Raw genomic sequence first — 56553 nt, 5'->3', positions numbered from 1 at the left:
AACGGCCTGCTGCAGGTTTCCGCCGGCGGCGGCGCGTCCTGCGGCGAAAGCCAGAAGGTGCGCGGCCTCTGGTACTGCGTCGCCATCTGGGTGAAGGACGGTCCCGGCTACGGCAAGCTGATCGCCGACTGGATGACGGACGGCCGCACCGAGATCGACCACAACTCGATCGACTATTCGCGCTTCTACCCGCACCAGCTGGAAGAGAAGTTCATCGAGGGCCGCACCTACGAGGCCGCCCAGAAGATCTACTTCCCGGCCGTGCACAACCGCGAGCCCTATGCCTCGGGCCGCGGCGTCAAGCGCTCGCCCTTCTACGAGCGCGAGGTGGAGCTCGGCGGCTACTTCATGGAACTCGGCGGCTGGGAGCGCGCGCATGGCTACAAGGCCAACGAGCACCTTCTGGAAAAATACGGCGACCGCGTGCCGGTGCGCGAGAACGAATGGGACAGCCGCCACTTCTGGCGCGTCTCCAATGCCGAGCACCTGGCGCTGAGCGAGGATTGCGGCATCATCAACCTCTCGCACTTCCACATGGTCGATATCGAAGGTCCCGACCATGTCGAGCTCCTGGAATGGCTCTGCGCGGCAAAAATCGGCGGCGACGGCAATATCGGCAAGGGCATCTATACCCACTTCCTCGACGACGAGGGCATGGTGCGCGCCGACTTCACCGTCTTCCGCATGGCCGACCGCTGCCGCCTCGTCAACGGCGCCGATGCCGGCCCGCGCGACTTCCACTACATGAAGCGCGTCGCCGAGGATCGCGGCCTCGACGTCACCATCACCGACACGTCGGAGAAGTTCATCACCATCGGCATCTGGGGTCCGAACGCCCGGGAGAACCTCAAGAAAGTAGTCGCCGATCCCGATGGCCTGAACGTCGAGAACTTCCCCTTCGCCGCGATCAAGCAGATCGAGATCGCCGGCAAGAACGTGACCGCCTTCCGCATCTCCTATGTCGGCGAGCAGGGCTGGGAACTGCACATGAAGTACGAGGACGGTCTCGCTGTCTGGGACGCTTTGCGCTCCACCGGCGTTATGGCGGTCGGCGTCGAGACCTATGCCAACTCGCGCCGCATGGAAAAGAGCCTGCGCCTTCAGAACGCCGACCTTCTTACCCAGTACAACCTCATCGAGGCCGACCTTGCCCGCCCGAAGGTCAAGGAAGCCGATTTCCGCGGCAAGGCGAAGCATCTGGAATACAAGGCGCGCGACCACCAGCCCGCCATGCTCTGCACGCTCGTCATGACGGAGAATACGGACAGGAACGGCGTCAAGCGCTACCCGCTCGGCAACCTGCCGGTCGTGGACCCGGCCACCGGCGAAATCCTGATCGACGACCTCGGCCGCCGCTCCTACACGACCTCCATCGCCTTCGGCCCGACCATCGGCAAGAACATCGCGCTTGCCTACCTGCCGCATGCCTATTGCCAGGAAGGCCGCAAGCTCAACATCGAATATTTCGACGAGAGCTACCCGGTCGAGGTGGTCAGCATCGGCTATAAGCCGCTTTACGATCCCGAGAACCTGAAGCCGCGCACGTAAGCGGCTTCACATCAAACGAAAAGGCGTGCCGGTGGAAAGCCGGCACGCCTTTTTCGTTTGCGAAGACTTTGACCGTCCAGTCACTTCAAGCACGCCCTCTCTTTCCCCATCCTCGGGTCAAGCCCGACCATGACGAAGGAGAGGTTATTCGACGAGAGGTGACGGCGGAGAGATTATCGCACCACCGCGCCGTTCTCCGCGACCAGCCGGCCCTCCTTGAAGACCCGCCGGCCTTTCGGAACCGCGACAACCGCCTCCGGCACATGTTCGGCGGCGAGCGTCACGAAGTCGGCCTTGGCGCCAAGCGCGATGCCGTAGCCTTCGAGGCCGAGGGCCTTTGCGCCCGCTGCGGTGACGATATCGAAGGCGGCGGCGAGGTCTTCGTCGGTGTAAAAGCCGGAGCGGTAGCCGATCATCATGGCGCGGCCGAGCATGTCGCCATCGCCGTAAGGCCACCAGGAATCGCGGATATTGTCGCTGCCGGCAAAGACGTTGACACCCTCGGCGCGCAGGAGCGCGACCGGCGGGAAGGCATGGTCTCCGGGCGCGTTGGTCATGATGGAGACGCCGGCGGCGGCGATCTTCGCACCGATGCGGCGGGCGGCATCCCGGTCGAGATTGCCGAGACCGTAGGCGTGGCTGATCGCGACCTTGTGCTGCATGCCGAGCGCCACCGTGCGGGCGCAGATCTCCTCCACCGTGAAGGCGCCGAGCGTGCCGAAATCATGGAGATGGATGTCGACCCCGACGCCATGCTTTTCCGCGACGCCAAAGACGACGTCGAGATGGCCCTGAAGATCGCGGTCGAAGCTCGCCGGATCGAGGCCGCCGACGAGATCGGCGCCCATGGCAATGGCCTCGTCCAGAAGCTCCGGCGTGCCAGGGCTTTTCAGGATGCCGCTCTGCGGGAAGGCGACGAGCTGGATATCGATGATGCCGCGATATTCCTCGCGGACCTTCAGGATCGTCTCCAGCGACTTCAGCCCGACGGAACCGTCAACCATGACATGGCTGCGCATCTGGAGGGAGCCATTGGCGACGCAAAGCTCGAGCTGGTTGCGGGCGCGCTCGTCCATCGGCGCGGCCTGCGCCATGTTCTGCGCCTGGAAGGTGACGCGCTCATGCACATCGAAACCATTCGTGCAGGGTTTGTGCGGGATCCACTTGTCGCCGTAGAAGCTCGTGTCGAGGTGGATATGCCCCTCGACGAAGGCCGGCACCAGCAACGCACCGGCAATGTCGATCTTCCGCGCCGCATCCGATGTCGCGCCGGCCGGCGCGATCGAGACGACGCGTCCGTGCACGACGCCGATATCCTTCAGCGAGCCATCGGCCAGCTTCGCATTGGTGAAAAGAGTGTCCGTCATCTCGCGTCTCCATCATGCGCGACCGGGCCTGCCCGATGGGAGCAAACCATATCGCACACAATTAGACGCGAAAATCGTATACAGTCAATAGGCCGCGGCAACGGCCGGCGAACCGAGCACCACGATGGGCGTGCCGTTCTGCACGCGGTTGTAGAGGTCGACGACGTCCTGATTCATCATGCGCACGCAGCCGGACGAGACGGACTTGCCGATGGTCCACCATTCCGGCGAGCCGTGAATGCGATAGAGCGTATCCTCGCCGTCGCGGAAGATATAGAGCGCACGGGCGCCGAGCGGGTTCTTGAGGCCGGGCTCCATGCCGCCGTTGCGGGAGCTGTAAGGCTCCAGCTCCGGCTGGCGGCCGATCATCTCGTCCGGCGGCGTCCAGCGCGGCCATTCGCGCTTGTACTGGATGACGCCGCGGCCGGCCCATTCGAAACCGGCGCGGCCAAGGCCGACGCCATAGCGCATGGCCTGTCCATCCTCATAGGTGAGGTAGAGGAAGTGGCTCGCGGTATCGACGACGATTACGCCGGGGCGCTCGCCGGTGGGGTTCGGCACCATCTGGCGATAGAAGCGCGGATCGATCTTCTGGTAGGGGATGGCCGGCAGCGGAAACTGCTCGTCCGGCTTCGGCCCGTACATGGCGGCGTAGATGCTGGTATCGACCGGCTCGGGCTCGGCGGCCACCCTTTCGCGCACGGGCACCGAGGTGCAGCCGGCCAGAACGGTGGTTGCCAATCCTGCGCTGCCGAGCAGGAAGGACCGGCGGGTTACGCTTTCACCAGTCAATACATGTCCTCACACATCAATCGTCATAGGGATCGGCAAGAGCGGCTTCGGGCCGGCTGACCGGGTACTTCGTCCGCGAGATGCGCGCAGCCATGCCCTTTGCTCCCTCCTGCTTGAGCAGCGAGCGGAAGCTCGGATGCATGCCGCCGTCCGAATAGGAGAAACTGGAAACCGGCGCGGCGCCTGCAAAAGCCGCATCCAGCTTCTTTTGTTCCGCACCGATCTTCGCCATCAGATCATTGTCGGCGCCATCGACGGTGGCCGGGCACTGCGCCAGCGGATCGCTCGGCTCGCCGGTTGCGAATTCCTTGTTGAAGACGTAGCGGCCGCCGCAGACGGAGACTTTCGGCTGGCGCTTGGTGAAGGCGAAAGCATCGTAGCCCTCCTTCAGGGTGCGCCAGAAGGGCATGTTCGGGTCGCCCTTGTGCTTGGCCATGTTCTCCGTGGTCATGCGGAAGGGATAGGCCTGCACCTGGAAGCGGCCCTGCCCGCTCTCCAGCGCCTTCTGGACGATGGCGTAGATCTCGCCGACGCCCTGGTCCGTCATGGCGTAGCAGCCCGAGGACGAGCAGGCGCCATGCACCATCAGCGCCTCGCCCGAATAGCCGAGCGCCGATTCCAGCCTGTTCGGATAGCCGAGGTTGAACGAGACGTAATATTGCGAATTCGGGTTCAGCATTCCGGCGGAGACATGGTAGAAGCCTTCCGGCGCCTGCCGGTCGCCACTCTTCGTCTTCGGCCCGAGCTTTCCGGACCAGCGGCACATCGGATAGGTCTTGAAGAGCGCATATTTGCCGCTCGTATCGACCTTCCAGACTTCCAGCTCGCTTTCCTGCTTGAAGATGCGCACGAGCACGGGGCTCTCCGGGCGCATCTTCTTCTTCGACATCTCGGCTTTCACCTTGTTGGAAAGCTTCGGCGCCTCGGCGAGCGAAGCGACGTCCATGGCCATGCAGCCGGCGAGCAGGCCGCCGGCGACGGTCGCAGCGGCCAGGCGCGCGAGAAGCGGGAGACGCAGGCGGGCAGTTTCAACAGAAAGACGGTGGCGAAGCGCAAACATGGGTCGTTTTCGGTTTTTCGGGGTCCGTGGTGCGCCGCAGTCCCCGCGGCGCGTCTCGGTTCAGAGTCCAAGCGATTGCTTAGAACTTCGTTAATCTTACGGCCTTCATCGGCCCTCGCGCGGCGTCATGCCTCAGTTTTCGCCCCAATCCGGGGCTTCAGTTCGGCTGGAGCTTAAATCCTCAAGCCCCTTGAGCTTCAACCCCAGCTTTGCGGCTTTCTTTCGACCTGACATCACGGCGTGAACACAATATCGTCAGACGCTTGCGCCGGGCCGCTCTACCGAGAGAAAACTTGATTTGCGACGGTGCCCGCCACATCTCTTGGTGGGTTCATTGAAGAGGCGAATGCAATGCTGACGATCGGCGATCTTTCCAGGGAAACGGGCGTCAAGGTTCCGACCATCCGCTACTACGAGCAGATGGGCCTGCTTTCCCACGCCGAACGTTCCGAGGGCAACCAGCGACGCTATTCCAGCGAGGAGCGCGACCGGCTCGCCTTCATCCGCCATGCCCGCGACCTCGGCCTCACCATCGACGCGATCCGCGAGCTGATCGACCTCAGCCAGCACCCCGAGCGCCCCTGCCACGACGCCGACCGCATCGCCGCCGAGCAGCTTGCCACCGTGCGGCGCAAGATCGCCCGGCTGCGCAAGCTGGAGGCGGAGCTGGAGCGCATCACCAGCCATTGCCATTCCGACCAGATCAGCGATTGCTACGTCATCCGGGCACTGGCCAACCACGATCTCTGCACCGACGACCACGACTAGAGCACGTCCGGTGAACTCCGGTTCTCCGAACGTGTTCTAGATTCTTGTTTTTATCGCATTATCCGACGCCGAAGCGATTTCGCTTCGGCTGGAAATGCTCTAGGACGCGGCCAGCAGCTTCAGTTTCTGCAGCTGGTTTTCGCGCGGCTCGTGCATGTCGAGCATGCCTTGCAGGCGGCCGTCGGCGCGGATGAGGAAGAGGCCGGCCGTGTGCTCCATCGTATAGCTGTCGGACGCCGTCAGCACCTTCCGATAAAAGGCCGAGAACGCATCCGCCGCCGCCTTCGTCTGCGCGGCATCGCCGCGGAGCGCGACAATCCTCGGGTCGAAGGACGTCATGTAGAGTTTCAGCAAATCCGCCGTGTCCCGCTCGGGATCGATGGAGACGAAGAGCGGCGTGATGCGATCGGCCGCCGGGCCGGTATCCTTCAGGAGCGCCGACAGCTCGAAGAGTGCGGTCGGGCAGACATCCGGGCAATGAGTGAAGCCGAAGAAGACGAGATAGGGCCTGCCCGCAAGATCGGCCGAGCGGAAGGGATCTCCGTCGACCGTCTGCAGGGTGAAGGCGCGCTGTTTCGGCTGGTCCTGGCGCGGGGCGAGGACCGCGGTCAGCACGCCTGCCGCCGCGGTCCCCATGAAGAGAGCGATGAGGGTGCGCCGCTTCATCCCTTGATGGACCTCAGGAGGCGCAGGGCGTTCATCGTCACGAGCACGGTGGCGCCGGTATCGGCGAGGATCGCCGGCCAGAGGCCGGTGATGCCAACGATGGTGGTGACCAGGAAGACACCCTTGAGGCCGAGGGCGATGACGATGTTCTCCGTGATGTTGCGCATGGTGCGCCTGGAAAGGTCAGTCATCAGCGCGACGTCGCCGACGCGGCCGTGCAGAATGGCGGCATCCGCCGTTTCCAGTGCGACGTCCGTGCCACCGCCCATGGCGATGCCGATATTGGCGGCCGCGAGCGCCGGGGCGTCGTTGATGCCGTCGCCGATCTTGCCGACGACGAAGCCTTCACGCTGGAGTTCGCCGACGATGCGCTGCTTGTCCTCGGGCATCAGCTCGGCGCGCACCTCGATGCCGAGTTCGGCGCCGACGGCTTTGGCCGTGCGGGCATTGTCTCCGGTCAGCATGATCGTCTTGATACCGGCGTCGCGCAGGGTCTTCAGGCCGCTAGCGGCATCGGCGCGCGGCTCGTCGCGCATGGCGATAGCCCCGGCGAGAACGCCGTCGACGATCAGCATGGAGACGGTCTTGCCGTCGTCGTTGAGCGCCGTGATGGCTGCCTGTACCTCCGGCGAGAGCGTGACGCGATCGGCGGCAGCCTTGGGCGAGCCGAGGAAGATGTCCTTGCCCTCGACGGTGGCGGTGACGCCCTTGCCGCCCAGCGCGCGGGAGCCGGTGGCGACCGGGGGAACGACGCCGTCGGCGTCAGCCTTGCCGAGAATGGCGAGGGCCAGCGGATGGCTGGAGCCGGCCTCCAGCGCGGCGGCAAGGCGCAGGACCTCGGCCGCCGGCTGGGAGAAGGCGACGATGTCGGTGACGACAGGCTTGCCCTCGGTCAGCGTGCCGGTCTTGTCGAAGGCGATGGCGGTGAGCTTGCCGAGGCCTTCCAGCACCGCGCCGCCCTTCATGAGCAGGCCGCGGCGGGCGCCGGCCGAAAGCGCGGCGGCGATGGCGGCGGGCGTGGAGATGACCAGCGCGCAGGGGCAGCCGATCAGCAGGACGGCGAGGCCCTTGTAGACCCATTCGCTCCAGATGCCGCCGAAGAAGAGCGGCGGGATGATCGCGACGAGCGCGGCGACGACGACCACGCCGGGCGTGTAATATTTGGAGAAGCGGTCGATGAAGCGCTCGGTCGGCGCCTTCGATTCCTGCGCCTCCTCGACCAGCTTGATGACGCGGGCGATGGTGTTGTCGGATGCGGCGGCGGTGACGCGGATGCGCAGGGCCGCATCGCCGTTGACCGTGCCGGCGAAGACCGTGTCTCCGACTTCCTTGCGCACGGGCGTGCTTTCGCCGGTGACGGGCGCTTCGTCGATGGCGCTTTCGCCCTCGATGATCGTGCCGTCGGCGGAAATGCGGTCGCCCGGACGCACGAGGATGACGGCACCGACGGCAAGCTGCTCGGCCGGCACTTCCTTCGTGCGGCCCTCCCCTTCTTCCAGAAGCGCGGTCTTGGGCACGAGGGCGGAGAGCGAGCGAATGCTGTCGCGCGCCTTGCCGGCGGCAACGCCCTCCAGCAATTCGCCGACGAGGAACAGGAAGACGACGGCGGCCGCTTCCTCCGTGGCATTGATGATGACGGCACCGACGGCGGCGATGGTCATCAGCATCTCGATGGAGAAGGGTGTGCCCGCGAGCGCAGCCATGATGGCGCGGCGGGCGATCGGCACGAGGCCGACGAACATCGCGATGATGAAGGCATAGGTCTCGATCGCCGGGAAGAGATGGCCGATACCGTAGGCGACGACCAGCGATGCGCCGGCCAGAATGGTGAGGCGGCCCTTCTTGCCTTTCCACCACGGGCCTTCCGACGGGCCGTGGTCGTGCCCATGCAGCCCTTCGATGGCCGCGGCCTTCGGCTTGGCGTCATGGTCGTGGCCGGCGTGATCATGGTCGTGGTGGTCGTGATCATTATCATGTGCATGGTCGTGCACGTGGTCATGATCGCAGCCGGGGCCGTGCACATGCTTGCCCGCCGGCTTTTCCGCAGCCGCAGCCGCGCCCGGTGTCACCGTATAGCCGAGGCCGGAGACCTTGCGGCGGATCGCCTCTAGGTCGCTCGTCACGTCGTGCTGCACGCGCATCGTGCCGGCGGTGACGGAAACGGAAACGTCCGCGACCCCCGGCATGCGGCGCACGGCCGTATCGATCTTGCTGGCGCAGGAGGCGCAATCCATGCCCTCCACCCGGAAACGCGTCTCTTTCACATCGGACATCGCATAATCCTCTTCAGTCTGTTGAGGATGTTCTACGACCTCTAGCGACTAGAGGTGCAAGAGCCGATCTCGAAAAAATTCGGCCAAAGTACCGCATTGAATTCTGCGGCCGGCCTGTGCTAGAGAGCGCCCACTTATTGCAGGTTTCATCTGCTGGTTGGGGAGGACGCCATGTCTTGCGACGCCCTCTTCCAATCGGGGATGGGCTCGGTAGATGCCCCCCGAACGGAAGAACGCTTTACGATGCGTGCCATCGCGGCACGGTCTGGCTTAGACGCCGTTACGCCTGACGCCTCCGTGCGGCCGGCGAAGACACCGCGCCTGCCCGTCCTCCATTTCACCCGATACCTTGACCGTGCGAACAGCGCCAGGGCGCTGTCACATCGCCGTGTCCGGACGACGATACCGTAACAGACGGTTCCTTCCCTGAGCCCACGCGGAGCGGGAGGCTGACGCCTCTTCTGCCGCGATTCCTCGCGTTCCGGCACTGCCGGCGCGCGATCCACAGCAAGAAGACAGGTCCTCCATGTCCCTGAACACGCCCTACTATCTGATCGACAAGTCGAAGCTTCTCGCCAACATGGAGAAGATCGCGCTGCTGCGCGAGATTTCCGGCGCCAAGGCGCTGCTGGCGCTGAAGTGCTTCGCCACCTGGTCGGTCTTCGATTTCATGCGGGACTACATGGACGGCACCACCTCCTCATCGCTGAACGAGGTACGCCTCGGCCACGAGCGCTTCGGCAAGGAAACGCACGCCTATTCCGTCGCCTATGCCGATTACGAGATCGACGAGGTCATCAGCCACGCCGACAAGATCATCTTCAACTCCATCGGCCAGCTCGACCGCTTTTCCGACAAGGCCTCCGGCATCGTCCGGGGCCTGCGGCTCAATCCGGGCATCTCCTCGTCGAGCTTCGACCTTGCCGATCCCGCCCGCCCCTTCTCGCGCCTCGGCGAATGGGATGTGAAGAAGGTCGAGCCGGTCATGGACCGCGTCTCAGGCTTCATGATCCACAACAACTGCGAGAACGGCGATTTCGACCTCTTCGACCGTATGCTCGGCACCATCGAGGAAAAGTTCGCGCCGCTCCTGAAGAAGGCCGAATGGGTTAGCCTCGGCGGCGGCATCCACTTCACCGGCGCGGACTACCCGCTGGAAAAATTCGCCGAGCGGCTGAAGCGCTTTGCCGGCGAATACGGCGTGCAGGTCTATCTGGAGCCGGGTGAAGCCTCGATCACCAAGTCCACCTCGCTTGAGGTGACCGTGCTCGACACGCTCAACAACGGCAAGGACCTCGCCATCGTGGATAGTTCCATCGAGGCGCACATGCTGGACCTGCTGATCTACCGCGAGAGCGCCAAGCTTTCCCCGAATACCGGGCCGCACCGCTACATGGTCTGCGGCAAGTCCTGCCTTGCCGGTGACATCTTCGGCGAGTTCAATTTCGAGCAGGAACTGAAGGTCGGCGACCGCATTTCGGTACAGGACGCCGCCGGCTACACCATGGTCAAGAAGAACTGGTTCAACGGCGTGAAAATGCCGGCGATCGCCATCCGTGAACTCGATGGCAGCATCCGCACCGTCCGCGAATTCGACTACGCGGACTACGAAGCAAGCCTTTCCTAATCCCCCTCATCAACCCCAGAAGGAGCTATTCCGGGAAATGAAGAAGAACGTGCTCATCATCGGCGCCGGCGGCGTTGCACAGGTCGTTGCGCATAAGTGCGCCCAGAACAACGACGTGCTCGGCGACATCCACATCGCTTCGCGCACCAAGGCGAAGTGCGACAAGATCATCGCGTCCGTTCATGAGAAGAAGGCGATGAAGCAGCCGGGCGTACTCGAAGGCCATGCCCTCGACGCGCTCGACATCGAGGCCACCAAGGCGCTCATCACGTCGACGAAGTCTGAGATCGTCATCAATGTCGGCACCGCCTTCCTCAATATGTCGGTGCTGCGCGCCTGCATGGATACGGGCGTCGCCTATATCGACACCGCGATCCACGAAGAGCCGGGCAAGATCTGCGAGACCCCGCCGTGGTACGGTAACTACGAGTGGAAGCGCGCCGCCGAATGCGAGGAGAAGGGCATCACCGCCATCCTCGGCGCCGGCTTCGACCCGGGCGTCGTCAACGCCTATGCCAAGCTCGCCAAGGACGAATATCTCGACAAGGTGACGGATGTCGACATCGTCGACATCAATGCCGGCAGCCACGGCAAGTACTTCGCCACGAACTTCGACCCGGAAATCAACTTCCGCGAATTCACCGGCGTCGTCTATTCCTGGCAGAACGGTCAGTGGCAGACCAACAAGATGTTCGAGATCGGCAAGGACTACGACCTGCCGGTCGTCGGCACGCGCCGCGCCTATCTGTGCGGCCATGACGAGGTGCACTCGCTCGCCAAGAACATGGACGGCGCGAATGTGCGCTTCTGGATGGGCTTCGGCGATCACTACATCAACGTCTTCACCGTGCTGAAGAACCTCGGCCTGCTCTCCGAGCAGCCGGTCAAGACGGCCGAAGGCCAGGAAGTCGTGCCGCTCAAGGTCGTCAAGGCCGTGCTGCCGGATCCGGCATCGCTCGCCCCCGGCTACGAGGGCAAGACCTGCATCGGCGACTACGTGAAGGGCCTGAAGGACGGCAAGGAAAAGACCGTCTTCATCTACAACGTGGCCGACCACAAGGAAGCCTATGAGGAAGTCGGCTCGCAGGGCATCTCCTACACCGCCGGCGTTCCGCCGGTCGCCGCCGCGATGCTCGTCGCTACCGGCGAGTGGGACGTGAAGAAGATGGCAAACGTGGAAGAGCTACCGCCGAAGCCCTTCATCAACCTCCTGAACCGGATCGGCCTGCCGACCCGCATCCAGGACGAGGACGGCGACCGCGCCGTCAGCTTCTAAGCTCGATGCCCATGCCCTGGACGGCATGGGCAAGGCTTCCGAAACGAAAAGGCCGGCGAGACGCCGGCCTTTTTTCATGATGGCTGTCCGCCAATCAGGCGATCTTCTCGATCTCCAGTTCCTGCCCGCCCATCGTCACCACGTCGCCGACCGCCTTGCCCATGAGGAGGCGCGCGACGGGGGAGACATAGGAGATCGATCCCGCCTTGGGATCGGCCTCGTCCTCGCCGACGATGCGGTAGGTCTGCACGCGGCCGTCGTCCCGGTTGAAGGTGACGGTGCTGCCGAAGGCGACGGCGTCATTCGTCGCGGGAGCCGGAACGAACTGGGCGGTGCGCAGCCGCTCGGCAAGGTAGCGCAAATCCCGCACGGGGCCGGCCAGTTGGCGGCGGCGCTCATTGATGTCCTCGATCGCATTGGCGGCCTCATAGGCCTCCTTCGCCTCCTGAAGCTGGCGCTCGAGCGCCTTCAGGCCGGTCTCCGTCACCAAATTGGGATGCGGCGAAACGGGGCGGTCCGGCAGCTGGGTTTCCGCCGCCGTCTCCGCGCTCTCTTCCTTGACGAATGCAACGCTCACGCGCGAACTCCGTTCTGACCGTGCGATCCGGGCCGCGAAATTGCCTGGCGGCTGCCGGAATTGCTCAAAAGCCTATCCTTACGGACATTCGCGCGCGAAAGCTACCGCAGCCAGATGGCAAGGTCGGAAGGCTTGCGGCCGCGACGCTTCTGCGCGCCAAGCTTTTCCCAGGCGAATTTCTTCGCCGCCGCCTCGGCCGCCTCGCGGGTCGGATAGGCATCCGGCAGCACGTAGTCCTTGCCCTCGCAGCACACCAGCGCACGGCAACTGAGAACGTCGAAATGCAATTGGATATCGGTCTGTTCGTTCATTTCGCCCTCCCTTCACGGCAGGAATCGAACACGCAACGTCACCGGAAGTTCCGGGCCATCCGAACTTTGTGCGAAAGCGTACAGACGACGGAATTCCGCGCGCAAAAAAGCCCCGGCGAAAACCACATTCGCCGGGGTCGAGAGGATCGGGAAGCCCGATAGACTCAGATGATGCCGCCACCGCCTGCGACGGAGGCGGGGCGCTCGGCGGCGACCCTGGCGCGGTAGCCGCTGGCGCGATAGGTCGCGACGGGGTCGACGGCGCCGCCCGTGCGGCGGCGGGCTTCGGCGAGGATCGGCTCCACGTCGGTGCGGTAGGCGCGCTTCAGCGTCTCCGTCGCCATCAGGGCGTCGTTGTCCTCCTGGTAGCCGGAAAGCGCCGTGCGGTCGACGAGGAGGGCCTGTGCGTAGGCGCGGCGGATTTCGTTCGCGCTGTTGATCAGGCTTTCGATCGGGTCGGTGACGTTGTGCGACTGGTCGATCATGTGGGCGGGATGGAAGCCTTCCACGCCGCGCGCTTCCGCATCCACCAGCTCGTTGAAGACGAGGAAGAGGCGATAGGGCTCGATGGCGCCGGCATCGAGGTCGTCGTCACCATATTTGGAATCGTTGAAGTGGAAACCGCCGAGCTTGCCGAACTGGATGAGGCGGGCGACGATCATCTCGATATTGGTGTTCGGCGCGTGATGGCCGAGATCGACGAGGCACTGGGCCTTGGGGCCGAGCGTCTGGGCGATCAGGTAATTGGTGCCCCAGTCCTGCACAACCGTCGAATAGAAAGCCGGCTCGTACATCTTGTGCTCGGAGAACAGCTTCCAGTCGTCCGGCAGGCCCTTGTAGATCTCGGCCATCGCCGCAAGGTAGCGCTCGAAGGCCCTGGTGAAATTGCTCTGGCCGGGGAAGTTGGAGCCGTCACCGATCCAGACCGTCAGCGCCTTGGAGCCGATGGCCTTGCCGATCTCGATGCATTCCAGATTGTGCTCGACCGCTTGGGCGCGCGTTGCCGCATCCGTGTGGCTGAGCGAGCCGTATTTGTAGGAATGCGCCTGGCCGGGCGCATCGGAGAAGGTATTGGAGTTCATCGCGTCGAAGCCGAGGCCGAGGGCGTCGCCCCTGGCCTTCAACTCCTTCGGATCGGCCTTGTCCCACGGAATATGCAGCGAGACATTGGGCGTGGCGCGCGTCAGCTGCTGGATGACGGCGCAGTCGTCCAGCTTGTCGAAGATGCCGCGCGGCTCGCCGGTGCCGGGAAAGCGCGCAAAGCGCGTGCCGCCCGTGCCGACGCCCCAGGAGGGGACGGCGACGAAGAACTTTTCGACCTTGGCCGTGACGGCCTCGATGTCGATGCCACGGCGGGCGAGGTTCGCGCCGAGCGCCTCGTAGTCTTCCTTCAGCGCCGAGGCGCGCCTGTCGTTTTCCCGCGCGACGACATCCTGCGCGATCCTGAATTCAGCCATTCCATCCTCCCTGATCCACGCGGACTAGCGCGGGAAACTCTGCGCGTTGCCGGCATCCACGTTGATGATGTTGCCCGTCGACTTTGCCGAAAGGTCCGATGCAAGGAAATAGATCGCCTCGGCGATGTCCTCCGGGAAGACGTTGAGCTTGAGCATCGAGCGCTTGCGGTAATGCTCCTCCAGCTCGCTCACCTCGATCTTCGAGGAGGCGGCGCGCTGTTCGCGCCACTCGCCGCCCCAGATCTTCGAGCCGCGCAGCACCGCGTCCGGATTGACCGTGTTGACGCGGATACCCGCTTCCGCGCCTTCCAGCGCAAGGCAGCGCGCAAGATGGATCTCGGCGGCCTTGGCCGTGCAATAGGCCGAGGCGTTGGGCGAGGAGGCAAGGCCGTTCTTGGAGGCGACGAAGACCACGTTGCCGCCGATATTCTGGCGGCGGAAGAGGCGGAAGGCCTCGCGCGAGACGAGGAAATAGCCGGTCGCGAGGATATCGATATTCTTGTTCCACATCGAAAGCTCCGTGCTTTCGACCGGCGCGGAAGAGGCGATGCCCGCATTGGAGACGAGGATATCGACGCCGCCGAATTCGACGCTGGCCTCCGCGAAGGAAGAAATGACGCCCGCCTCGTCCGTCACGTTGAGCGTGACGGTGCGCACGACATCGCTGCTATACTTCTTCGCGAAATCCGCACCGACTTCCGCCAGCGCATTGCCATCGATATCGGCCAGCACCACGCAGGCACCCTCGCCCGCCAGCCGTTCTGCCGTCGCGCGGCCGATGCCGCCGGCGCCGCCCGTCACGAAGGCGACACGGCCGGCAAGGCTCTTCGGCTTCGGCATGCGCTGGAGCTTTGCTTCCTCCAGCAGCCAATATTCGATGTCGAAGGCCTCCTGCTCGGGCAGGCCTTGGTACTCGGAGACGGTGGAGGCGCCGCGCATCACGTTGATGGCGTTGACGTAGAACTCACCGGCGATGCGCGCTGTCGCCTTGTCCTTGGCGAAGGAGAGCATGCCGACACCGGGAACGAGGAAAATGACCGGGTTCGGATCGCGCATGGCCGGTGAATTGCCGCGCTTGCAGGCTTCATAGTAGCGCGTGTAGTCGGCGCGGTAGTCTTCCAGCGCCTTGTCGAGACCGGCGATCACAGCGTCCACGTCGGGCTTTGCCGGGTCGAAATCGACGATCAGCGGGCGAATCTTGGTGCGCAGGAAATGGTCCGGGCAGGAAGTGCCGAGCGCGCCGAGCGGCTTCAGGTCCTTCGAATTGACGAATTCCAGCACGGCGGCCTGGTCGTCGAAATGGCCGAGCTTGCGCTCGCCCTTGCCGATGCGGCCGCGGATTTCCGGCATGAGCTTCGCGGCGACGGCACGGCGCCCGGCTTCGTCGAGGCTCGTGGCGACGGCGCCGCCGAAGATCGTCTTGCCTTCCGTCTCCCCGGCGAACCATTCGATCGCCCGGTTGATGATGTCGAGCGTCAGCAGGTAGCAATCCTTGGCGTCGTCCGCCCAGGTGAAGAGGCCGTGGCTTTCGAGCACGACGCCCTTGGCCTTGGGATTCGCCTTGACGAAGGCTTCGAGGTCGAGGCCGAGCTGGAAGCCGGGGCGGCGCCAGGGCAGCCAGCCTATCTCCTCGCCGAAGATCCGCGCCGTCAGCGCCTTCGAATTCTTCGCGGCGGCGATGGCGATGATCGCGTCCGGGTGCATGTGGTCGACATGCACATGGGGCACGAAGCCGTGCAGGGGCGTATCGATGGAGGCGGCGCGCGGGTTGAGGTTGAATGTGCAGTGCGGCAGGAAGCCGACCATGCGGTCCTCGTCCTCGACGCCCCTGTAGATGCCCTTCAGCGCTTCCAGCTTTTCCATGTAGAGCGTGGCGAAACCGTCGAGCTTGATCGTGCCGACGTCGCCGCCGGAGCCCTTCACCCACAGGACGCGGACCTTTTCGCCCGTCAGCGGATCGGTTTCCTCCACCTTGGCCGAGGTATTGCCGCCGCCATAGTTGGTGATGCGCTTGTCGGCGCCGAGGAGATTGGAGCGGTAGAGCAGCTTGCCGGGCTCGTCGAGCCTCGCGGCATAGGCGTCGTCCCAACGGTTTTCGAGAAGGCGGGGCTGGCCCGTCATGACATCCTCCCTGGTCTGTCCAATCACGGGATGCCGGCGCGGCTTCCCGTCTCCTTTGCCAGAGCTATGGCGCACCTTGCCTCGCAATGTCAATCATTTTTGATCATTAAAGATCATTGTGCAGCGCAATATGCTCTTTTTTGATCGTTTCTGATTGACAAGATAAATTGAATGCGAATAAATCATACTGAGGAGGAGCCCCATGCACGAACGCGAACGCCATCGCATCATTTTGAGCGCGATCCAGGAAAAGCCCGTCGTGACGGTGCAGGATATCGCCGAATTGACCGAGGCATCCGAAGCCACGATCCGCCGCGACATCGCCGCCTTGCATGTTCAGGGCAAGCTGCGCCGCGTGCGCGGCGGCGCCGAGGCCGTGCATCCGCCGCAGCTCGGCAATCTGGCGGCGCGTCCGTTCAAGGTGTCCGAATCGATCAATATCGATCGTAAGCGCGCAATCGCCCGCCGCGCGGTAGAGCTCTGCGAGGAAGGCGACTCGATCATCATCAACGGCGGCACCACGACGTTCCAGATGGTGCATTTCATGTCGGCCCGCCGCCTGCAGGTCATGACCAATTCCTTCGCCATCGCCGAGCATCTGGTGAAGCATTCCAAATGCACGGTGAGCGTTCCCGGCGGCGCGATCTACCGCGACCAGAGCCTCATCCTCTCACCCTTCGACAATGACGCGATCCGCAATTTCTATGCGCGGCGCATGTTCATCGGCGCACAGGGCGTCAATGCGCTCGGCATCATGGAGGCGGACGCGCTGGTCATCCAGAGCGAGCAGAAGCTGATGCGGCAGGCGGAAGAGCTGATCGTCATGGTCGATTCCAGCAAGTTCGAGCGGCGCTCCAGCCTCATTCTGTGCCCGCTGGAGAATGTCACCACGATCATCACCGACGACAGGATTTCGGACGAGGCGGCCGCCATGGTCGCCCATGCCGGCATAAGGCTCATCACGGTGAAGCCCATGGCTTCGACCGAGAAGGAGGATTCCACCTCGGCGGCCTGACAAGGCGGGCGACCGGGAGGATCGAACGTTTCAACACTGGGAGGAAAACCATGAAACTGACCACCAAACTGCTTGCCGGCGCGGCGCTCGCGCTTGCCGCCATGGTATCCACGGCCAATGCCGCGGACATGAAGATCGCCCTTCTCGTCAAGTCGCTCGGCAACGGCTTCTTCGAAGCCGCCAACAAGGGCGCGGAGGAAGCCGCCAAGGAACTCGGCGGCGTCGAGATCATCTATACCGGCCCGACCACGACGACGGCCGAAGGCCAGATCGAGGTCATCAACTCGCTGATCGCCCAGGGTGTCGACGCCATCGCGATCTCCGCCAACGACCCGGACGCCGTCGTTCCGGCCCTCAAGAAGGCCCAGCAGCGCGGCATCAAGGTCATCTCCTGGGATTCGGGCGTGGCGCCGGAAGGCCGCATCATGCACCTCAACCCGTCTTCCAACGAGCTGATCGGCAAGATGTGCCTGCAGCTCGCCAAGGACCACCTGCCGGACGGCAAGGGTGACTTCGCGATCCTCTCGGCAACGACGACCTCGACCAACCAGAACACCTGGATCGAGGAGATGAAGAAGCAGATCAAGGACTTCCCTGGCCTCAATCTCGTCACCACCGTCTATGGCGACGACCTTGCCGACAAGTCCTACCGCGAGGCCAACGGCCTCCTGACCTCGCAGCCGAACGTCAAGGTCATCGTCGCGCCGACGACGGTCGGCGTCCTTGCCGCCTCGCAGGCCGTCAAGGATGCCGGCAAGATCGGTGAAGTCTACGTGACGGGCCTCGGCCTGCCCTCCGAAATGGCCGGCGCCATCAAGTCGGGCGCGACCAAGGAATTCGCCATCTGGAACCCGATCGACCTCGGCTATTCCGCAACCCAGATCGCCTATCACCTCGTCAAGGGTGACACGGACGGCGCGCCGGGCTCGGAAATCGAAGCCGGCCGCATGGGCAAGATCAAGGTCGGCGACAATGGCGAAGCCGCCATGGCCGATCCCTTCGTCTACGACGCCTCGAACATCGACCAGTTCTCGAAGATCTTCTGATCCTTCGAACCAGCCTCCCGGCGGCTCCGGCCGCCGGGTTTCCTTTCCTTTTCCGGTACAGTCGATGACGAGCGCAGCAGCTTCCATTCCGGTCGCGAGGGCCGAGGCGGCGGGAACGCCCATTCTGGAGATGCGCGGCATCTCGCAGATCTTCCCCGGCGTGAAGGCGCTCGACGGCGTCAATATCGCGCTCTATCCCGGCGAGGTGACGGCGCTGATCGGCGAGAACGGCGCTGGCAAATCGACTCTGGTGAAGATCCTCACCGGCATCTACCGCCCGAACGAGGGCGAGATCGTCATGGACGGCCGGCCCGTGACCTTCGCCAATGCGCAGGCCGCCATCGACGCCGGCGTGACGGCGATCCATCAGGAGACTGTGCTTTTCGACGAATTGACGGTCGCCGAGAACATCTTCCTCGGCCACGCGCCGCGCACGCGCTTCGGCCTCATCGACTGGAAGACCATCAACGAGCGCGCCCGCGCGCTGATGCACCAGCTCGAAAGCAATATCGACCCGACGATCAAGCTGAAGGACCTCTCCATCGCCCAGCGGCATCTGGTGGCGATCGCCCGGGCGCTTTCCGTCGAGGCGCGCATCGTCATCATGGACGAGCCGACGGCCGCCCTTTCCCGCAAGGAGATCGACGATCTCTTCCGCATCGTCGAAAACCTGAAGAAACAGGGCAAGGCCATCCTCTTCATCAGCCACAAGTTCGACGAGCTTTACGAGATCGCCGACAGCTACGCCGTCTTCCGCGACGGGCGCATGGTGGGCGCAGGCCGGCTGAAGGAAACGCCGCAGGAGGAGATCGTGCGGCTGATGGTCGGCCGCGACGTGCATGACGTCTTCCCCAAGAGCAAGGTCGCCATCGGCGAGACCGTGTTCAGGGTCGAGGGCTACTGTCACGACACGGAATTCCGCGACATCTCCTTCGACCTCCGGCGCGGCGAAATCCTCGGCGTCTACGGCCTCATCGGCGCGGGGCGCTCGGAACTCTGCCAGTCGCTGTTCGGCATGACCGTTCCGGCCTCGGGAAAGACCTTCCTCGACGGGCGCGAGATCGCCATCCGCTCCTCCGCCGAAGCCATTGCCGCCGGCATCGTCTATGTGCCGGAAGAGCGCGGCCGCCACGGCCTTGCGCTGGAAATGCCGATCTACCAGAACATGTCGCTGCCCTCGCTCGCCCGCACCTCGGCGCGCGGCTTCCTAAAAGCGATCAACGAGTTTTCGCTGGCGCGCAAATATGCCGAGCGGCTGGACCTGCGCGCCGCCGCACTCTCCGTGCCGGTCGGCACGCTTTCGGGCGGCAACCAGCAGAAGGTGGTGATCGGAAAATGGCTCGCCACGAAGCCGAAGGTCATCATCCTCGACGAGCCGACCAAGGGCATCGACATCGGCTCCAAGGCCGCCGTGCATGCCTTCATCTCGGAACTTGCCGGCGAGGGCCTTTCCATCGTCATGATCTCCTCCGAGCTGCCGGAAATCCTCGGCATGTCGGACCGTGTGATGGTGATGCGCGAGGGGCTGATGGCCGGCCTGTACGACCGCGACGGGCTGACGGCGGAAACGCTGGTGCGCGCGGCGACCGGCAATGCATAGGGGCGGATGAGCATGCAGCGTCTTCTCAAGAACCGTGAACTCCTGCTGGCGCTGATCATCCTCGTGATGATCGCCGGCTTCGCGACGCGCGCGGCCGGCTTCGCCTCCCCCGCCAATCTCGCCAATATCTTCAATGACACGTCGATCCTCATCATCCTCGCCCTCGGCCAGATGACGGTGATCCTGACCAAATCCATCGACCTTTCGGTCGCGGCGAACCTCGCCTTCACCGGCATGGCCGTCGCCATGCTGGATGCGGCCTATCCCGGCCTGCCGCTGGCGCTGCTCATCGTGCTTGCCGTCGCCATCGGCGCGGCGCTCGGCGCGATCAACGGCTTCCTCGTCTGGCTGCTGCAGATCCCGCCCATCGTCGTCACGCTCGGCACGCTCACCATCTATCGCGGCATGGCCTTCGTTCTGTCGGGCGGCAGCTGGGTGAACGCCCACCAGATGACGCCCGATTTCCTCAACCTGCCGCGCTTTCCCATCCTCGGCCTGCCGATCCTTTCCTGGCTCGCCATCGCCATCGTGCTGATGATGTGGTTCGTGCTGACGCGCACGCCCTTCGGCCGCGCCGCCTATGCCTCAGGCGGCAACCCGACCGCCGCCGTCTATGCCGGCATCGATGTCGGCCGCTCGCGCTTCCTCGCCTTCGTCCTGTCGGGCGCGCTCGCCGGCCTTTCCGGCTATCTCTGGGTCTCGCGCTATGCGGTGGCCTATGTCGACATCGCCGCCGGTTTCGAACTGGACAGCGTCGCGGCCTGCGTCATCGGCGGCATTTCCATTGCCGGCGGCATCGGCAGCGTGATCGGCACGGTGCTCGGCGCACTTTTCCTCGGCGTCATCAAGAACGCCCTGCCCGTCATCGGCATCTCGCCCTTCGCACAGATGGCGATCTCGGGCGTCGTCATCATCCTCGCCGTCGTCTTCAACGCCCGCGCCGAGAAGAAGAAGGGCCGCATCATCCTGCGCGACCGCGCCGCCAAGGAGAGGCTGGCATGAATACCGAGACTGCAATCCGCCGCCAGATCCCCGACCGGCTCGGCACGCCGATGAAGCGGCTGCTGGCGAGCTGGGAAGTGCTGCTCTTCTGCGTGGCCGTCCTCATCTTCATCGCCAATTCACTGGCCTCGCCCTATTTCCTCGATGCCTGGAACCTCTCGGACGCGACGTTCAACTTCACGGAAAAGGCACTGGTCGCCTTCGCCATGGCGCTGCTGATCATCGCCGGCGAAATCGACCTTTCCGTCGCCGCGATCATCGCGCTCGCTTCCACCGCCATGGGCGCGGCGGTGCAGATGGGCGTCGGCACGCCCGGCCTCGTCGCCATCGGCATCGGCACCGGCCTTGCCTGCGGCGCGTTCAACGGCCTGCTTGTCGCCGGCCTCAAGCTGCCCTCCATCGTCGTCACCATCGGCACGATGAGCCTCTTCCGCGGCATCTCCTATATCGTGCTCGGCGATCAGGCCTATGGCAAGTATCCCGCCGATTTCGCCTGGTTCGGCCAGGGCTACGTCGTCTGGGTCTTCTCCTTCGAATTCGTGCTCTTCCTCGTCATGGCCGCCCTCTTCGCCGTGCTGCTGCACCGGACGAATTTCGGCCGCCACGTCTATGTCATCGGCAACAACGCCATGGCCGCGCGCTTCTCCGGCATCCCGGTCGACCGGGTGAAGTTCATCCTCTTTCTTTTGACCGGCCTGATGAGCGGCATCGCCGCCGTCTGCCTCACCTCGCGCCTCGGCTCCACCCGGCCCTCCATCGCGCAAGGCTGGGAGTTGGAGATCGTGACCATGGTCGTGCTCGGCGGGGTCTCGATCCTCGGCGGGGCGGGCACGATTGCCGGCGTCGTCATCGCCGCCTTTGTGATGGGCCTCGTCACCTTCGGCCTCGGCCTCCTCAACGTGCCCGGCATCGTCATGTCCATCTTCATCGGCCTGCTGCTGATCGTCACCATCGCCCTGCCGATCGTCGCACGCCGGATCAAGCATGCGAGGAGAGCCTAATGGAACGGCACGCCTTCAAGATGAAGCTCAATCCCGGCATGGAGGCGGAATACAGGAAGCGCCATGACGAGATCTGGCCCGAACTGGTCGCCCTGTTGCGCGAGGCCGGTGCGTCCGATTACTCCATTTATCTCGACCCGGAGACCAACATCCTCTTCGGCATCCTCACCCGGCCGGAGAACCACACGATGGCGACCCTGCCCGAGCATCCCGTGATGAAGCGCTGGTGGGCGCACATGGCTGATATCATGGAGACCAACCCGGACAATTCCCCCGTCCAAAGCAACCTCGTTCCCGTCTTCCACATGCCATGACCGCTTATCGCCGCATCGCCGTCCTCGATATCGGCAAGACCAACGCCAAGGTCGTCGTCCTCGACGCTGTAACCGGCGCGGAGATCGCAGCCGCGCGAATGGCCAACACCGTTCTGAAGGACGGCCCCTATCCGCATTACGACGTCGAAGCCCTCTGGGCCTTCACACTGGACGCCTTCCGACGCTTTGCGAAGGAACCCGGCTTCGACGCGATCTCGATCACGACGCACGGTGCCTCGGCGGCGCTGCTCGATATCGACGGCAACCTCGCCATGCCGGTGCTCGACTACGAGCACGAATACCTGCAGGCGATCCGGGACTCCTATGATGCGCTTCGCCCGCCCTTCGCGGAGACGCGCTCGCCGCACCTGTCGATGGGCCTAAATGTCGGGGCGCAACTTCATTACCAGAAGACCATGTTTCCCGAGGCATTCGCGAGAGTGATGACCATCGTCACCTATCCGCAATACTGGGCGGCGCGGCTGACCGGCATCGCGGCGAACGAGGTGACCTCGCTCGGCTGCCACACCGATCTCTGGAACCCACAGACGGGCGACTATTCCTCGCTGGTCGACACGCTCGGCATCCGCCCGCTGATAGCGCCGATCCGGCCGGCCTTCGACGCCCTCGGCCCCCTTCTGCCGGAGATTGCCGAAGACATCGACGTCTCGATCCCGGTCTATTGCGGCATCCACGATTCCAATGCCTCGCTGCTGCCGCATCTGGTGGCGCGGCAGGCGCCCTTCTCGGTCGTCTCGACCGGCACGTGGGTGATCAACTTCGCCGTCGGCGGCGATCTGGAACATCTCGACCCGGCGCGCGACACGCTCGCCAATGTCGATGCCTATGGCCGCGCCGTGCCCTCCTCCCGCTTCATGGGCGGGCGGGAGTTCGAAATCCTGTCGGCGGAAATCGGCAGCGTGGCGGATGAGGATATCCTCGCGACTTTGCCCGCGGTGATCGAAAAGAAGCGGATGCTCACGCCGAATGTCGCGCCGGGCTCCGGCCCCTTCCCCGGCCGCGAAAGGCGATGGCTGAATGCGGAGGGCGCCAGCGCCGCCGAGCGGCATGCGGTCGCCTGCCTCTACCTCGCCCTGATGAACGAAGCCTGCCTTGGCCTGATCGGGGCAAAAGGGCCGACGATTGTCGAGGGGCCGTTCGCGGCGAACCGGCTCTACCTCACCCTGCTTGCCGCATTGACCGGCCGCCCGGCCATCGCCGTGCCGGGCTCCACCGGCACCAGCCAGGGCGCTTCGCTGCTCACCGGCATCGCGCCGGTCGCAACGCAGGAAACGCGGGTGGAGCCTTCCGACATTGCGGGGCTGGCGGCCTATCGCGCGGCCTGGCTTGCGGCGATCGGCTAAGCCTCAATCGGCGCTGAGCGCGACGGCCGGCTGGAGATGCGAGGCGTTACGCGCCGGCAGGTAACCGAAGACGAGGCCGGTCAGGAACGAACAGGCGAAGGCGAGCGCGACGGGGCCTGCCGTGAAGCTGACCGGCATGCCGAAGGCCTTGGCGAGCCCGCCGATGGAGAGCCCCAGCACGACGCCGATGGCCCCGCCGATGGCCGAGACGACGAGCGCCTCGATGAGGAATTGCAGGAGGATATCGCGCCGCCTTGCGCCGGTCGCCATGCGCACGCCGATCTCGCGGGTGCGCTCGCGTACGCTCACCAGCATGATGTTCATCACCCCGATGCCGCCGACGAGCAGCGAGATGGCCGCGACGGAGCCGAGGAAGAGCTTCATCGTGTTCGACGTCTCGGTGAAGGCCTCGCGCACCGAGGACATATTGGTGATCTGCGTATCCTCGGCCTTGTGCCGCTCATTCAGCAGGGTCTGAATGGCATCCTGCGTCAGGTCGATGGCCGAGGCGTCCTCGACCTGAACGGTGATGGTGCGCACGTTGCGCTGGCCGAAGAGCCGCATGCTGCCGGTGGAAAGCGGCACGAGCATCACGTCATCCTGGTCATTGCCGCCGGCGCTCGCGCCCATTTCGGCCATCACCCCGATCACCTGGAAGGGGATCTTGTTGACCAGCACATACTGGCCGAGCGGATTGCCGCCGGTCGGAAACAACGTCTTCGCCACCGTCTGGCCGAGCACGACGACCGGCGCATAGGTGTCCATGTCGTCCTGGTTGATGAACTCGCCGGAGGCGACGGTCCAGGATTTTGCGCGCGGGAAGGCCGGCACCGTGCCGTTGGCGGTCGTCTGGTAATCGATATTGCCGTAGCGCACCGTAACGGAACTCGTCATTTCCGGCACGGCGAAGGCGACGTTCGGCAGTTCGAGGATCGCATCGGCATCCGACGGCACGAGGGTAACAGGGAAGCTGCCGCTGCCGCCGCGGAAACTCGCCATGCTGGGGCGCACCAGCAGGAGGTCGGAGCCCATAGCGGAGATGCGGTCCAGCACGGAATTCTGCGCCCCCGTGCCGATGGCCAGCATCGCGACCACCGAGCCGACGCCGATGACGATGCCGAGCAGCGTCAGCACCGTGCGGAAGAGATTGGCGTGCAGCGCCCGGAAGGCCATCTTGATCGCCTCCGAAATGTCGGCGATGGCAGCCGAGCCTTCCTTCATCGCCTTCTGCCGGCCGGCAGCGGCTTCGGTTGAAGGACGGGGCTTGCGGGCACGGTCGGAGATGATCTCGCCGTCGCGGATCTCGATCAGGCGGTCGGCGGCCTCCGCCACCTCGCGCGAATGGGTGATGAGGATGATCGTGTGTCCGTCCTCGTGCATCCGGCGCAGCAGCGCCATCACCTCTTCGCCGCTCTGGCTGTCGAGCGCGCCGGTCGGCTCGTCGGCGAGGATGACACGGCCGCCGTTCATCAGCGCACGGGCAATGGAGACGCGCTGCTGCTGGCCGCCGGAAAGCTGGTTCGGCCGGTGATCGAGCCGGTCGGCGAGCTTCAGCGAACCGAGCAGCGCTTCGGCCCGCTCCTGCCGGTCGCGCGCCGGAAGACCGGCATAGATCGCCGGCACCTCGACATTCTCGCGGGCGCTTGCCGTGGGGATGAGGTTGTAGCTCTGGAAGACGAAGCCGAAGGTGCGGCGGCGCAGCGCCGCAAGCTCGTCGCTCTCGAAGCCCGCGACGGGCTCGCCGTCGATCAGGTAATCGCCGGAGGTCGGCTGGTCGAGACAGCCGAGGATGTTCATCAGCGTCGACTTGCCCGAGCCGGACTGGCCGATGATCGCGACGAACTCCCCCGCCTCGATATCGAGCGTGATGCCGTGCAGGACCTCGACGGCGAAGTCGCCGTTGTGAAAGGTCTTGGTGACGTCCCTAAGCGAGATGAGCGCCGTCATGGCCGCACCTCAGAACATCGGCGGCATGCGCATGCCGCGCCGCGAGTTCCGGTCGCCGCCCGAGGCATTGCCGCCGCCCGCGCTGACGACCACCTTGTCGCCCTCGGCAAGGCCGCTCTTCACCTCGACGCTGACGCGGTTGCGGATGCCGGTCTCGACTTCACGCACCTCCTGCCTGCCGGAGGCGGTGACGACCGTCACCTCCGCCTTCGGCTTGCCGCCACCCTCGGGACGCTTGATCGACACCGCGCCGGCCGGCACGACCAGCACGTCGCGCGCCGCGGCCTGTACGAAGAAGACCTGCGCGCTCATCGACATCATCAACTCGCCCTCCGGGTTCGGCACGTCGAACAGGGCGTTGTAGAGCACGACATTGTTCTCGACGGTCGGGGACGGCTCGATCTGGCGGAGCTTGCCGGTAAAACGCTTGCCCGGCTGGCCGAGCAGCGTGAAATAGGCCTCCATGCCCACCTTGAGGCGGCCGACATCGGCCTCGGAAACCTCGGCGCGCACGGTCATGATGGAAAGATCGGCGATGGTGACGATGGTAGGCGCGGTCTGCACCGAGTTCAGCGTCTGGCCTTCCTTCACCGGATTGGCGATGACGGTGCCCGCCATCGGCGCGTAGATCTTGGTGTAGCCGAGATCGACCTCGTCGCCGGCCAGCGTCGCCTGCTGCTTGCGTATCTGCGCCTCGGTGGCGTTGACGTCCGCCTCCGCCGCGGCAAGGTCGGCCACGGCCTGGTCGAGCGCCTGCCTTGCGGCGGCATTGCCGGCCACAAGGCTTTGCTGGCGGGCGATATTGGCCTGCTTGAATTCGAGCTGCGCCTTCTTGGAAACGAGCTGCGCCTGCAGATTGACGAGTTCCGCGCGGTTGATCTCCATGCGGTTCTCGATGGTCGCCGGGTCGATCTCGGCGAGAAGCTGGTCCTTCGTCACGGCATCGCCGATGGCGACATGCAGGGCCTTGAGCTGGCCGGAGACCTGCGCGCCGGCATCGACGGACTTCACCGCCTCCAGCGTGCCGACCGCCGTCACCGCATTCTCGATATCGCCGCGCGTGACGGGCTGCGTGATGATCGCGGCCGTCGTCTCGGCCGGCGCATAGGCGCGCCAGCCGTAATAGCCGGCACCGGCGAGAATGGCGATGACCGGCAGCCAGACCCAGGCGCGCGAGCGGCGCTTGCGGCGCGCGGGCGGGGTCGCGCCCGGCCTGAAGGTGACATTCGTGCGGCCGCCCTCGTCGGCGGCCTTCTCATCCGTCTTCGGTCGTGCGGTCTTGGTCATCGGCATTCCCACATGTCGAGGCCATGCCTCTTAAGTCCCTTTCATCGACATGTGGCACCAGAAGCCCCCGAGGAGAAGCCCTTGGGATCATTATATTTCCGTAATGTTCGCCGAAAGGCTCATGTTATCCGGGCCTGCCGGCCCGCCTTGCCGCGATGCGCCGGCGAAGGCTTGCCACCTCCTCCTCCGTCAGCGTCCGCACCGCTCCCTTCTCCAGATCGCCGAGCGCAAGATCGCCGATGGAGACGCGCAGGAGCCGCAGGCATTCGATGCCCAGCGCCTCCAGCATGCGGCGGATCTGGCGGTTCTTGCCCTCGTCGAGCACCACCTCGATCCAGGAATTCCTCTCGCCTTCGCGCACGGTCCGCACCTTCGTGGCGCGTAGCAGATCACCGTCATGGCTGACGCCGCGCATCATGGCGTCGAGCATCTCCCGGTCGGCCTTGCGATCCATCTGGACGTGATAGGTCTTGGCGACATGGGTTTCGGGGTCGAGCAGCGCCTGGGCGAATTCCGTGTCGTTGGTGAAGAGCAAAAGCCCCTCGCTCGCCTTGTCGAGGCGGCCGACGGGGGAAAGATGGGCGTGGTCGAGGTGTTTCAGGCAATCGAAGACCGTCGGTCGGCCCTCCGGGTCATGCCGCGTGGTGACGAGGCCGCGCGGCTTGTTCAGCATCAGGTAGACGCGTTCCTCGGCGGCGACGCGCTTGCCGTCCACCGCGATCACCGCGTCGGAAAGGTCGACCCAGGTTTCGGTATCGGTCGTCACGCGGCCGCCGACCGTCACCCGTCCCTCGCGGACCAGCGCTTCGGCCTGCGTGCGCGAACAGAAGCCGAGCTTGGAGAGGGCGCGCGGCAACGTCACCCGCTTTCCGCCCGCGGGCGGGCCGGCCTCACGGCCGGTTTTCGATTTCTGCGCCTTGCGGGTGCCCTTCATCTCGCCGTCCTTGGTTGACCCAAAGGCCCTTGCCATTCTAAAGCCGGGGTCGTCCAGCCAAATCCGCAAAGCCCGAAGTGAGACGCCGTTGACAAAGGACGACATTACCCACGAACTCGTGACGCTGCGCGATTACTGGCGCTATGCGATCTCCCGTTTCAACGCCGCCGACCTCAGCTACGGCCACGGCACGACGACGGCCGGCGACGACGCGGCCTTCCTGCTCCTGGATTCGCTCGACCTGCCGATCGACGCGCTCGATCCCTTCCTCGACGCCCGCCTGCTGCCGGCCGAGCGCCGGCTGCTGGCCGAGCGCATCGAGGCGCGCGTCAACACCCGCAAGCCTTCATCCTATCTCACGGGCCGCGCCTATATCCAGGGCGTGCGCTTCCATGTCGACGAGCGGGTCATCGTGCCGCGCTCGCATATCGGCGAGATCCTGTTCAGCGAATATCTCGGCGAACACGGCTCGTCCTTCCTGCCGGACCCGATGGCCGTCGCGAGCGTCGTCGACATCTGCACCGGCTCCGGCTGCCTTGCCGTCCTTGCCGCAAAATTCTTCCCGCAGGCCGAGGTGGATGCGGTGGACCTTTCGGCCGATGCGCTGGAGGTCGCCGAACTGAACGTGGCCGAACACGATGTCGCCGGGCAGGTGAGCCTCTTCGAGGGCGACCTTTTCGCACCGCTCGCCGGCCGCCGCTACGACCTTATCATCACCAATCCACCCTATGTCGACCATGAGGCGCTGGACGGCTATCCGCCGGAATTCCGCGCCGAACCGGAGATGGCGCATAACGGCGGCGAGGACGGGCTCGACCTCGTCCGCCGCATCCTCATGGACGCGCCCGATTACCTCAACCCCGAGGGCGGCATGATCTGCGAGATCGGCTCGGGCCGGGAAATACTCGAGGAGGAGTTCCCGCATCTCGATTTCGTCTGGCTGGAAACGGCCGAATCCCAGGATGCCGTCTTCTGGATTTCCGCCGAGGCGCTGGGCGTCAGCGGCGGATGACCCGCCGCCCGGCGACAAGACCCAGCACCGCGAGGACGGGCGACAGGGCCGCGAACAGGGTCGGGCGATGCCCGGCCACGTTCTCCCAATGCGGCGTGATGAAGTCGCCGGTATAAAATGGCTCTTCCGAATAGGCGCATTGGACAAGGGCGCTGCCGCGCTCGACCATTTCGGCATCGATGCGGGAGACCAGCTCGCCCGCCGGCGTGGAAACGCTCGGCATGTCGCGCATGTGGAGAAGCAGCATCCGCGCGCCCGACAGATAGGCGTGGGAACACTCGTTGAACGGGCTCTCCTCGTCCGCCACCGCCCGGGGCGCCATTCCCCAGAGACAATAGTAGTTCTGGATGCGGGTATAGTTCTTCAGCTTGCGGAAGACGGGATCGGATTCCTTCGCCCGGTCCGAGAGGGCAAGGATCGCGCCGAAATGATCCTCCAGCACCAGCAGGGCGCCATGGGACATGCTCGGAATGGCAAGGCCGGTGATATCGGAAGAGGATGCGCGCCGGCCGTGGGCATGCGCCTCCGCGCCGAGGACGGCCAGAAACAGCAGGAGAAGGAGCGGGCGCAAGGCGGTGGCCTCCCCTCGTCTTGGAGAATGCCGCGGAGGCCGCGGCATTCCCGTGTTCAAACGATCAAAGGCCAGCCGGAACCGCGCGGTAATTGCCCGAGCGCACGAGGCTCTTCTCGGCGAGATAGCCGAAGACCAGCGACAGGACCGTCCAGAGCGTGACCTGCAGGCAGATCGTCGCCAGGCGGAAGTCGTAGAGCGCCGTTGCCGGGAAGTTCTCCGGAACCTCGTTGATCGCCGGAAGCAGGCGGAAGACGATGGTCAGGAACACCACATAGGCGATGCCCGCGACGATCGCGCCGTTCCAGCGGCCCAGATGCTCGCCGAGCCGGCGGGCAAAGGCGACGGCCAGCGCCAGCGCGAAGATCGAGGCGGCGAGCGTGACGAAGAACAGCCCGGTCCTCACGCCAATGGTTTCGGGATCGCCGACGGCCGGCGGGTTCGGCGGATATTTGAGGTCGGGGACGACCACGAGCGCGACGAAGGCGGCGAAGCCGAGCAGCAGCGCCAGCGAACGCGGGCTCAGGCGGCCGACGCGGCCATAGAGGCCGGCGAAGACCAGCGAGAAGATCCCGCCCATCGCCACGCTGTAGGTGACGACGCCGGTGAAGAGGCCGAGGCCGGCCTGCGTCTCGCGGCTCACGGCTTCGGGTTCCTCGGCAGCGCCGTCCGCCGGCGCTTCCGCCGCCGCCATCAGTTCCTCGAACGCGATGGCGCGATCGACCTGGGGTTCACCGTAGATCCGGGCAAAACCGAACGCGACAAGACCGGCGACGAGGCCGGCGATCATGCCCCGCAGCAAAAGATGACCAGTCATTTCAACACCTCAATGGCAGGGGAAGCCGAGCAGATGACGCCCGTCATGCACGAATTCGTGGACCTCAAGGCCGGACAGAAGACGGGCTGCGCCTTCCTCGGTGCTGACGAAGTAGAGCGCAAGCAGCATCAGCAGGCCGCCGAAAAGCGCCCATGGAAACAGCTGGCTTGCGGGAATGGGAGTGACGGCCGTGCCGCCGCTCAAGGTGATGTCAGACATGGTCCCTCTCTGAATACGCGTTCGCTTGTGGGCAAGAACTGGATACACCTCGAGGTCTGACTTTCGCCGGGGCGATTACAGTGGCGCGACCGCGCCAGAATTTCACTGGCTTCCCAAGGTGGTATAGGATTCTATCAGGGGCGTTTCGCGGGAGTCAACGAAGTTCCGCCCCGCTGGGCTTCATTCTTGCCGAAAGGAACAGCGATCGTGAGCGAGGGAACGGAAGAGGCCGACATCCGGCGCGTGCGGGCAAGCCGTATCACGCTGCTCTGCCGGGGCGCGACCGCCGCCAATCGCCTCGCCCGGTTCTCCGCCGACGAGCCGCTGCTGCCGAAGGAAGCCGGGAAGGCCGGGCGCCTCGCCCGGCGGCTGCCGGCCTATGCAGCGGTGCTCCACGCGCCCGAGATCGCGGCCCGCGAAACGGCCGCGCTCTTTTCCGCCAGGGCGGTTCCCTGCGAGGCGCTGCGGGATGTCGATCACGGGCAATGGCGCGGCCGCAGCCTCGAGGATATCGCGGGCGAGGACCCCTCCGGGCTCCAGCACTGGATGGCCGATCCAGCCGCAGCGCCGCATGGCGGGGAAAGCATCGAGGAGGCACGGGCGCGCTGCGCGGCATGGCTCGAGGAACAGCACGGCGCGGGCGGGCATCGCCTCGCCGTCACCCATGCCCTTATTCTCAAGATCGTTCTCGCCCATGTCCTCGGGGCGCCGCTCTCCGCCGTCTGGCGGGCGGATGTCGAGCCGCTCGGCATGCTGACGCTCACCAGTGACGGCCGGCGCTGGGCGTTGCGGTTCTTCGGCTCGCCCGCAGGGCCGGAAGGCGATTCATGATGCCGCTTTGCGCCGGCCGGAAGCCGGCCGGCGCAAGGGCCCTGCCTCAGGCGGCCTTCAGGAGGTCGCCATGCGGGTCGAGGACGAACTTGGTCGCCGCGCCCTGGTCGAAGCTCTCGTAGCCCTGGACGGCGTCATCGAGCGCGATGATCTTGGCATTGACGATGTCGGCGATGGGCAGGCGGTCATGCAGGATGGCCTGCATGAGCTGGCGGTTGTACTTCAGCACCGGCGTCTGGCCCGTGTGGAAGGACTGCGCCTTCGCCCAGCCGAGGCCGAAGCGCAATGACAGGCTGCCCTGCTTGGCCGCATTGTCCACCGCGCCGGGATCCTCGGTGACGTAGAGGCCCGGAATGCCGATCGAGCCGGCGGCGCGGGTGATCTCCATCATCTGGTTGAGCACGATGGCCGGCTGCTCGCCGCCCGAATGGCCGCGCGCCTCGAAGCCGACGGCGTCGATGGCGCTGTCCACCTCGTTGGTGCCGACGACCTCGGCGATCATGTCGCCGAGCCTGTCGCTCTTGGAAAGGTCGATGGGCTCGAAGCCGACCCTGGCCGCATGCGCCAGGCGATCCTTGTTGAAGTCGCCGATCATCACCACGGCCGCGCCGAGGATGCGCGCGGAAGCGGCGGCCGCAAGGCCGACCGGGCCGGCACCCGCCACATAGACCGTCGAGCCGACGCCGACACCCGCGCGCACCGCGCCGTGGAAGCCGGTCGGCAGAATGTCGGAGAGCATGGTGAGGTCGCGGATCTTCGACATCGCCTTGTCGCGGTCGGGGAACTTCAGGAGATTGAAGTCGGCATAGGGGATCGTGACGTAGCGTGCCTGCCCGCCGATCCAGCCGCCCATGTCGACATAGCCGTAAGCGCCGCCGGCGCGCGACGGGTTCACCGTGAGGCAGACGCCGGTATCCTGCGACTTGCAGCAGCGGCAGCGGCCACAGGCGACGTTGAAGGGCACGGAGACGATATCGCCGATCTGCAGCATCTCGACGTCGATGCCCTTCTCGATGACCTCGCCGGTGATCTCGTGGCCGAGGACGAGGCCCGGCATCGCCGTCGTGCGGCCGCGCACCATGTGCTGGTCGGAGCCGCAGATATTCGTGGAAATCACCTTGAGGATCACGCCGTGCTCGATGCGGCGGCCATCCGGGGCCTCCAGCTTGGGATCGTCGATGTCGCGGACCTCGACCTTGCCGGGGCGCATGTAGACGACGCCTCTGTTCCTGCTCATATCATCTCCTCCTTTTCGTTAAACGCCGGTACCGGCCCGCTCCTCCGCGGGCAGGATGTGCTCTGGACGCCGCGCAGCCGGGCCATCGGCCGGGCCTCACGCTTCAAGGCGGGTGCGGGATTTCCGACGATCGGCCCCGGCATGGGCGGGACGGCACCTTGAACACATGCAGCAAACCACTTGGCAGGCGAAATGACGCTCGGAAATACGACATAAGCGGTGTCCGCAACGACACGCCGCCGCGGCGGTCTCGATGTCCCGAAAACGGAAACGGCCCCGCAAAGGCGGGGCCGTTTCGATAGCGCGGGAAGAGGCTCCCGGAAGGCTCAGAAATCCCAGTCCTCATCCTCGGTCGCGACCGCCTTGCCGATGACATAGGACGAGCCGGAGCCGGAGAAGAAGTCGTGGTTCTCGTCGGCATTCGGCGAAAGGGCCGAGAGGATGGCCGGGTTCACCTTGCAGGCTTCCGGCGGGAAGAGCGCCTCGTAGCCGAGGTTCATCAGCGCCTTGTTGGCATTGTAGTGCAGGAACTTCTTGACGTCCTCGGTAAGGCCGACGCCGTCGTAGAGTTCCTCGGTATAGCGCGTCTCGTTGTCGTAGAGCTCCAGCAGCAGGTCGAAGGCGAAATCCTTGATCTCCTGCTGCTTCTCCGCGCTTAGCCGCTCTATCGCCCGCTGGAACTTGTAGCCGATGTAATAGCCGTGCACGGCCTCGTCGCGGATGATGAGGCGGATCATGTCGGCGGTGTTGGTGAGCTTGGCGCGGCTCGACCAGTACATCGGCAGGTAGAAGCCGGAATAGAACAGGAAGCTTTCCAGGAAGACGGATGCGACCTTCTTCTTCAACGGATCGCCGGAGGCGTACTGCTCCATGATCAGCGCCGACTTCCTTTGCAGGAACTCGTTCTCCTCCGACCAGCGATAGGCGTCGTCGACGTCCGGCGTCAGGCACAGCGTCGAGAAGATGGAGGAATAGGAGCGCGCATGCACCGCCTCCATGAAGGAGATGTTGGAGAGCACCGCCTCCTCGTGCGGCGTGGCGGAATCCTCCATCAGCCGCACCGCGCCGACGCCGTTCTGGATCGTGTCCAGCAGGGTGAGGCCGGTGAAGACGCGGATGGTGAGCTTCTGCTCTTCCGGCTTGAGGGTCGCCCAGGAGGGGATGTCGTTGGAAAGCGGCACCTTTTCCGGCAGCCAGAAATTGCCGGTCAGTCGGTTCCAGACCTCGAGGTCCTTGTCGTCCTCGATGCGGTTCCAGTTGATGGCGCGGATGGCGCTCGCTGCCTTCGGGGTCTTGGTCTTCACTTGGATGTTCATTCTGGTCCCCAGAGGTCAGAGGGCGCAGGAGACGCAGCCCTGCACTTCCGTGCCGGACAGCGCCATCTGGCGAAGGCGGATGTAGTAGATGGTCTTGATGCCCTTCTTCCAGGCGTAGATCTGCGCCCGGTTGATGTCGCGCGTCGTCGCGGTGTCGCGGAAGAATAGCGTCAGCGACAGGCCCTGGTCGACATGCTGCGTCGCCGCCGCATAGGTGTCGATGATCTTCTCCGGTCCGATCTCGTAGGCGTCCTGGTAGTAGTCGAGATTGTCGTTGGTCATGAAGGCGGCCGGGTAATAGACGCGGCCGATCTTGCCCTCTTTCCGGATCTCGATTTTCGAAACGATCGGATGGATCGAGGAGGTCGAGTGGTTGATGTAGGAGATCGAGCCGGTCGGCGGCACGGCCTGGAGATTCTGGTTGTAGAGCCCGCCTTCCATGACGGCCGTCTTCAGCTCCAGCCAGTCTTCCTGCGTCGGGATATGGATGCCGGCCTCCTCGAAGATCGCCCTCACCTTCTCCGTCGCCGGCAGCCATTCGGCCTCGGTATATTTGTCGAAATATTCGCCGGAAGCGTATTTCGAATTCTCGAAGCCCTTGAAGCTGACACCCTTTTCTACCGCCAGCCGGTTGGAGGCGCGGATGGCGTGATAGGTCACGGTGTAGAAATAGATATTGGTGAAATCGACACCCTCTTGCGAACCGTAGAAGATGCGTTCACGGGCGAGATAGCCATGCAGGTTCATCTGGCCGAGGCCGATGGCGTGGCTGTCGTCATTGCCCTTCTCGACCGAGGGCACCGAGGAGATGTGGCTCATCTCGGAAACGGCTGTCAGCGCGCGGATGGAAGTCTCGATGGTCCGGCCGAAATCGGAGCTGTCCATCGCGGCGGCGATGTTGAGCGAGCCGAGATTGCAGGAAATGTCCTTGCCCATCTTGGCATAGGAGAGGTCGTCATTGAATTCGCTCGCCTCGCTCACCTGGAGGATTTCCGAGCAGAGATTGCTCATGGTGATGCGGCCTGAGATCGGGTTCGCCCGGTTCACCGTGTCCTCGAACATGATGTAGGGATAGCCGGATTCGAACTGGATCTCGGCGATGATCTGGAAGAAGTCGCGCGCCTTGATCTTCTTCTTCTTGATGCGGCCGTCCTCGACCATCTCGCGATACTTCTCGCTCACCGATATCTCGGTGAAGGGCACGCCGTAGACTCGCTCCACGTCGTGCGGCGAGAAGAGGTACATGTCCTCGTTGTTCCTCGCGAGCTCGAAGGTGATGTCCGGGATGACGACGCCGAGCGAGAGCGTCTTGATGCGGATCTTCTCGTCGGCATTCTCGCGCTTGGTGTCGAGGAAGCGCATGATATCCGGGTGGTGAGCGTGCAGGTAGACCGCCCCCGCCCCCTGCCGCGCGCCGAGCTGGTTGGCGTAGGAGAAACTATCCTCCAGCAGCTTCATCACCGGGATGACGCCCGACGACTGGTTCTCGATCTGCTTGATCGGGGCGCCCATCTCGCGAAGGTTCGTCAGCGACAGCGCGACGCCGCCGCCGCGCTTGGAAAGCTGCAGGGCCGAATTGATCGAGCGGCCGATGCTCTCCATGTTGTCCTCGACGCGCAGGAGGAAGCAGGAGACGAGCTCGCCGCGCTGCTTCTTGCCGGCATTGAGGAAAGTGGGGGTCGCGGGCTGGAAGCGGCCGGAGATGATCTCGTCGACGAGGTCGCGGGCAAGCTGCTCGTTGCCGCGCGCCAAAGCGAGCGCCACCATGCAGACGCGGTCCTCGTAGCGTTCGAGATAGCGCTTTCCGTCGAAGGTCTTCAGCGTATAGGACGTGTAGTACTTGAACGCGCCGAGGAAGGTCGGGAAGCGGAACTTCTTGTCATAGGCGTGGTCGAAGAGGTCGCGCACGAAGTTGAAGGAATACTGGTCCAGCACCTCCTGCTCGTAATAGCCCTCGGTCACGAGGTAATCGAGCTTCTCCCTGAGATTATGGAAGAAGACGGTGTTCTGGTTGACGTGCTGGAGGAAATACTGCTTGGCCGCCTGCCGGTCCTTGTCGAGCTGGATCTTCCCCTCCTCGTCGTAGAGGTTCAGCATGGCGTTCAGCGCGTGGTAATCCAGCGCGGTGATCTCCGGGGCCTTCGCCGGCTTATCTCCCGCGGGATGAGAAAAAGCGTGAGGCGGTTTTTCGCTCGCATCCCGCGGCGTCGAAGCGTTCATCGTGTCCAAAATCGTTCCAGTCCCTGTCTGACATTGTCGACGTCCTCATCCGTGCCGAGCAGCTCGAAACGGTAGAGGAACGGCACCGCGCATTTCGCGGAGATGATGTTTCCCGCGACGGCATATCCGGCGCCGAAATTGGTGTTGCCCGCCGCGATGACGCCGCGGATCAGGCTGCGGTTGCGCGGATTGTTGAGGAAGCGGATGACGGGCTTGGGCACCGCTCCCTTCTCCCCGCCCCCGCCATAGGTCGGCGAAACCAGCACGAAGGGCCGGTCCGCCTGCGGGGCTTCCCCGGCCGCATCGAGCGGCAGGCGCAGGGCCTCGACCCCGAGCTTTTCCACGAAGCGCCGGGTGTTCTCCGACCGGCTGGAAAAATAGACGAGGTCCCCCACCGCCTTTTCCTCAGGCGAGCGCGCTGATCATGTCCGGGCGGAAGCCGGCCCAATGCTGCTCGCCGGCGATGACGACCGGGACCTGGCGGTAGCCGAGACCCTGCACGAGCGCATAGGCATCGGCATCCTCGGAAATGTCGACGACATGATAGTCGATGCCCTGGCGGTCGAGCGCGCGGGTGGTCGCGGTGCACTGGACGCAGGCGGGCTTGGAGTAGACGGTAATGGACATGGCTTTCCTCGTTTTCGATCAGGCATGGGATATCGCCCGGCCATCCGCCGATGGCCGTTCGATGAATTCTCGGTGATAAGGGCGGCCGTCTACGGACGGCCGGACGCGGGGCGCCGCCTACTCGCGCGGATGGACTGGCAACACGATCGACATGACTTCACCCCGAGGCATTTCGCGGGGGATCGGGGGAGACGGCGGGCGGCATCCTGCACAACCCAACGCTCGCCATCCGGACACCCCGCCCGTGGACGTTCATGCTCGAGGCAGGTCTCCTGGCTTGCGGGTCGCGGCATCCGTCCGCCTTCCCAAGGCATACGCCCCAGTGGCTCATCGAACGAATGCTCGCCGCTTACAGTTGCGGGGGCAGCTCCGGATTGACGCGGCCATCATGGCCGCCCCGGATTCCCGTCTTAGCCTTCCATCCTTTCGAATCGAAGGAACCTCGAACACAAGATATAGTAGACGAGGTAAAAAATGCGTCAACGGCTATGGTGGATTTTCCACGGTTTCATTGCGCACCAGCGAGCGGGTCCCCGGCAATCGCCTCCACATTCACCGCCATCGACTTGTGGCCGGCACGCACGACCGGTGCCTTTGCCTAGCACCAAGAGCCGCGCTTGCGCAGCCATGCGGCCGACTTGTCCAGCCCGCCGAAGGGGAAGACGTGGATCTGCGTGATGGGGCCCGGCATCGCCGTGCGCCAGCGCTCCTCGACGGGGCCGACGACCGTTTCCGGCGAATAGCCGGCGGCAAGCGCCATGAGCCCGCCACCATGCCGGGTCAGGACGGAGAGGGAGTTTCCGATGCCGCACATGGTTCCGTATTTGATGAGCGTCGTGATCTTGGCCGGTCCCGCAACGCCGAGATGGATCGGAACGTCGATGCCGGCGCGCACCAGCCCGTCCGCCCAGGCGATGGCCTTCTGCGCGTCGAAGCCGAACTGCGTGACGATGCGCAGGCGGGCATCCGTCCGCTCGGCGAAATCCAGCTTGCGACGTAACGCTTCCAGCGCGACCGCATCGGTGAAATCCGGGCTGCCCTCGGGATGGCCGGCAATGGCGAAGTCCCGGATGCCGAAGCGGTCGAGAACGCCCGTTTCCAGAACGTCGAGCGAGGACGAGAAAGGCCCGGCCGGCGGCGTGATGCCGCCGCCGATCACCAGCACGTCCATGACGCCCGCCTCTTCGGCCAGGCGACCGACGCGCCGTTCCAGCGCATCCCGCGAGGCGATCCGCCGGGCGGCGAGATGCGGCACCGGCACGCAGCCGGCCTCATGCAGCCGGCGGGCGGCGGCCAGCGTTTCCGCCTCGGTCTCCGGCGCGCCGATATCCGTCAGGTAGACCCGCACACCCCGCGGCAGCAGCGTGACGAGGTCCGCGACCGGCGGGACCTGTTTCGGCAGGGCTTCCATCGAGGCTGGAAGCCGTCCCGTTTCCGTTCGCACCTGTCCGATCATTCTCACGCTCATGCCCGTTGAAAGTAATGGCCTGCTATGACGCCCTTTTCCGCAAGGCGCAGCATCCAACGCGTCATACGCTTGACGGCTTGCGCAAAAGTATCGTGGAAGGGCGAAACGGCAAGCCCCGCCGAAGAGGCGGGGCCCTGTCGCGTCAAGAAGGCGCAGCCTTTCAGGCCCGGCCGATCTCGTCGAGATACCAGCCGATATAGCGCAGCTCGTTATGCTCCATCGGCGCGATGGGGCCGGGCACGAAATAGTGCGACCGCACGCCGCGCGCCGTGTGCTCGATGATCGCCTTGTCCTCCTCGGTCGTCACCTTCCACAGCCAGGTGAGCTTGGCGAGGTCGTAGTCCCTGCCCGCCTCCGCCTTGCCGTCGACGAGCCAGATCAGCTCCATCTCGCAGCTCTCCGCCGATTTCGGGATGAAGCGGTAGATCATGCCGTGGTCGGGATAGCAGACGAGGAAGGTCGTGCCGCCGAGATGGATGGAGGTCACGCCGCCGTCGAAGTCGCTGAAGCGGCCCATCAGCGGGGCGACCGCCTTGCCGTCCTCGCTGCCGCTCTGCACCCCGTCATAGAGCGCATAGCGGAAGGCGTGGATCGCCTCGCGGCCCTCGCGCGAGGTCTGCCAGTGGTTGCCCGAGCCGACCTCGATGCCGAGCGCGCAGGTGCGCGCCTCCATCGCCTCGTTCAGCGCCTCGATCATGTGCAGCGGCTGCTCCAGCGCGTGGGTCTGGGAATATTCCGGATGCGCGGGGCCGCAATGATAGCATTCGACATAGTTCTCGACCGCCAGCTTCCAGTTGGCGGCGACAGGATAGCTCTCGCGGTGGGCGACGCGGGCGCTCGCCCAGCCATACTGGCCGCAGGTGGCGTGCAGCAGGTTCTCGACCTCGGAAAAATCGAGCGGCGTCTCGGCGAAACAGATGAAGATCAGTCCCTCGACGACGCGGACATGAATCTTGCGCAGGCCATGCTCGCCGCGGTCGAATTCCTTCGGCATCAGGCGCGCGGCCTTGAGGCTGCCGTCGTTGCCGTAGGTCCAGGCATGGTAGGGACAGACGAAGACCCGGGCATTGCCCTTCTGCTTCGTGCAGACCTCCGCCCCGCGATGGCGACAGACATTGAGCATGGCATGGATGGAGCCGTCGGCCGCGCGGGCGACGATCACCTGCTCGCTGTCGATGCGGAAGACCTCGAAATCGTTGACGTTCGGGATCACGCTCTCATGGGCGATGCAGTGCCAGTGGCGGCGGAACACCCGCTCCATGTCGCGCTGGTAGATCTCCGCGTCATGGTAGAACGGGCGAGCGAGCCCGTGCCCCGGCCGGTGCTCCGCAACGAGGCGATCGATGCGGTCGGCGTTGACGTCGATGACGGCTTCGGCAATGTGTCCCATACTGGTCGACCCTATCAGGCTGTTCGGTAAACCAGTATTCCGGGGCGTCCTCAGTCCGGCAAGATGGCGGGAAGGCCGCGATTAATCGACAAGTTCGATCACGCGGCCTGCCCCCTTCAGGGCGCTTGGAGAACCCCGGTATCGAGGAACGTCTCGATGGCCCTGCACCAGGGGGCGATGTCGATGCCGTTCTGCGCCAGCCAGTCCGCATTGAAATACGTCCCGGAATAGCGGTCGCCGCTGTCGCAGATCAGCGTGACGAGCGAGCCTTCGCGGCCTTCCTTCATCATGCTGTCGGCAATCGAGATGAGGCCGAAGAAGTTCGTGCCCGTCGAGGCGCCGACGCGGCGGAACAGCCGGTCGGACAGCACATGCGCGGCGGCGATGGAGGCTGCGTCCGGCACCTTGATCATGTGGTCGATGACCGTCGGGATGAAGGACGGCTCGACGCGAGGACGGCCGACCCCCTCGATGCGCGACGGCGTCGCGCAGGTCGTCTCCATGTCGCCGCTCTTCCAGGCGTCGTAGAACACCGAGTTCTCGACATCCGTCACGCAGAGCCGCGTGGCGAGGTTGCGGTAGCGGATATAGCGCCCGATGGTCGCCGAGGTGCCGCCGGTCCCCGCCCCCATGATCACCCAGGCCGGCACCGGATGGGCTTCCCGCTCCATCTGGCCGAAGATGCTCTCGGCGATGTTATTGTTGCCGCGCCAGTCGGTGGCGCGCTCGGCATTGGTGAACTGGTCGAGATAGTGTCCCTTCGTCTCCGCCGCGATGCGCGCGGCCGTCTCGTAGACCTCGCCCGGCTTGTCGACGAAGGCGCAGCGCCCGCCGAAGCGCTCGATGACGTCGATCTTCGTGCGGCTGGTGCTGCGCGGCATGACGGCGATGAAGGGCAGGCCGAGCAGGTTGGCGAAATAGGCCTCTGAAACCGCCGTCGAGCCCGACGAGGCCTCGACCAGCGTGGTGCCCTTGCAGATGCGGCCGTTGCAGATGCCGTAGAGGAAGAGCGAGCGGGCGAGCCGGTGCTTCAGGCTGCCGGTCGGATGGGTGCTCTCGTCCTTGAGATAGACCGAGATGCCCTTCAGCCCCTTGAAGACCGGATTGACGAGGTGGGTATCGGCCGAGCGGCGGGCATCGCCCTCCAGCATGCCGATGGCCGCGCGCGCCCAGGCGCGGTCGGCGCAATCGAGCGAGGAGACCGGTTCCGGGCCAAGCGTGGTTGCGGCACTGTTCATGCCTCACTCCCCCTTGAGCGCGATGACGGCCTCGATCTCCACCTGCGCGTCCTTCGGCAGGCCGGAGACCTCGAAGGTGGCGCGGGCGGGATAGGGGGCGCAGAAGAACTCGCCATAGGCCGCGTTGATCTCGGCAAAGCGCGAGAGGTCGCGCACGAGCACGGTGGTCTTGACGGTGCGGGCGATATCCGTGCCGGCGGCGCGGGCGATGGCGGCGATGTTGCGCAGGCATTGCCGCGCCTGCTCGACCGGATCGTCGGAGGCGAAGGCGCCCGTGGCCGGATCGATCGGCAGCTGGCCGGAGACGAAGAGCAGGCCGTTCACGGCGATCGCCTGCGAATAGGGGCCGATGGCCGCCGGCGCATCGGCGGCGGTCACAGCGCTGAGGCCCGCCTTGAGATCGGAAGTGGAAACCATCGTCAGCTCCGTTCTGGTCATCCATGGAAATTCATGCGCGAAGCGCAGCCTTCCATAACAGGTTCGCGCTGCGGGCGCATGCCGCGGCCGGGAATATTCGTGTTCGCCATGCGACATGCAGCCCGGCTCGCCTCAGCGGGACAGCGTTTTCCAGAGGAGCGCGATGCGGCTCGCATCCTCTTTCGCATTGATGGCGAAGACGCTTTCGGCCTGCTGCAGGGCCGTGCGCTGGAGCGCCTCGCGCCGCTGCGCGATGAGCCGCTGCAGGACGACCTGCTCGATGGGCTCGCCGAAATCCTGCGGGGAACGCTCCATCAGCAGGGCGAGGCCCGCAAGGTCGTTTTCGCGGCCGAGCGCCGCGATGATCGGGCGCAGCATTTCCTGCCGGGCGAGCATCGCCTGCGGCCACAGCGGCCTCAGGAGAATGAGGCAGGCATTGAGGGTCTGGGCGCTCTTGCGCAATTCGTGAAAGCCCTTGCCGCCGCCGGTAGCCGACAGGACCACCCCGTTGCCCCGCGTGAGGATGCGCTTCCAGCCATGCGCCACGATCTTCGCCAGCTTGCGCCGGCCGTCCGGCAGGTCGAAATCCGTGAGACCACCCCGCATCTTTCGGCAGGCGGCGATGACCTGCGCGACGTTGGCCTCGAGCGCGGTCTGATCCATGGCCTCGCGCCGGGCGGCGAGGACGGCGGCCACCCGCTTGAAGAGCGCCGCCTCCTGGGGCTTGCGCGCCTCCGTCACCAGCCACTCCCCCGTCTCGGCCAGCGCGACGACTTCGCGCCCTTCGGCGAGGAGGCGGGCGACATCACGCAGGCGCGCATTCTGGTGGCGGAAGAAGGCGGGATCTCCCTCCGCGAAAAGGCGGTGGAAGGCGCGAAGGCGCTTGAGGGCCCGCCGGGCCTCGTGCACGGCATGGTGCAGGCCGCCCGGCTGCTCGGTAAGGAGGACGACAATATCGTCCAGCGCCTTTTCAGCGCCGCCGCGCAACTGCGCGGCCGACAGCATGGAAGGATCGAGACGAAGGATCATGCGGGCGTCTTTCGGCAAATATCGGTTCGCTTCGCCGATAGCATGTTTCCTGCCGGGATGCTTGCTGAAGTCGAAAGCCGCACGGAACCGGCAAGGGCCTATGGTCTCATTTCCGCGTCAGGCTGAACGAGAAATGGCTGCCGCGGTGATAATCGATGGCATAGTTCACCGGCTCGCCCGCCGCGTTGAAACAGGTCTCGGTGATGAGCAGCGCCGGGCCGAAATCGCGCAGGTCGTGGCGCTCGACCACGTCGTCCGGCAGCATCACGGAGGAAACGCTCGCCGCCGACATGCGCGGGCGGTTGCCGTGCTCTTCCAGAAGCGCCATCAGCGAGCCGCTCCAGTCGATGTCGTAGAGGCGGCCGGCGACGATGCTGCGCGGCACGTAGTCGATGCAGTAGAGGATCGGCTCGTCTTCATGCAGGCGGATGCGCTCGATGCGGATCACGCGGTCGGCCGGCCCGAGCCGCAGGCTCTCGGCGACCCGCTTGTCCGGCGCTTCCTCGGCGATGGAGAGCACCTTGTTGAGCGTGCGGTAGCCGTAATGGCGCGCCATGTCGGTGACGCTCTCGAAGACGGTGATCGGCCGGTCGACCTGGACGGCGGCGAGCGCCGAGACGAAGCGGCCGCGGCCATGCTCGACATAGATCACGTCGTCCTGCTCGAGAAGCTTCAGCGCCTCGCGCAGCGCCGGCCGCGAAATGTGGAAGCGCTGAGTGAGCTGCGCCTCGGTCGGCAGCTTGTCGCCCGGCTTCAGCCCCTCCTCGCGGATGAGATCGGCGATCCGGTCCCTGAGCTGGACGGCGAGCGTGCGCGAATCGCGAAGGGGTTCGTCCACCGCATGCCTCGTTGATTGATTGTTCTTCGCTTTTCTTGTCTGACAAATCCTGGGTGGTCAAGCGCTAAGCGTTTCCCGGCATACCTGCGCGATATGGTGCTCTTCCGGCATTTCCTCTCCGCGACCCGGCTTGACACGATCTCTCCACGATGTCAGTTGTCTTACAACTATCTTTCATTCCTATTCGGGGGCAGACATGCTGAATTTTGACGAACAGAGGTTCCTTCGCATCCAGTCGGGCGCCGTCGGGCTGCAGAAGCGGCTGGAGACGGTGATCGGGTCCTGCCTTGCCGCGGGTGCGGAGAACATCTTCTTCCTCGGCACCGGCGGCGCGGCGATTCTGATGCAACCGGCGGCCCAGCTTCTGCAGCGCCGCTCGCGCTTTCCCGCCTTCATCGACATGCCGGCGGAACTCGCCCTCACCGGCTCGGCGAACCTGACGGAAAAGTCGATCGTCGTCATGCCCTCGCTCTCCGGCACGACGAAGGAGAGCGTCGCCCTCCTCGCCATGCTCAAGGAAACCGGCGCGACCGTCCTCACGCTGGTCGGCCATGAGGAAACGCCTCTCGGCAAGGGCGGGGACCATGTCTTCGTGAACTTCGCCGAGGACGACACGTCCTGCGAATCCTTCTACCTGCAGTCCCTCTTCATCGCGCTCGCCATCCTGAAGCATCGCGGCGAGGTCGAGAACCACGACGAGATCGTCGCCGAGCTCGCCCGCATGCCGGAACTCCTGCTGGAGGTGAAGCGCGCCTACGAGCCGAAGGCGGAAGCCTTCGCGAAGGTGCTGGCCGGCTCCGACTACCACATCGTCACCGGCGCCGGGAATGTCTGGCCGGAAGCCTTCTACTACGGCATGTGCATTCTGGAAGAGATGCAGTGGATCCGCACCCGCCCCGTGCACGCCTCCGACTTCTTCCACGGCACGCTGGAGCTGGTGGAAAAGGGCGTCAGCGTCATCCTCTTCAAGGGTGAGGATGCCCTGCGCCCGCTCGCCGAGCGCGTACAGAACTTCGCGCCGGGCTATACCGACAAGCTCACCGTGCTCGACACCGCCGAATTCGACCTGCCGGGCATCTCCCCCGAGGTGCGCGGGCTCGTCTCGCCGGTGCTGCTCGCCACCGTCCTGGAGCGCATCAGCGCCCATCTGGAAGTCATGCGCAACCATCCGCTGACCACGCGCCGCTACTACAAGCGCGTCGCCTACTGATATAGCGGCCCGGCGCCCGGCCATCCGAAGCCGCGAATGCAGGATAGCGCATTCGCGGCTTTACCGTCCCTGGCGTTTCCCGCTATCGCGGGAAAGCTCCGGCTGCACACTCGCTGACATTGCCCTGGAAGAGACCAGCATGACGACCTTCCGCTTCGCCGCCGTCGGCGACAATTGCATCGACCGCTTCCGCCCGTCCGGTCCGCGGGCCTCCGGCGGCCAGTCGTTCGTGGGCGGCAATGCGGTGAATGTCGCCGTGCAGCTTGCCCGTCTCGACCAGGTCTCCTTCTATTTCGGCGCGGTCGGGCCGGACGGGGCCGGGCGGCATACGCGGCGCCTTCTTTCGGAAAACGGCGTGGACGTCACGCATCTTCAGGTGCGTCCCGGGGTGACGGCCTATACGGATATCGAGACCCTTGCCTCCGGCGACCGGGTCTTCGTCCATGAGGATTTCGGGGTTTGCGCCGGCTACCGGCCGGATGCCGACGACATTGCCGCCCTCAGGACGATGGACCATGTGCATATCGGCTGGATGGACGACGGCGGGGCGCTCCGCCGGACGCTTGCGGAAGCCGGCGTCAGCGTCTCGCAGGATATTTCCGTCAATGCCGATCCGGCCAATCTCGGCACCGGCGGCCTTTCCATCGCCTTCGCTTCGGCCGGCGACAACGATGACGTTTGCGAAGCCCTGCTGAAGCGCCTTCTCGACGAATGCGTGCCGCTCGCCGTCGTCACCCGCGGCGGCAAGGGCTCGGTCGCAAGCGACGGCAGGACCCGCGTCGAGGCGGGCATCCGGACGGTCGGCGTGGTCGACACGACCGGCGCGGGCGACAGCTTCATCGCCGGTTTTCTCGCCGCGCGCATCGGCGGCCTGCCGCTTGCCGCGTGCCTTGCAGCCGGCCGCGACCGGGCGGCGCTGACCTGCACCCATGTCGGCGGGTTCCCGCAGGAACCGCAGCCGCTCTGACCGTCATTTCAGGACGAGCCAGCCCGAGACGATGATGATCGCCGCGCCGACGAGCGTGTGCATCTCCACCGGGGTCGCGAAGAGGAACACGCCGTAAAGGCAGCCCCAGATGATCTGGCTGTACTGGAACGGCGCGACCACCGAGGCCTCGCCGACGCGGAAGGCGCGCACCAGCAGCGCATGGCCGCCCAGCATCATCGCGCCACCGGCTGCGGCATAAGCGAGAGCCGGGCTGCCGACCGCCACCAGGCCGCCTGAGACAAGCGCCACGGCGAGGGCGACGGGCGTCATCACCACGAGCACGCTGGCGACGAGCGCCTCGTCCGTCTCGGCCAGCTTGGCTCGGCGCAGGAGGATCAGCGAGAAGGCAAAGAAGACCGCCGAGCCGAAGGCCGCCGCATGGCCGAGATTGAGCGGTGCGACGCCCGGCTTCAGCGCCACCACGACGCCGGCGAAGCCGACCAGCACGCCGACCCAGCCGATGGCGGAGAGCCGTTCGCGCAGCAGGAAGAAACCCAGCACCGCGACGAGGATCGGCGTCAGGAAGGCGATGAGATAGGCTTCCGCCAGTGGCAGGCGCGCGAAGGAATAGTGGATCAGCAGCGTATCGAGCGCGAGCAGGAGCGCCCGCCAGAAGGCGAGCGCCGGCTGGCGCGGCACGAGGCGGCGCGTGCGGCCGGTGGCGAGCGCATGGAGAAGGAGCAGCACGAGGGCCGCGGCGGTGACGAGGAACGTCACCTGCGGCGCGGGGATCGCCACGGCCATGATCTTCACGATGGCATCGGTCGCCGAGAATATGGCGAAGGCCGCGAGCACGAGCAGCGCGCCGCGGCCGTTCGACGGCACCAGAGGCGCGCCGTCGCCTTCACCCGCGGGAACGTCAACGGACATTGAAGCGGCCGAAGCGTTCCTCGATACGGGACTGGGCGTATTCCAGGCAGATCGACAGGACCCAGTAGATCATCGAGGCGGTGATCAGCATCTCGATATGGCGGAACTCGGTCTGGCCCTGGGTGCGGGCGAGATACATGATTTCCCAGACTCCGACGACGGAGACGAGCGAGGAATCCTTCAGCATCGCGATGAACTGGTTGCCGGTCGGCGGAATGATCACCCGCATGGCCTGCGGCAGGATGACGAGCGCCATGGTCTGGCTCGGGCTGAGGCCGAGCGCCGTCGCGCCCTCGGTCTGGCCGCGATTGATGCTCTGGATGCCGGCGCGAAAGATTTCCGTCATATAGGCGCCGTAGCAGAGCGACAGCGCGAGAATGCCGGCCGGCACCGCGCTGATCACATAGCCCACCTGCGGCAGGCCGAGATAGATGATGTAGATCTGCATCAGGAGCGGCAGGCCGCGGAAGAGCGAGGTGTAGAAGGTCGCAAGGCCGTAGATGACGCCGTTGCTCGACAGCTTGGCGATGGCGCCCGCCAGCGCGATCACCGTGGCGATGACGATGGAGATCGCGGAAATGTAGAGCGTCGTCGTCACGCCCTGGGTGATGAGGAAGCCGATCTTCTTGGCGATGAAGGCGAAGGAGAGATCGAAGGAATAGAAGAACAGCATCAGGAGCGCGAAGAGCTCGATCCAGACGCCGATCACCTGCTGGCGCCGGGAGAGCTGGCGTAGCGCCTTCCAGTTGGCCGCGACGATGAGCGCGATCAGCAGGGCGGAGACGAGCCGGCCGGCGGTCGGGTTTTCCCCGAGCCAGTTTGCCGAGGACGGCAGGACATGGCCGATCCAGGCGGAGCTGATGCCGAGGGAATAGAGCACCGCCACGACGATGGCGAGGATCAGCAGCCCGCCCGCCCTGCGCGAGGCTTCGGGATAGGTAAGTATCAGTCGGCCGATCATGGTCCGCCCTCTCCTGCTTCGTTTTCAGTTCCGCATGTCGGCGCAATCTGCCTCAGGCGGCGCGCTCGCGCCACCAGTCCTGCGCCTGGAGCTTCCAGTAGGTGAGCTGCGCCACCGCCAGGCCCGCGATCCCGCCGGCCCAGACGAGACCGAAGGGCTCGTAGAGCCGGTAGCGTTCGCTTTCGCCGAGGATGCCCTCGGCGATGACCTTGCCGCCGATCGCCGTCGTGTTGAGGCCGTGCCCGCCGAAGGCGGTGCAGTACCAGACGCCGGGGGCCATGCGTCCGATCTGGGGCATCAGGTGGCGCGCATAGGACATGAGGCCCGACCAGGCGAGTTCCGTCTTCAGGCCGGCGAGCTGTGGATAGGTGCCGACCATCTCGGCGCGCAGCTCGCGCACGAGGCCCGCCGTCGAGGCCGCATGGGTGGTGATGCGGCCGCCCCACAGCAGCCGGCGGCCGTCGTCGACGACGCGGTAGTAGTCGCCCGCGCGGCGGTTGTCGCCGATGGCATTGGAGGTTGCGATGGCCGAGGCGATCAGCTCCGGGGCCTCCTCGCTGACCATGACATAGGTGGCGATCGGCAGGAAGGAGCGCTTCAGCCGCCCGTTCAGCGCGCCGGTATAGCCGCCCGTCGTGAAGAGCACGTCGCGCGCCTTCACCTCGCCGCCGGCCGTCTTCAGCCGCTTTTCCGCGCCGCCGAGATCGGAAGACGTCACCGGCGACTGCTCGCAGATGCGGCCGCCGAGGCGCTCGATCTCGCGGGCGATGCCGCGCAGATAGTTGAGCGGGTGCATGTGGAAGGCATTGGGATTGCGCAGCGCCTGGAAATAGCGTTCCGACTTCAGCACCGCGCGAACTTCGTCGCGGTCCATGTATTCCAGACGGTAGTCGTATTCCTTCAGGGACTGTTCCGCATAAGCCTTGAGGCTGGCGCCGTCGTCATAGCGCAGCACGCTCATGATGCCCGGCTGCGGCTTGGCATCGTCGATGCCGAGCGTGCTTATATTGTCGCGGATGAACTCGACGCCTTCCATGGAAAGCAGGTGGAGCTGGCGGGCCTTGTCCTTGCCGGCGACGCGGGCGATCTCCTCGCCGCCCGTGGCATAGCCGGGGCTGACGAAACCGCCATTGCGGCCGGAGGCGCCGAAGCCGACGCTTTCGGCCTCCAGCACGACGACGCGCTTGCCGGCGCGGGCAAGCTGAAGCGCCGCGGAAAGGCCGGCAAGGCCGCCGCCGACGACCGCGACGTCGCATTCGACCGTGCCCGAAAGGGCCGTCCGCGCCGTCTGGTCCGCCATGGTTCTTTTGTAATAGGTGTCCGGATAGGCCATGATCACGCTCCCCCTCAGGCATGAAGGGCGCGGGCGATGCCGCCCGCGCCGTCGGTTCAGTTCGCTCAGTCGGCGCTGTAGTCCTTGCCGTACCACTTGGTGGTGAGCGTTCCGAGCGTGCCGTCCTTCTTCATCTCCTCGATGATGCCGCCGACCTTGGCGGTCCATTCCGGATCGACTTTCTCGGCGATCACGACGAGCGGCTCGCGGAAGGCATATTCGCCTTCGAGGACCTTGACCGGATAGCCGTTCTTGATGGCGTTCATCGCGGTCTGTTCGGGCGCGATCACCGCATCGAGGCGCACGCCGTTGCCGAGGCGCAAGTCGTCGAAGGGCAGCATGGAATCGGCGAAGGTGCGAACCTCGCCCGGCTCGAGCTTGTACTCGATGGGCGGCAGGCCCGGCGCGTCGATCTCGAGGCGGCGGTTGATGAAGTCCTCGGAGGTCGTCGCCGTCTCGACGCCGATGACCTTGCCGTTGAGGTCCGTGACGGTCTTGGCGTCGCTGTCCTTGTGGACGACGTAGACATAGGGGCTGTAGTAGTAGATGCCGACGAAGTCGATCACCTGGGCGCGGGCCTTGGTGGGCGTCACCGAGCCGACGCCGAGATCGTAGCGGCCCTGCCAGCGGCCGCCGGTCAGCGTCTGCCAGTCGGGCGTCTCGAAGCTCACCTCGACGCCGAGGCGCTTGGCGATCTCGCGGGAGACGTCGATGTCGAAGCCGACCATCTCGTTGTTGTCGTCGAGGTAGCTCTGGGGCGGCCAGCCGCTGTTGGTGGCGACGACCATCGCCTTCTTTTCCATCACGCGGTCCAGGGTCTGGCCGGCATGGGCCGAGACGGCGGCTGCGACGAATGCGGCGCCTACGGCCAGTCGCATGAAGAGCTTTTTCATGTGGTCCTCCTTGTGATCCGTCAGCCGGGATCCCCATTTATGTAAGATGTCTGACAACTGAGTGTGGCAAGACCTCCTTCCCCGAGTCAAGCGGGCTGAGCGTGCGACCCATGAAATAATCGGATGAAGGCATGTCGGTGAGGGATGACGCTTTACCGGCGAACAACGGAGATGCCGGCCCTCAGGCTCCACGGGAATTTGCGCGGACGGCTTGCCGAAACGCCCGCCATGTGGTCTTCGAAACGGGTGAACTTCATCCCGGCAGGCAAGGCTGACTTTGCAGGAAGAGACGACCACCGACGACGCGCCGAGCCCGCGCATGCTCTCCTGGGCGCGCAACTCGACGATCTACCGCATCGAGCGGCGCATGCACACGGAAAGGCAGCTCTTCGACGCGATCGCCCGCAAGGCGCGCGAGAAGTTCGAGGGCATCAGCGACGGGCAAGTCCGGGCGCTTGCGGATTTCGCGGTGAAATTCGCCTATGACAACAAGGCGCTGGACGACAAGGCCTATGCCGAGGCGGCCAGCCGTTCTGGCATGCGAAGCGGCAGGTCGCGGCGGGCCGTCGCCCGCAAGCTTTCCCAGAAGGGCATCGCTGGCGACACCGCGACGGCCGCGGCGGCCGAAATCGACGATCTTCTTGCCGCACTGGTCCTTGCCCGCAAACGCGCCTTCGGCCCCTTCCGCAAGGTGGAGCTCGACGAGAAGCGGAAAGCCAAGGAATTCTCCGCCTTCACGCGCGGCGGCTTCGGCTTCGACGTCACGCGGCAGGTGCTTTCCATGTCGCGGGACGAGGCCGAGGAAAGGCTCGGCGCGGGCGGCAGCCTCATGGCCTGAGCGGCCGCGGGTCATCCCGCATCAGATGACCGCATAGGCGAAGAGGACGCCGATGATGACGATGGCGACCAGCCCGCTCAAGAAACATTGATCGGCAAAATTCTCGAGGCGACGGCTGAGCGCCTCGTTGTCCTCGTATCGCAGCGAAAGATAGGACGTCACCGCGCTTGCGAGAAAGACCAGCGCCGAAAGGGCGGCGTATTCGTCCACATGGCTCATCCCGCCGCGATTCTCGTTCAATTTCACGAGGCCGATCAAGGTCATGCATATGCCGATCATCGTTCCCGAGGTCGGCAGGATATGATGGGAAAGGGAAACGCCGGAGCGCTTGTTGTTTGCAGACATCGCCATCTCCGCGGCTGAGCGACCACCCGGTCGCCCGCGCCTTTAAGACGGCGGCCTGACATTTTGAAGGCAGCGCCCCTTATGGTGCGATCTCGACGACGTCCTGCAGCCGCACCAGTTCGAAATCGCTGATCAGGACATCCACCCGCAGCCGCCATTGCCCCGGCAGCGGCAGGACGGTGGTCTCGGCCCGCCACAGACCGTCAGGCGACAGGGAGGCCTTGCGCCGCAGCGGCTCGACGCCGGCATTCGGCTTGGAGAAGACGAAGGTCACTTCCTTCGCCTCCATGGGGGAGAAGTCCGGCGCGAGGATCACGGCCGAGACATCGACCGGACCGGCACGCGCCGGATCGATCGTCACTTCCGCCATCGCCTTGGCCGAATGGATGTGGATGGAGACCGGCGGCGCAGCGGCGACGGCAAGCGCGCGCGGCGGCGGCGTGAACCGCCACGTCGCCGCGACCGCGAGGATCGCGAGCACCACCAGCGTTTCCAGCAGGACCATGCGGGACAGCCGGCGCATCGCGCGCGCTTCCCCTGCATGGGCGGGCCCGGTCAGGACCCAGCGATTGACCGCCACGATAGCGAACAGCACCAGCACCAGCGCCAGCTTGACGAGCAGCACCTTGCCATAGGCCGTGGAGAGAAGCGCCGCCGGATGCTCGACCTGAACGACGGCGAGCAGGACGCCCGCGACGACCAACACCGCCACAACACAGGGAACGAGCCGGGCAAACCGGTCCAGCGCCCTGCGCCCCGCATCGGCCCCTTCCCGCAAGGCGCAGACGAGCGGAACGAGAGAGCCGGCCCAGAGGGCGATCGTCAGCGCGTGCAGGAACACGGCGGGACGCATCATCCATTGCGGGCTCGCCGCGCTTGCATGGCCGCTCAGCGCCAGGGCAGCGCTGCCGGCGACGAGGGCGACCGCCGACGCCGTGCGCCCGGCGGCATTCCACCGCAAGCCCGCCAGCGCGACGAGGAAGGCGGCGCTCAGGACGGCGACCGTCCAGCCGAAGCTCGTCCCCAGTCCAGCCCGCAAGACGGAGGGGTCGATGATATTCGAAAGCGGCCGGCCGAGGGCGTCGAGCCCCTGCAGGCCGGCGGAGACGAGCGTTGCGGCAAGACCGATCGCCATCGCCGCGCCGGCGATCCGCCGTCCGCCCTGCCCCGCCGGGATCAGCCAGCGGATGACAAAGGCGCTGCCGATGCCGAGGAAGAGGCCGATATAGAGCCCCGTCCGTGCCAGCCAGAGCGCTGCGCGGACAAGCCGGTCGACGCCGTCCCCCGCCGAGGGCGGGGATGCGCTCGGCGTGCCGATCGAGAAGATCGTCGATCCCGAGACGGGATGACCGTCCTCGGAAACGACGCGCCAGGTGAGGACGTAGGTACCGTTCTCGAGCCCCGCGGGCGGGGTGATCTCCAGGGTACGGTCGCGCAGCACGAAATCGCGGAGCGGCGAGGCAACGCCGCTGGGCAGGACCAGCCGCAGCACGAGCGGAGACACCGGCTCGCTGAACGACAGCGAGAGCGTCTTCGGCGCGGCATCGAGCACGGCATTGTCAGCCGGCGAGGCGCCCGTCAGGGCGGCGTGCGCCATGGCCGCCGCCGTCAGGCAGCACCAGAACCAGCCGGCTAGCAGCCCCAGCACGGCGGATCGGCAAAGACTGCGGTTTCGCACGGTCAACCTCCGAATTTCCGGTTCGGGCCGGCGCCCGGCGGCACCGGCCCGCATCGCTTAGTGACCGCCCGCCGCTTCCAGCAGCTTGACCTCGGGCGCCGGCAGTTCCAGGTCGTCGGCCGACTGGCCTTCCGCCGGGATTTCGATCCAGCGCTCGGCAAGGCCATCGCCGCATTCCTGCACGACGGGGAAATAGAGCGTTTCGCCCGCCTTCAAATCCTTCGTCAGATAGACGCGCAGCACGAACTCGTCATATTCGTCGTCGCCGAGGCTGCCGCCGCTCCACACGATCTCCTTCACGCCCTCGCTCGTCGGGGTGCCGTAGTAATCGTAGGACTTGTCATAGGCACCCTTGACCTTCTCCAGGGTCCATCCTGCCTTGGGCTGCGGCTTCACGGCAATGACCCCTTCGGGAATCTTGACGCGGACGACATGGGTCGGCTTGCCTTCGCAGCCATGCGGCACCTGGAAAATCGCCCGGTAGGTCGAGCCCACCGGCGCTTCCCGCACTTGCAGCGAGACATGCGCAAGGGCGGTGGATGCGCCGAGGACGAGAAGAGCCGTCGCGGCAAGGGTCTGTTTCAACATTTCGGTCTCCGATGCTGCCGGTCACTCTGCCGGCAAGGAATGGAATAAGGATGTTTTCCTGAAAGAACGCGCCGTCCCCGGGCCCGAAGGGCGATGGCCCTCCGCGTGCCGCGCCGATTGCCGGCGCTTTCGCGTCGGGCGGAATCGATCATGCGACTGGAGAAGACGGTGGTGGCTCGGCGATCAGGCGGCGAGCGGCGGCGCGCGCGGATTGCCCGGCAGACGATCCAGCATGGACCGCAGATGCAGCACCTTCCTTGCGACGATGCGCTGCGAGGGCTGAATAAGCGGATTGAAAAAGATCGCCGCAGCCCTGTCCGTCGGCACGAAGCCGAGCGCCATCGTGCAGGCGATCGTGCAGCAATCGGGAAGCGGCGAACGGTCCCTGTTCTGCCCCGGCTCGGGCGCATGGCCTGCGGCGCCGGTGATGCAGAGCGGATTTCCGAAGCTGTCCAACGCCGGCGTAGCGGCGTGGGCGGCAAGGGCCGCGGAGCCGAGAAGAGCCTGCAACGCGAGAAGGATGGCGACAGCGACTGCCACCATGCCCGATCTGCCTCGTTGCCCGCGTTTTCTCATCTTGCCCTCACCCCGGCAGTCATATCAGCCCCGCCGGGGCGTGAACAGATACGGGAGCAGGTCCTCGTTGTCGCACCGGGCAAGGGGCGGGAACAATGATGCTGCGGATTCTTTCGCCCGAGAACGAGCCTCCAGGTTCATCGCCTCAACGACGCAATGGACCAGCGCGATCTGCAGGGCGGAATCGTCACAAGATCGGTCAGGTTGTTGGCGGGAAGGCCGAAGTATAGGCAGCGAGCGGTGGAAATCGGCCGGCTCTTTCCCGGAGCGGGGCCGATCCCGACTTCAGGCCGTAAGGTCGATTTCCATGCCGATGCCCTTTTCGCGGGCTCTTGCGACGACCAGGTCGCCGATCGCCAGATCCTGCACGGCAAGACCGACGGAATTGAACAGCGTGATCTCTTCAGCCGAAGTCCGGCCCAACGCGGCACCGGTAATGACGTCGCCGATCTCGGTCGCGGCCTGTTCCGCGGTGATCGCGCCGTCGGCGATGGCAAGGAGAAGGTCGCCGGAATCGTGCATCGCCATCGGGACGCTGTCGAGGAAGACGCGGCCCCTCGCCATGCCGGCGGAATCGATCTCGCGATGATCCGGGCGCGGCGGCGCGCCGACGGCATTGATGTGCTGGCCCGGCTTGAACCAGGCGCCCTTCACATGCGGCTCGCGGGAAGGGGTCAGCGTGCAGACGATATCGGCCTCGGCGAAGACATTCTCCGGCGAAGCGGCGCCCTCCAGCACGAGTTCGGGACAATCGCGGCCGACGCGTTCGATGAAGCGGGCGACGGTGGCGGCCGAGCGCGACCAGACCACGACGCGCTCGATCCCGCGCACCTCCCGGATAGCGCGAGCATGCTCGACGGCAAGGTCGCCCGCACCGATCAGCCCGAGCACGCGGCTGTCGGGACGCGACAGGTGGCGCGTGGCGACAGCGCTCGCGGCGGCCGTCCGGATGCGGGTGGGAATCTGGCCATGGAAGATCGCCACCGGCGCACCGGTCGCCTGCGAGACGAGCAGCGCGATCGAGCGCTGCATGGGAAGGCTGCGGCCCGGATTGTCGGGAATGTCGGCGAGCAGCTTGACCACGGCAAGCCCCTGCCGGTCGGCAAGCGCAGGCATCGCCAGGAAGGCTCCGCTGCTGGAGGGAAGCTTCATCGCGACGGCCGCCGGCTGCGCAGCCTTGCCGCTGGACATGTCGGCGTGAGCCGCTTCCACCGCCTCGATGACCTCCGCCATGGTGACCAGCCCTTCGATCTCGGACCGGGAAAGCACGAGGGTCGTGCGCGGATCGGTTCTGTTAGCGGCTTCCATCGGCGTTCTCGCTGGCTCGGGTGATGTCGGGAATTCGTATCATGCAGGAAGGGCTCCTCCGCCCTTCGCGATGACACGCTACGGCCATATTGTATGCAATGTCAATTGTGATTTGATTACATATAAGCCGAAGCTTGATACCAAATTTCTCCGCCGAGAGTGGTTCTGGCGGCGGCAATTCCGACGAACCAAGGGCGTATGGCTTGCGAAGTTACGGGCGATCTTGAAATGGCAAGAAGCCCGAATCAGGCTAGCATGGTCAAAATCATCGTATGCAAAACAAGGATACGTATTAAAGTTACAGTGGTACGCGAGCCTAACGCAAGAAGCCCACGGCATTGACGCCCTCGCAGAAATCGGCGCCGGTGGCGGCCGGCAACGCCAGCCGCCGAGCGACGGTCAGATCATGCCGCCATTGGCGCGGAGTGTCTGGCCGTTGATCCAGCCACCGTCCGGTCCGGCGAGGAAGGCGACGGCGGCGGCGATGTCCTCCGGCGTGCCGAGGCGCTCCAACGGGTTCATCTTCGCCATGCGTTCGACCAGCTCGTCCGACTTGCCGTTGAGAAAGAGGTCGGTGGCCGTCGGGCCAGGCGCGATGGCATTGACGGTGATGCCGCGGCCACGCATCTCCTTGGCCATGATCGCGGTCAGGGTTTCCACCGCCGCCTTGGTCGCCGCATAGACACCATAGGTCTCAAGCTTCAGGCCGACGACGCTGGTCGAGAAATTGACGACGCGTCCACCGTTGCGCAGACGCCTTGCCGCCTCGCGCAGCGTGTTGAACGTGCCCTTGAGGTTGACATCGATCTGACGGGTAAAATGGGCATCATCCGCGTCGGCCAGCGTCGAGAGCATCATGACGCCGGCATTGTTCACCAGCACGTCGACACCGCCATAGGCGGCTTCGGCGCTGTCGAAAAGGCGGCGCACGGCCTGCGCATCGGAAACGTCGCCCTGCGCGATGACGGCCTTGCCGCCGGCCTGCTCGATCCTGCGCACGACGCCCTCGGCGGCGCTCGCATTGCCGGCATAGTTGACGATGACGCTGAAGCCGTCCCGGCCGAGCCGCTCGGCAATGGCCGCGCCGATCCCGCGCGATGCCCCGGTGACGAGGGCAACCTTGTTCTGGTTCGTGGACATGCTCTTCTCCTTCGGTTTTTCGCAACGCGTGTGTTCGATGAAGGAGACATTGCCACTTTCTGAAATGCGGATAATCGGCCATTATCCGGCTTCACTTTCCGAAGTAAGAGAACAATGGAAATGGACAAGCTGGAAGCCATGCGGGTCTTCACCCGCGTCGTCGAGCGCCGCAGCTTCACCCTTGCAGCGAAAGATACGGGACTGCCGCGATCGACGGTGAGCGATGCGGTGAAGGATCTGGAAGCACGCCTCGGCGTTCAGCTCCTCCAACGCACGACGCGCCATGTCAGTCCGACGCTGGACGGGGAGGCCTATTACCGCCGTTGCCTCGCGATCCTTTCCGATATCGAGGATGCCGAGGGCGCGTTTGCCGGCGCAAAGCCGAAGGGGTTGCTGCGCGTCGATGTCCACGGCACGCTCGCGCGCCACTTCGTCTTGCCGAACCTGCCCGACTTCCTCATCCGATATCCCGACATCGAAATCTATATGAGCGAGGGGGATCGCCTGGTCGATCTCGTCCGCGAAGGCATCGACTGCGTCCTGCGGGTCGGCGCGCCGCAGGATAGCGACATGGTGGGACGAACGGTCGCCATGCTCGACGAGGTCACGCTGGCCGCCCCAGCCTACATCGCCCGCCACGGCACGCCGCAGCATCCCGATGCGCTCGACGGCCACCAGATGATCGGCTTTCGCTCCAGCGCCACGGGCGGCGTGCTGCCGCTCGAATTCGTCGTGGGTGGAGACTTGCGGGAGATCGCCCTGCCCGCCACCGTTTCGGTAAATGCGGCCGAAAGCTATGTCGCCGCCGCCAGGCTTGGTCTCGGCCTGATCCAGATTCCCCGCTATCATGCGGAGGTGGCGATTACGGCGGGGGATCTCGTCGAAGTGCTTGCGGACTTTCCGCCCACGAGCACGCCGGTCTCGCTCCTCTACCCGCGCAACCGGCAGCTTTCGCCGCGCGTGCGCGTGTTTGTTGACTGGATCGTCTCTCTCTTCAAGCAGCGCGGTTGAAAAGGACGCATCACAAATCGTCTCTACCGAGACCACCCGCATGAACGACGGGAGAGCCGGTAACCTCTCTGTCCAGCACCGTATCTGCCGTATCGTGCAATACGGCCGCGCACCTAGACGACACCCCAGGCGCGAAAACGCCCCCTGCCCGTCATCTCGCGCAGCCCGAGTTCGCGGATGATGCGCAAGGCCGCCTGCGGGGTGACGTCGAGCGCCCCGGCGACCATGCCG

General features: G+C 65.2%; 54 protein-coding genes and 1 riboswitch (2 of these 55 cut by a window edge). Of the genes, 17 read left to right on the top strand and 37 right to left on the bottom strand.

Going from position 1 to position 56553, the window contains the following annotated elements:
• Window positions 1-1548, top strand: partial view of a GcvT family protein gene (locus tag ACZ48C_RS23815; protein ID WP_464783205.1) — the 3' portion only. It extends 1014 nt beyond the left edge of the window; the window shows 1548 of its 2562 coding nt (coding positions 1015-2562); its start codon lies beyond the left edge, outside the window; the stop codon is at window positions 1546-1548.
• Window positions 1549-1721: 173 nt separating this feature from the next.
• Here ACZ48C_RS23815 and ACZ48C_RS23810 read toward each other — a convergent pair whose 3' ends face one another.
• From ACZ48C_RS23810 to ACZ48C_RS23800, 3 genes are all read right to left on the bottom strand, one after another.
• The gene (locus ACZ48C_RS23810; protein ID WP_464783204.1) at window positions 1722-2915 is read right to left on the bottom strand and encodes an amidohydrolase family protein; all 1194 of its coding nucleotides are present in this window, start codon (window positions 2913-2915) and stop codon (window positions 1722-1724) included.
• 84 nt (window positions 2916-2999) lie between these two features.
• Complete coding sequence (locus ACZ48C_RS23805; RefSeq protein ID WP_464783203.1) at window positions 3000-3707, bottom strand: L,D-transpeptidase; 708 nt, start codon at window positions 3705-3707, stop codon at window positions 3000-3002.
• Window positions 3708-3723: 16 nt separating this feature from the next.
• Window positions 3724-4767, bottom strand: coding sequence for a L,D-transpeptidase family protein (locus ACZ48C_RS23800; protein WP_464783202.1), 1044 nt, complete (start codon window positions 4765-4767; stop codon window positions 3724-3726).
• A 351-nt stretch (window positions 4768-5118) separates the two neighbouring features.
• On the opposite strand from ACZ48C_RS23800, the gene ACZ48C_RS23795 reads away from it, so the two are divergent.
• The gene (locus ACZ48C_RS23795) at window positions 5119-5535 is read left to right on the top strand and encodes a MerR family transcriptional regulator (RefSeq protein WP_318913267.1); all 417 of its coding nucleotides are present in this window, start codon (window positions 5119-5121) and stop codon (window positions 5533-5535) included.
• 99 nt (window positions 5536-5634) lie between these two features.
• Here ACZ48C_RS23795 and ACZ48C_RS23790 read toward each other — a convergent pair whose 3' ends face one another.
• Together ACZ48C_RS23790 and ACZ48C_RS23785 are read right to left on the bottom strand one after the other, a co-directional pair.
• Window positions 5635-6201, bottom strand: coding sequence for an SCO family protein (locus tag ACZ48C_RS23790; protein WP_464783201.1), 567 nt, complete (start codon window positions 6199-6201; stop codon window positions 5635-5637).
• Window positions 6198-8474 (bottom strand): heavy metal translocating P-type ATPase, encoded by a 2277-nt coding sequence (locus ACZ48C_RS23785; protein ID WP_464783200.1) that lies wholly within the window; start codon window positions 8472-8474, stop codon window positions 6198-6200. The genes ACZ48C_RS23790 and ACZ48C_RS23785 overlap by 4 nt, the downstream gene beginning before the upstream one ends.
• 526 nt (window positions 8475-9000) lie before the next feature.
• Here ACZ48C_RS23785 and ACZ48C_RS23780 point away from each other — a divergent pair.
• Complete coding sequence (locus ACZ48C_RS23780) at window positions 9001-10101, top strand: carboxynorspermidine decarboxylase (RefSeq protein WP_424546512.1); 1101 nt, start codon at window positions 9001-9003, stop codon at window positions 10099-10101.
• Between the two features lie 37 nt (window positions 10102-10138).
• On the top strand, window positions 10139-11377 hold the full coding sequence (locus tag ACZ48C_RS23775) for a saccharopine dehydrogenase family protein (protein WP_424546513.1): 1239 nt from the start codon (window positions 10139-10141) through the stop codon (window positions 11375-11377).
• Window positions 11378-11471: 94 nt separating this feature from the next.
• On the opposite strand, the gene greA is transcribed toward ACZ48C_RS23775, so the two are convergent.
• The 4 genes from greA to ACZ48C_RS23755 form a co-directional block, all read right to left on the bottom strand.
• Window positions 11472-11954: a transcription elongation factor GreA gene (gene greA, locus ACZ48C_RS23770; RefSeq protein ID WP_464783199.1), complete on the bottom strand. Its 483-nt coding sequence runs from the start codon at window positions 11952-11954 to the stop codon at window positions 11472-11474.
• 101 nt (window positions 11955-12055) lie between these two features.
• On the bottom strand, window positions 12056-12265 hold the full coding sequence (locus ACZ48C_RS23765) for a hypothetical protein (protein WP_119254326.1): 210 nt from the start codon (window positions 12263-12265) through the stop codon (window positions 12056-12058).
• A gap of 164 nt (window positions 12266-12429) precedes the next feature.
• Window positions 12430-13722, bottom strand: a complete 1293-nt coding sequence (rhaI, locus tag ACZ48C_RS23760) for an L-rhamnose catabolism isomerase (RefSeq protein WP_464783198.1) — start codon at window positions 13720-13722, stop codon at window positions 12430-12432.
• 24 nt (window positions 13723-13746) lie between these two features.
• Entirely contained in the window at window positions 13747-15843 is a 2097-nt protein-coding gene (locus tag ACZ48C_RS23755) for a bifunctional rhamnulose-1-phosphate aldolase/short-chain dehydrogenase (RefSeq protein WP_464783197.1), read from the bottom strand.
• Window positions 15844-16045: 202 nt separating this feature from the next.
• Here ACZ48C_RS23755 and ACZ48C_RS23750 point away from each other — a divergent pair, with 202 nt between their 5' ends.
• The 7 genes from ACZ48C_RS23750 (at window position 16046) to ACZ48C_RS23720 (ending at window position 23185) form a co-directional block, all read left to right on the top strand.
• Window positions 16046-16858, top strand: a complete 813-nt coding sequence (locus ACZ48C_RS23750; RefSeq protein WP_119254323.1) for a DeoR/GlpR family DNA-binding transcription regulator — start codon at window positions 16046-16048, stop codon at window positions 16856-16858.
• Between the two features lie 50 nt (window positions 16859-16908).
• Complete coding sequence (gene rhaS / locus ACZ48C_RS23745) at window positions 16909-17904, top strand: rhamnose ABC transporter substrate-binding protein (protein WP_119254322.1); 996 nt, start codon at window positions 16909-16911, stop codon at window positions 17902-17904.
• Window positions 17905-17968: 64 nt separating this feature from the next.
• The gene (locus tag ACZ48C_RS23740) at window positions 17969-19504 is read left to right on the top strand and encodes a sugar ABC transporter ATP-binding protein (protein ID WP_464783196.1); all 1536 of its coding nucleotides are present in this window, start codon (window positions 17969-17971) and stop codon (window positions 19502-19504) included.
• Between the two features lie 12 nt (window positions 19505-19516).
• Window positions 19517-20506 (top strand): ABC transporter permease, encoded by a 990-nt coding sequence (locus tag ACZ48C_RS23735; RefSeq protein WP_464783195.1) that lies wholly within the window; start codon window positions 19517-19519, stop codon window positions 20504-20506.
• A complete protein-coding gene (locus tag ACZ48C_RS23730; RefSeq protein ID WP_464783194.1) occupies window positions 20503-21507 on the top strand; it encodes an ABC transporter permease in 1005 nt (334 codons plus the stop codon). Before ACZ48C_RS23735 ends, ACZ48C_RS23730 begins: the two co-directional genes overlap by 4 nt.
• Window positions 21507-21821, top strand: coding sequence for an L-rhamnose mutarotase (rhaM, locus tag ACZ48C_RS23725; RefSeq protein WP_464783193.1), 315 nt, complete (start codon window positions 21507-21509; stop codon window positions 21819-21821). The genes ACZ48C_RS23730 and rhaM overlap by 1 nt, the downstream gene beginning before the upstream one ends.
• Entirely contained in the window at window positions 21818-23185 is a 1368-nt protein-coding gene (locus ACZ48C_RS23720) for an FGGY-family carbohydrate kinase (RefSeq protein WP_464783192.1), read from the top strand. The genes rhaM and ACZ48C_RS23720 overlap by 4 nt, the downstream gene beginning before the upstream one ends.
• Window positions 23186-23188: 3 nt before the next feature.
• Here ACZ48C_RS23720 and ACZ48C_RS23715 read toward each other — a convergent pair whose 3' ends face one another.
• The 3 genes from ACZ48C_RS23715 to ACZ48C_RS23705 all read right to left on the bottom strand — a co-directional run bounded on the left by ACZ48C_RS23715 (window position 23189) and on the right by ACZ48C_RS23705 (window position 27353).
• On the bottom strand, window positions 23189-25132 hold the full coding sequence (locus ACZ48C_RS23715; RefSeq protein ID WP_454636189.1) for a MacB family efflux pump subunit: 1944 nt from the start codon (window positions 25130-25132) through the stop codon (window positions 23189-23191).
• Window positions 25133-25141: 9 nt separating this feature from the next.
• Window positions 25142-26419 (bottom strand): efflux RND transporter periplasmic adaptor subunit, encoded by a 1278-nt coding sequence (locus ACZ48C_RS23710; protein WP_464783191.1) that lies wholly within the window; start codon window positions 26417-26419, stop codon window positions 25142-25144.
• A gap of 124 nt (window positions 26420-26543) precedes the next feature.
• Entirely contained in the window at window positions 26544-27353 is an 810-nt protein-coding gene (locus ACZ48C_RS23705) for a pseudouridine synthase (RefSeq protein WP_464783190.1), read from the bottom strand.
• Window positions 27354-27441: 88 nt separating this feature from the next.
• Here ACZ48C_RS23705 and prmB point away from each other — a divergent pair, with 88 nt between their 5' ends.
• Window positions 27442-28365, top strand: coding sequence for a 50S ribosomal protein L3 N(5)-glutamine methyltransferase (gene prmB, locus ACZ48C_RS23700; RefSeq protein WP_464783189.1), 924 nt, complete (start codon window positions 27442-27444; stop codon window positions 28363-28365).
• Here the strand turns inward: prmB and ACZ48C_RS23695 are convergent.
• From ACZ48C_RS23695 to ACZ48C_RS23685, 3 genes are all read right to left on the bottom strand, one after another.
• Window positions 28352-28936: a hypothetical protein gene (locus tag ACZ48C_RS23695; RefSeq protein WP_464783188.1), complete on the bottom strand. Its 585-nt coding sequence runs from the start codon at window positions 28934-28936 to the stop codon at window positions 28352-28354. The two genes, prmB and ACZ48C_RS23695, sit on opposite strands and share 14 nt — an antisense overlap.
• 64 nt (window positions 28937-29000) lie before the next feature.
• Complete coding sequence (locus ACZ48C_RS23690) at window positions 29001-29753, bottom strand: CbtA family protein (RefSeq protein ID WP_318913242.1); 753 nt, start codon at window positions 29751-29753, stop codon at window positions 29001-29003.
• A 9-nt stretch (window positions 29754-29762) separates the two neighbouring features.
• On the bottom strand, window positions 29763-29972 hold the full coding sequence (locus tag ACZ48C_RS23685; protein WP_119254312.1) for a CbtB domain-containing protein: 210 nt from the start codon (window positions 29970-29972) through the stop codon (window positions 29763-29765).
• A gap of 207 nt (window positions 29973-30179) precedes the next feature.
• Here ACZ48C_RS23685 and ACZ48C_RS23680 point away from each other — a divergent pair, with 207 nt between their 5' ends.
• The gene (locus ACZ48C_RS23680) at window positions 30180-30803 is read left to right on the top strand and encodes a histidine phosphatase family protein (protein WP_464783187.1); all 624 of its coding nucleotides are present in this window, start codon (window positions 30180-30182) and stop codon (window positions 30801-30803) included.
• A 46-nt stretch (window positions 30804-30849) separates the two neighbouring features.
• On the opposite strand, the gene fdhA is transcribed toward ACZ48C_RS23680, so the two are convergent.
• From fdhA to ACZ48C_RS23625, 11 genes are all read right to left on the bottom strand, one after another.
• Window positions 30850-32040 (bottom strand): formaldehyde dehydrogenase, glutathione-independent, encoded by a 1191-nt coding sequence (gene fdhA / locus ACZ48C_RS23675; protein ID WP_119254310.1) that lies wholly within the window; start codon window positions 32038-32040, stop codon window positions 30850-30852.
• Window positions 32041-32366: 326 nt separating this feature from the next.
• Window positions 32367-33356 carry a class 1b ribonucleoside-diphosphate reductase subunit beta gene (nrdF, locus tag ACZ48C_RS23670; protein WP_464783186.1) on the bottom strand — a complete coding sequence of 330 codons (990 nt, stop codon included), beginning with the start codon at window positions 33354-33356 and terminating at the stop codon, window positions 32367-32369.
• A gap of 15 nt (window positions 33357-33371) precedes the next feature.
• A complete protein-coding gene (gene nrdE, locus ACZ48C_RS23665; protein WP_464783185.1) occupies window positions 33372-35576 on the bottom strand; it encodes a class 1b ribonucleoside-diphosphate reductase subunit alpha in 2205 nt (734 codons plus the stop codon).
• A complete protein-coding gene (nrdI, locus tag ACZ48C_RS23660) occupies window positions 35573-35971 on the bottom strand; it encodes a class Ib ribonucleoside-diphosphate reductase assembly flavoprotein NrdI (RefSeq protein ID WP_313192071.1) in 399 nt (132 codons plus the stop codon). Before nrdI ends, nrdE begins: the two co-directional genes overlap by 4 nt.
• Before the next feature lie 10 nt (window positions 35972-35981).
• Complete coding sequence (gene nrdH / locus ACZ48C_RS23655; protein ID WP_119254306.1) at window positions 35982-36203, bottom strand: glutaredoxin-like protein NrdH; 222 nt, start codon at window positions 36201-36203, stop codon at window positions 35982-35984.
• A 245-nt stretch (window positions 36204-36448) separates the two neighbouring features.
• Window positions 36449-36663, bottom strand: a riboswitch (cobalamin riboswitch).
• A gap of 138 nt (window positions 36664-36801) precedes the next feature.
• Window positions 36802-37659, bottom strand: coding sequence for a methylenetetrahydrofolate reductase (locus ACZ48C_RS23650; protein ID WP_318913231.1), 858 nt, complete (start codon window positions 37657-37659; stop codon window positions 36802-36804).
• A gap of 172 nt (window positions 37660-37831) precedes the next feature.
• Window positions 37832-39061: an aromatic ring-hydroxylating oxygenase subunit alpha gene (locus ACZ48C_RS23645; RefSeq protein WP_464783184.1), complete on the bottom strand. Its 1230-nt coding sequence runs from the start codon at window positions 39059-39061 to the stop codon at window positions 37832-37834.
• A 116-nt stretch (window positions 39062-39177) separates the two neighbouring features.
• Entirely contained in the window at window positions 39178-40212 is a 1035-nt protein-coding gene (locus ACZ48C_RS23640) for a PLP-dependent cysteine synthase family protein (RefSeq protein ID WP_464783940.1), read from the bottom strand.
• 90 nt (window positions 40213-40302) lie between these two features.
• Window positions 40303-40716, bottom strand: a complete 414-nt coding sequence (locus tag ACZ48C_RS23635) for a Rid family detoxifying hydrolase (RefSeq protein WP_464783939.1) — start codon at window positions 40714-40716, stop codon at window positions 40303-40305.
• A 132-nt stretch (window positions 40717-40848) separates the two neighbouring features.
• On the bottom strand, window positions 40849-41745 hold the full coding sequence (locus ACZ48C_RS23630) for a CHAD domain-containing protein (protein WP_464783183.1): 897 nt from the start codon (window positions 41743-41745) through the stop codon (window positions 40849-40851).
• Window positions 41746-41851: 106 nt separating this feature from the next.
• Window positions 41852-42583 (bottom strand): GntR family transcriptional regulator, encoded by a 732-nt coding sequence (locus ACZ48C_RS23625; RefSeq protein WP_119255433.1) that lies wholly within the window; start codon window positions 42581-42583, stop codon window positions 41852-41854.
• A 196-nt stretch (window positions 42584-42779) separates the two neighbouring features.
• Between ACZ48C_RS23625 and ACZ48C_RS23620 the strand changes: the two genes are divergently transcribed.
• Entirely contained in the window at window positions 42780-43793 is a 1014-nt protein-coding gene (locus ACZ48C_RS23620) for an SIS domain-containing protein (protein WP_464783182.1), read from the top strand.
• Between the two features lie 139 nt (window positions 43794-43932).
• A complete protein-coding gene (locus ACZ48C_RS23615) occupies window positions 43933-44760 on the top strand; it encodes a PfkB family carbohydrate kinase (RefSeq protein WP_464783181.1) in 828 nt (275 codons plus the stop codon).
• A 3-nt stretch (window positions 44761-44763) separates the two neighbouring features.
• Here ACZ48C_RS23615 and ACZ48C_RS23610 read toward each other — a convergent pair whose 3' ends face one another.
• The 4 genes from ACZ48C_RS23610 to ACZ48C_RS23595 form a co-directional block, all read right to left on the bottom strand.
• Window positions 44764-45651 carry a DMT family transporter gene (locus ACZ48C_RS23610; RefSeq protein ID WP_464783180.1) on the bottom strand — a complete coding sequence of 296 codons (888 nt, stop codon included), beginning with the start codon at window positions 45649-45651 and terminating at the stop codon, window positions 44764-44766.
• Window positions 45641-46612 (bottom strand): amino acid ABC transporter permease, encoded by a 972-nt coding sequence (locus ACZ48C_RS23605; RefSeq protein ID WP_119255429.1) that lies wholly within the window; start codon window positions 46610-46612, stop codon window positions 45641-45643. Before ACZ48C_RS23605 ends, ACZ48C_RS23610 begins: the two co-directional genes overlap by 11 nt.
• Before the next feature lie 52 nt (window positions 46613-46664).
• Window positions 46665-47945: an NAD(P)/FAD-dependent oxidoreductase gene (locus ACZ48C_RS23600; protein ID WP_464783179.1), complete on the bottom strand. Its 1281-nt coding sequence runs from the start codon at window positions 47943-47945 to the stop codon at window positions 46665-46667.
• A gap of 65 nt (window positions 47946-48010) precedes the next feature.
• Window positions 48011-48838 (bottom strand): transporter substrate-binding domain-containing protein, encoded by an 828-nt coding sequence (locus ACZ48C_RS23595; protein ID WP_119255427.1) that lies wholly within the window; start codon window positions 48836-48838, stop codon window positions 48011-48013.
• A gap of 277 nt (window positions 48839-49115) precedes the next feature.
• Between ACZ48C_RS23595 and recX the strand changes: the two genes are divergently transcribed.
• Window positions 49116-49676 carry a recombination regulator RecX gene (gene recX, locus ACZ48C_RS23590; protein ID WP_464783178.1) on the top strand — a complete coding sequence of 187 codons (561 nt, stop codon included), beginning with the start codon at window positions 49116-49118 and terminating at the stop codon, window positions 49674-49676.
• A gap of 21 nt (window positions 49677-49697) precedes the next feature.
• Here recX and ACZ48C_RS23585 read toward each other — a convergent pair whose 3' ends face one another.
• The 6 genes from ACZ48C_RS23585 to ACZ48C_RS23560 all read right to left on the bottom strand — a co-directional run bounded on the left by ACZ48C_RS23585 (window position 49698) and on the right by ACZ48C_RS23560 (window position 55311).
• A complete protein-coding gene (locus ACZ48C_RS23585; protein ID WP_464783177.1) occupies window positions 49698-50021 on the bottom strand; it encodes a hypothetical protein in 324 nt (107 codons plus the stop codon).
• A gap of 79 nt (window positions 50022-50100) precedes the next feature.
• Window positions 50101-51699, bottom strand: coding sequence for a copper resistance CopC/CopD family protein (locus tag ACZ48C_RS23580; protein WP_464783176.1), 1599 nt, complete (start codon window positions 51697-51699; stop codon window positions 50101-50103).
• Window positions 51700-51756: 57 nt separating this feature from the next.
• Window positions 51757-52287: a YcnI family copper-binding membrane protein gene (locus ACZ48C_RS23575; RefSeq protein WP_318913214.1), complete on the bottom strand. Its 531-nt coding sequence runs from the start codon at window positions 52285-52287 to the stop codon at window positions 51757-51759.
• A gap of 183 nt (window positions 52288-52470) precedes the next feature.
• On the bottom strand, window positions 52471-52830 hold the full coding sequence (locus tag ACZ48C_RS23570) for a hypothetical protein (protein ID WP_464783175.1): 360 nt from the start codon (window positions 52828-52830) through the stop codon (window positions 52471-52473).
• A 318-nt stretch (window positions 52831-53148) separates the two neighbouring features.
• Window positions 53149-54171, bottom strand: a complete 1023-nt coding sequence (locus tag ACZ48C_RS23565; protein ID WP_464783174.1) for an ornithine cyclodeaminase family protein — start codon at window positions 54169-54171, stop codon at window positions 53149-53151.
• Between the two features lie 399 nt (window positions 54172-54570).
• Window positions 54571-55311, bottom strand: a complete 741-nt coding sequence (locus tag ACZ48C_RS23560; protein WP_464783173.1) for an SDR family oxidoreductase — start codon at window positions 55309-55311, stop codon at window positions 54571-54573.
• A 120-nt stretch (window positions 55312-55431) separates the two neighbouring features.
• Between ACZ48C_RS23560 and ACZ48C_RS23555 the strand changes: the two genes are divergently transcribed.
• Window positions 55432-56322 (top strand): LysR family transcriptional regulator, encoded by an 891-nt coding sequence (locus ACZ48C_RS23555; RefSeq protein ID WP_464783172.1) that lies wholly within the window; start codon window positions 55432-55434, stop codon window positions 56320-56322.
• 113 nt (window positions 56323-56435) lie between these two features.
• On the opposite strand, the gene ACZ48C_RS23550 is transcribed toward ACZ48C_RS23555, so the two are convergent.
• On the bottom strand, window positions 56436-56553 hold the end of the coding sequence (locus tag ACZ48C_RS23550) for an RHE_PE00001 family protein (protein WP_464783171.1). The gene runs 1010 nt beyond the window's last position; 118 of the gene's 1128 nt are visible here — the last part of the coding sequence; the start codon falls outside the window, past its right edge — the gene reads right to left on this strand; its stop codon occupies window positions 56436-56438.

The sequence above is a fragment of the Shinella sp. 1A1 genome, from assembly GCF_055379515.1.
This window is presented reverse-complemented; position numbering and strand designations above follow the sequence as displayed.

Bases quoted from the DNA above. Each gene is read 5' to 3' on its own strand.
- ACZ48C_RS23730 (WP_464783194.1), top strand. From the start codon at position 20,503: ATGAATACCGAGACTGCAATCCGCCGCCAGATCCCCGACCGGCTCGGC.
- ACZ48C_RS23565 (WP_464783174.1), bottom strand. From the start codon at position 54,171: ATGGAAGCCGCTAACAGAACCGATCCGCGCACGACCCTCGTGCTTTCC.
- rhaM (WP_464783193.1), top strand. From the start codon at position 21,507: ATGGAACGGCACGCCTTCAAGATGAAGCTCAATCCCGGCATGGAGGCG.
- ACZ48C_RS23605 (WP_119255429.1), bottom strand. From the start codon at position 46,612: ATGATCGGCCGACTGATACTTACCTATCCCGAAGCCTCGCGCAGGGCG.
- ACZ48C_RS23785 (WP_464783200.1), bottom strand. From the start codon at position 8,474: ATGTCCGATGTGAAAGAGACGCGTTTCCGGGTGGAGGGCATGGATTGC.
- nrdF (WP_464783186.1), bottom strand. From the start codon at position 33,356: ATGAACATCCAAGTGAAGACCAAGACCCCGAAGGCAGCGAGCGCCATC.
- ACZ48C_RS23795 (WP_318913267.1), top strand. From the start codon at position 5,119: ATGCTGACGATCGGCGATCTTTCCAGGGAAACGGGCGTCAAGGTTCCG.
- ACZ48C_RS23715 (WP_454636189.1), bottom strand. From the start codon at position 25,132: ATGACGGCGCTCATCTCGCTTAGGGACGTCACCAAGACCTTTCACAAC.
- ACZ48C_RS23690 (WP_318913242.1), bottom strand. From the start codon at position 29,753: ATGACTGGTCATCTTTTGCTGCGGGGCATGATCGCCGGCCTCGTCGCC.
- ACZ48C_RS23620 (WP_464783182.1), top strand. From the start codon at position 42,780: ATGCTGAATTTTGACGAACAGAGGTTCCTTCGCATCCAGTCGGGCGCC.
- ACZ48C_RS23710 (WP_464783191.1), bottom strand. From the start codon at position 26,419: ATGACCAAGACCGCACGACCGAAGACGGATGAGAAGGCCGCCGACGAG.
- ACZ48C_RS23740 (WP_464783196.1), top strand. From the start codon at position 17,969: ATGACGAGCGCAGCAGCTTCCATTCCGGTCGCGAGGGCCGAGGCGGCG.
- ACZ48C_RS23640 (WP_464783940.1), bottom strand. From the start codon at position 40,212: ATGCTGGAGGGCGATGCCCGCCGCTCGGCCGATACCCACCTCGTCAAT.
- ACZ48C_RS23720 (WP_464783192.1), top strand. From the start codon at position 21,818: ATGACCGCTTATCGCCGCATCGCCGTCCTCGATATCGGCAAGACCAAC.
- ACZ48C_RS23810 (WP_464783204.1), bottom strand. From the start codon at position 2,915: ATGACGGACACTCTTTTCACCAATGCGAAGCTGGCCGATGGCTCGCTG.
- ACZ48C_RS23575 (WP_318913214.1), bottom strand. From the start codon at position 52,287: ATGTTGAAACAGACCCTTGCCGCGACGGCTCTTCTCGTCCTCGGCGCA.
- ACZ48C_RS23685 (WP_119254312.1), bottom strand. From the start codon at position 29,972: ATGTCTGACATCACCTTGAGCGGCGGCACGGCCGTCACTCCCATTCCC.
- ACZ48C_RS23600 (WP_464783179.1), bottom strand. From the start codon at position 47,945: ATGGCCTATCCGGACACCTATTACAAAAGAACCATGGCGGACCAGACG.
- ACZ48C_RS23560 (WP_464783173.1), bottom strand. From the start codon at position 55,311: ATGTCCACGAACCAGAACAAGGTTGCCCTCGTCACCGGGGCATCGCGC.
- ACZ48C_RS23615 (WP_464783181.1), top strand. From the start codon at position 43,933: ATGACGACCTTCCGCTTCGCCGCCGTCGGCGACAATTGCATCGACCGC.
- ACZ48C_RS23595 (WP_119255427.1), bottom strand. From the start codon at position 48,838: ATGAAAAAGCTCTTCATGCGACTGGCCGTAGGCGCCGCATTCGTCGCA.
- ACZ48C_RS23570 (WP_464783175.1), bottom strand. From the start codon at position 52,830: ATGGTGGCAGTCGCTGTCGCCATCCTTCTCGCGTTGCAGGCTCTTCTC.
- ACZ48C_RS23790 (WP_464783201.1), bottom strand. From the start codon at position 6,201: ATGAAGCGGCGCACCCTCATCGCTCTCTTCATGGGGACCGCGGCGGCA.
- ACZ48C_RS23780 (WP_424546512.1), top strand. From the start codon at position 9,001: ATGTCCCTGAACACGCCCTACTATCTGATCGACAAGTCGAAGCTTCTC.
- ACZ48C_RS23735 (WP_464783195.1), top strand. From the start codon at position 19,517: ATGCAGCGTCTTCTCAAGAACCGTGAACTCCTGCTGGCGCTGATCATC.
- ACZ48C_RS23755 (WP_464783197.1), bottom strand. From the start codon at position 15,843: ATGACGGGCCAGCCCCGCCTTCTCGAAAACCGTTGGGACGACGCCTAT.
- ACZ48C_RS23705 (WP_464783190.1), bottom strand. From the start codon at position 27,353: ATGAAGGGCACCCGCAAGGCGCAGAAATCGAAAACCGGCCGTGAGGCC.
- ACZ48C_RS23750 (WP_119254323.1), top strand. From the start codon at position 16,046: ATGCACGAACGCGAACGCCATCGCATCATTTTGAGCGCGATCCAGGAA.
- ACZ48C_RS23585 (WP_464783177.1), bottom strand. From the start codon at position 50,021: ATGTCTGCAAACAACAAGCGCTCCGGCGTTTCCCTTTCCCATCATATC.
- nrdE (WP_464783185.1), bottom strand. From the start codon at position 35,576: ATGAACGCTTCGACGCCGCGGGATGCGAGCGAAAAACCGCCTCACGCT.
- ACZ48C_RS23610 (WP_464783180.1), bottom strand. From the start codon at position 45,651: ATGTCCGTTGACGTTCCCGCGGGTGAAGGCGACGGCGCGCCTCTGGTG.
- ACZ48C_RS23630 (WP_464783183.1), bottom strand. From the start codon at position 41,745: ATGATCCTTCGTCTCGATCCTTCCATGCTGTCGGCCGCGCAGTTGCGC.
- fdhA (WP_119254310.1), bottom strand. From the start codon at position 32,040: ATGAGCAGGAACAGAGGCGTCGTCTACATGCGCCCCGGCAAGGTCGAG.
- rhaS (WP_119254322.1), top strand. From the start codon at position 16,909: ATGAAACTGACCACCAAACTGCTTGCCGGCGCGGCGCTCGCGCTTGCC.
- ACZ48C_RS23800 (WP_464783202.1), bottom strand. From the start codon at position 4,767: ATGTTTGCGCTTCGCCACCGTCTTTCTGTTGAAACTGCCCGCCTGCGT.
- ACZ48C_RS23775 (WP_424546513.1), top strand. From the start codon at position 10,139: ATGAAGAAGAACGTGCTCATCATCGGCGCCGGCGGCGTTGCACAGGTC.
- ACZ48C_RS23645 (WP_464783184.1), bottom strand. From the start codon at position 39,061: ATGGGACACATTGCCGAAGCCGTCATCGACGTCAACGCCGACCGCATC.
- ACZ48C_RS23650 (WP_318913231.1), bottom strand. From the start codon at position 37,659: ATGATCGGACAGGTGCGAACGGAAACGGGACGGCTTCCAGCCTCGATG.
- ACZ48C_RS23635 (WP_464783939.1), bottom strand. From the start codon at position 40,716: ATGGTTTCCACTTCCGATCTCAAGGCGGGCCTCAGCGCTGTGACCGCC.
- ACZ48C_RS23555 (WP_464783172.1), top strand. From the start codon at position 55,432: ATGGACAAGCTGGAAGCCATGCGGGTCTTCACCCGCGTCGTCGAGCGC.
- nrdH (WP_119254306.1), bottom strand. From the start codon at position 36,203: ATGTCCATTACCGTCTACTCCAAGCCCGCCTGCGTCCAGTGCACCGCG.
- ACZ48C_RS23765 (WP_119254326.1), bottom strand. From the start codon at position 12,265: ATGAACGAACAGACCGATATCCAATTGCATTTCGACGTTCTCAGTTGC.
- rhaI (WP_464783198.1), bottom strand. From the start codon at position 13,722: ATGGCTGAATTCAGGATCGCGCAGGATGTCGTCGCGCGGGAAAACGAC.